The sequence below is a fragment of the Streptomyces sp. NPDC020996 genome, assembly GCF_040641355.1.
Classification (GTDB): Bacteria; Actinomycetota; Actinomycetes; order Streptomycetales; family Streptomycetaceae; genus Streptomyces.
On the sequence record NZ_JBFADM010000013.1, the window covers coordinates 1 to 56,229 of the forward strand.

Genomic DNA, 56,229 nt, shown 5'->3' on the forward strand with positions numbered 1-56,229 from the left:
CGCCTCGCCCCGCTCCTGGACAACGACCGCAACCAGATCGAACTCTTCACCGCCCTGCTGCTGTCCCTGCCCGGCAGCCCGATCCTCTACTACGGTGACGAGATCGGCATGGGCGACAACATCTGGCTCGGCGACCGCGACGCCGTCCGCACCCCGATGCAGTGGACCCCCGACCGCAACGCCGGATTCTCGTCCTGCGACCCGGGCCGGCTGTATCTGCCCACGATCATGGACCCGGTCTACGGGTACCAGGTCACCAACGTGGAGGCGTCGATGGCGTCGCCGTCCTCGCTGCTGCACTGGACCCGCCGCATGATCGAGATCCGCAAGCAGAACCGTGCCTTCGGCCTCGGCTCCTACCGGGAGCTGCCGTCCTCCAACCCGGCGGTGCTGGCCTTCCTGCGCGAGTACGAGGACGACCTCGTGCTGTGCGTGAACAACTTCTCCCGGTTCGCCCAGCCCACCGAACTCGACCTGCGCGTCTACGACGGACGCCACCCGGTCGAGCTGATCGGCGGGGTGCGCTTCCCGGCCATCGGTGAACTCCCGTACCTGCTCACCCTCGCCGGGTACGGCTTCTACTGGTTCCGGCTCACCCGGGTGGCCTCCCGCATCGGCCGACGGCCTTGACCATGTGCCGAGGAAAGGACGCGCCGTCATGACGAAGACCGTTTCCCCGCGCCCGAGAACCGTCGGCGCCGGGCCCATGGCCTCACTGGCCGGGCTGCTGCGCGATTGGCTGCCGCGGCAGCGCTGGTTCGCCGGCAAGGACCGGCCCGTCACGGACCTCGGCCTGCTGTCCATGACCGAACTGTTCACGGGCTGTCTGCACCTGCTGGTGCACGCCGGCCACACCGGCGTGCCCGGCCCCGGCGGCGACCCGGCCGGCGACTGCTACCAGCTGCTGCTCGGCGTGCGGCAGCACCCCGCCCCGCGCCTCGGCCGCGCCCTGATTGGCAGGGCCGAGCAGGGCCCGCTGGCCGGGCTCGCGGTGTACGACGCCCTCCAGGACCCCCGGTCGGCGCAACTGCTCCTGGAGCGGCTGCGCCGGCCCGGCACGGCGGGGCCGCTCAGCTTCGAGACCGACCCGTCCGTCGAGGTGCCCGCCGGGCTGGTCCCGCGCGTCCTGGAAGCCGAGCAGTCCAACTCCTCGCTGGTGTACGGCGACGAGTTCATCCTGAAGGTCTTCCGGCGCATCCAGCCCGGCGTCAACCCCGACCTGGAGGTGCCGGGCGCGCTGGCCGCGCAGGGGTGCGGGCGGGTCCCGGCGCCGGTCGCGTGGCTGCGCACGACGCACCCCGAGGAGGCGACGCTGGGCGTGCTCCAGCCGTTCCTGCGCAACGCCTCCGACGGCTGGACGCTGGCCCTGCAGGCACTCGCGTCCGGCGGCGACTTCACGACCGAGGCCCACCAGCTGGGGCAGGCCACCGCCGAGGTGCACCTCGCGCTCGCCTCCGCCTTCCCCGCGGGGCCGCACGAGGAGAACGCACGCACGGCTGCGGCGATGGCCGAGCGGCTGGACGCCGCCGCGCACTGCGTCCCGGCGCTGCGCCCCTACGTGCCCGGCCTGCGGACCGCCTTCGGCGCGCTCGTCGCCTGCGATCCCGGACCGCCCGCCCAGCGCGTCCACGGCGACCTGCACCTGGGGCAGGTGCTGCGGGCCGGCCGGGACTGGTTCGTCATCGACTTCGAGGGCGAGCCGTCCCGTCCGCTCGACGAACGGCGCGGCACCCGGTCCCCGGTGCGCGACATCGCCGGGATGCTGCGTTCCTTCGACTACGCGGCCCGCCAGCGCCGCCCCTGGCGCCCCGAGTGGGCGCGCCGCTGCCGCGAGGCCTACTGCGCGGGCTACGCCTCCCGCGCCGGATGGGACCCGCGCAAGAAGCACGGCCTGCTGCGGGCCTACGAGACGGACCGCGCCGTCTACGAGGTCCTGTACGAGGCCCGGCACCGACCCGACTGGCTCCCCGTACCGATGGCGGCGATCGAACGTCTCGCCGTGAGAGGAGGCTGACACCATGGCCCTGCGCGACACCTCGCCGCCGGAGGCGGCCGGACCCGTCCCCCGCCGGGCGGCCCCGCCCCTGGACCCGGCCGACCGCGAGCGGCTGCTCACCGGCCGGCACCACGACCCGCACGCGCTGCTCGGCGCCCATCCCGTCCCGGGCGGGACCGCCTTCCGGGCCCTGCGCCCCTACGCCCGCGCCGTGAGCGTCGTCGTCGACGGGCGGCGCCACCGGCTGGCGTCGGAGGGCGACGGCCTGTTCTCCGGCGTGCTGCCGCTCGGCACGCTCCCCGCGTACACCCTCGTGGTGACGTACGCGGAAGGGGAGCACGAGACGGAGGACCCGTACCGCTTCCTGCCCGCGCTCGGCGAGTTCGACCTGCACCTCATCCGCGAGGGCCGGCACGAGCAGCTGTGGCAGGCGCTGGGCGCCGAGCCGATGACCCACCAGGGGGTGAGCGGCACCCGGTTCACCGTGTGGGCGCCGAACGCCCAGGGCGTGCGCGTCGCCGGGGACTTCACGTTCTGGGACGGGACCGCGCTGCCGATGCGGTCCCTGGGCGCGTCGGGGGTGTGGGAGCTGTTCCTGCCGGGCATCGGGGAGGGCGCGCGCTACAAGTTCGAGATCACCTCCCGCTACGGCGGCCGGTTCCTGAAGGCCGACCCGATGGCGCGCCGGACGGAGGAGCCGCCCGCGACGGCGTCGATAGTGACGGCCGCGCACCACGAGTGGGGCGACGCCGAGTGGATGGCCCGGCGCGGCCGGACGCCGGTGCACGAGGCGCCGTTCTCCGTCTACGAGGTCCATCTGCCCTCCTGGCGACTGGGACTGACGTATCGTCAGCTGGCCGAGCAGCTGCCCGGCTACGTGAGGGACCTCGGCTTCACCCACGTCGAGCTGATGCCGGTCGCCGAGCACCCCTTCGGGCCGTCCTGGGGCTACCAGGTGACGTCCTACTACGCGCCGACCGCGCGGCTGGGCACCCCGGACGACTTCCGGTACCTGGTCGACGCCCTGCACCGGGCCGGGATCGGCGTGATCATGGACTGGGTGCCGGCCCACTTCCCCAAGGACGACTGGGCGCTGGCCCGTTTCGACGGGGACCCGCTGTACGAGCCCGGTGACACGCGGCGCGCCGAGCACCCGGACTGGGGGACCTACGAGTTCGACTTCGGGCGCACCGAAGTGCGCAACTTCCTCGTCGCCAACGCCGTTTACTGGTGCGAGGAGTTCCACATCGACGGCCTGCGGGTGGACGCGGTCGCCTCCATGCTCTACCTCGACTACTCGCGCGACTCCGGCCAGTGGGCCCCGAACGTGCACGGCGGCCGGGAGGATCTGGACGCGGTGGCGTTCCTGCAGGAGATGAACGCCACCGTGTACCGGCGGGCGCCCGGCGTGGTGACCATCGCCGAGGAGTCCACCGCCTGGGACGGGGTGACCCGCCCCACCGACAGCGGCGGGCTGGGGTTCGGGCTGAAGTGGAACATGGGCTGGATGCACGACTCGCTCGGCTACATCCAGCACGAGCCGGTGCACCGCAAGTACCACCACAACGAGATGACCTTCTCGATGGTGTACGCCTACAGCGAGAACTACGTGCTGCCCATCTCCCACGACGAGGTCGTGCACGGCAAGCAGGCCCTGGTGTCGAAGATGCCCGGCGACTGGTGGCAGCAGCGCGCGAACCACCGCGCCTACCTCGGCTTCATGTGGGCCCACCCGGGCAAGCAACTGCTCTTCATGGGGCAGGAGTTCGCGCAGGGCGGCGAGTGGTCCGAGACGCACGGCCCGGACTGGTGGCTGCTCGATGCGGGCTACGGCGCCGAGGCCGACCACCGGGGCGTGCGCGACCTGGTCCGCGACCTCAACACCGTCTACCGCCGCACCCCCGCGCTGTGGCAGCGCGACAGCGACCCGGCGGGTTTCCGGTGGGTGGCGTGCGACGCCGCCGAGGACAACGTCTTCGCGTTCCTGCGGTTCGACGCCGACGGCGGCCCGCTGCTCGCGGTCTCCAACTTCTCCCCCGTCGTCCGGCACGACTACCACCTCGGCGTCGGCGACGACGTACCCGCCTGGTACGAGATCCTCAACACCGACGCCGCCGGGTACGGCGGCAGTGACGTCACCAACCCCGGTCCCGCCCAGCCGGAAGAGGGCCGCATCCGGCTCACCCTGCCGCCCCTCGCCACGATCTGGCTGTCACCCCTTCCGGCGTAGGCCCCGCGTGAGCCCGGGCGTGGGACCCGGGCAGGTGTCCGACCGCTCTTCCAGGGCATTCGGAGTCGTACGCCATCCAGGGCCGGAGAAGGGCGAGATCACGTGCGCACCGTCGGAGTGGAGGAGGAACTCCTCCTCGTCGACCCGGAGACGGGTGAACCAAGGGCGCTGTCCGCGGCGGTGCTCGCCCGCGCCGCGCGGGACGACGCGGAGGGGGAGGTCTTCGAGAAGGAGCTGCACAACCAGATGCTGGAGTTCGCCACGCGTCCGCAGGCGCGGATGGCGGACCTCGGGGCGGAGATCGTGCGCTGCCGCGGTGAGGCCGCCCGGCACGCCGGGGAGATCGGCTGCGCCGTCGCGGCCCTCGCCACCTCCCCGCTGCCGGTGAGCCCGAAGGTCGGGGTGGGCCGGCGCTACCGGTGGATGGCGGAGCAGTACGGCATCGCCACCCAGGAGCAGCTCGTGCTGGGCTGTCATGTGCACGTGTCGGTGGAGTCGGACGACGAGGCCGTCGCGGTCGTCGACCGGATCCGGCCGTGGCTGTCCACGCTGGCGGCGCTGAGCGCCAACTCCCCGTTCTGGCAGGGCAAGGACACCAGTTACAGCAGCTACCGCAGCCGGGTGTGGCAGCGGTGGCCGTCGGCGGGCCCCACCGAGGTGTTCGGTTCCGCCGAGCGCTATCACCGCACGGTCGCCGACATGGTCGCCACGGGCGTCCTCCTCGACGACGGGATGATCTACTTCGACGCGCGGCTGTCCTCGCGGTACCCGACGGTCGAGATCCGGGTCGCGGACGTGTGCCTGCGCGCCGACACCGCCCTGCTCGTCGCCGCCCTGGCCCGCGGCCTGGTCGAGACGGCCGCGCGGGAGTGGCGGGAGGGCCGGCCGCCGCTGGAGCACAGCGTGAGCCTGCTGCGGCTGGCCGCCTGGCGGGCGGCCCGGTCCGGTCTGGAGGACGAACTGCTGCACCCCGTGACCATGCGGCGGATGCCGGCGGACGCGGTGGTGCGCGCCCTGCTCGACCACGTCGGCGAGGCGCTCGCGGACGCCGGCGACCTGGAGCGCGTCCACGACACCGTCTCCGGCCTGCTGGAGCACGGCAACGGCGCCCGCGTCCAGCGGCAGTTGCTGGAGCGGACGGGAAGCCTGCGGGAGGTCGTCGCCGAGTGCGTGCGCCTCACCCAGGGTGAGCCGCACGGTCCTCGCCGTACCGGTCACAGCAGCAGCACGAGGGCGTAGGCCAGGAAGAACGCGGCGCACAGGACGACGAGGCCGAGGATCAGGATCAGGGGTCCCTTGGCCCATCCCTTCGTCGGGTTGTACGTCTCGCGAGGGCCGGCCCCGGGCATGCTGGACTCCGCGGGCGGGGTCTCCCCCGGCGGGACGCCGCCGCCCGGCTCCAGACCGGTGGTGCGCTCGGGCTCGGGATCGGGGTTGGTATGACTCATGTGCCCCGGGTCCCCACAACGGGCCGGGATCATCAACCCGCCGAGTTGCCTGTTCCGGACACCGATCGACGCTGCCTCGGCTACATTCGAGCACCGCCGATAACAGTTCTCGTCGGCGGTGTCACACTTCGTACACGTCAGGAGCAGCGCATGCGCGACTTCGCCCTCGCTCCCCCCACCGTCTCGCCCCTGACCGGCGGGCTCGCCGACAGCGTCTTCGACGTGGCGGCCCAGAATCCCGCACTGCCCCTGCTCGCCCGCCGGCCCACCCCCGCCTCGCACGCCTGGCAGGAGGTGACCGCCGTACAGGTGCGTGACGAGGTGGTGGAGCTCGCCAAGGGCCTGATCGCCTCCGGCATCACGCCCGGCCACCGCGTGGCGATCATGGCGCGCACCCGTTACGAGTGGACGGTGCTCAGCCACGCGCTGTGGGCCGTCGGCGCCGAGCTCGTGCCGATCTACCCGACCTCCTCGCGCGAGCAGGTGGCGTGGATCCTGCGCGACGCCGGCTGCGTGGCGGTCGTCGTGGAGGACGAGCAGGCCGTGATGACGGTCGGCTCGGTGTGCGGCTCGCTGCCGCGGCTGCGGCACGTGTGGCAGCTGGACGCGGGCGCGTTGCAGGACCTGGTGGCGCGCGGCGCGTTCATCCCGACGACCACGGTCGACTCGCTGCGCCGTATCGTGCTGCCGGACTCCACGGCCATCATCGCCTACACCTCCGGCACCACCGGCCACCCGATGGGGTGCGCGCTCACCCACCGCAGCCTGGCCGCCTCCTGCGACGTGCTGATCAAGGGCTGGCGGCACACCGTCGCCCCGCCCGGCGAGCAGCCGTCCGTGCTCGCCTTCCTGCCCTTCTCCCATGTGTACGGGATGCTGGTGCAGAGCCTGTGCGTGCGCGGCGGCATGGTGATGGGCCACGAGCCCGACATGAGCGAGGCGGCGCTGGCGGCGAGCCTGCGCTCCTTCCGGCCCACGTACCTGTGCGCCGTGCCGTCGATCTTCGAGAAGATCTACAAGAACTTCCTGCGCGCCTCGCAGGAGGCGGGCCGCGGCACGCTGTTCGAACGGGCCGCGGAGACCGCGCGGGACTTCGCGGCGGCGCAGGAGCGGCAGCGGCTGGGCGAGGGGCCCGGGCCGGGATTCGATCTGCGGCTGCAGCACGCCCTGTACGAGCGGACGGTCTACCGCAAGCTGCGCGCCGCGCTCGGCGGCCGGGTGTGCCGGGCGACCTCCGGCGGCTCGCCCCTGAGCCGTGAACTGTCCTTCTTCTACGAGGGAATCGGCATCTACGTCAACGACGGCTACGGGCTGACGGAGACCAGCGGCGGCATCACCGCGCAGCCGGTGGGCCGGGAGAAGACCGGGACGGTCGGGCAGGCCCTGCCCGGCACCGACGTCATGGTCGCCGACGACGGGGAGATCCTGGTGCGCGGGCCGTCGGTGTTCCAGGGCTACATCAACGACGAGGCCGCGACCCGGGCCGTGCTGCGCGGCGGCTGGCTGGCCACCGGCGACCTGGGGCGGCTGGACTCCGAGGGCTATCTGACGATCACCGGCCGCAAGAAGGACATCGTCATCACCAGCAGCGGCAAGAGCGTCGCGCCGGCCGCCCTGGAGCAGCGGCTGCGGATGCACCCGCTGATCCACCAGGCGGTCGTCGTGGGCGACAACCGGCCCTGTGTCGGGGCCCTGATCACGCTGGACCCGGACTTCCTGGCGTTCTGGCGCGGCTCGCTGGCCCTGCAGCGCGACACGCCGAGCCGCGAGGCCCGGGAGGAGAACACGCTGCGCGAGGAGATCGCCCGGGCCGTCGCCGCCGCCAACAGCACGGTGTCGCGCTCGGAGTCGATCAGGGTCTTCCGGGTGCTGGCCGAACCGTTCGACCAGTCCAACGGGTTGCTGACGCCTTCCATGAAGCTGCGCAGGGACGCCATCGTGCGGCACTACGCGCTGGAGATCGACGCGATGTACCAGGCCCGTTCGCGGTCCCCGAGGCAGAGCGGGCCGGACGAGCTGTCGAGGTGGGACGAGGCGGACAACGTCTTCCGCTGACGGCGCGGTCCCTCCGGCCGGCGGCCCGCCGGTCCCGCGACCGTGACGGCTGTCCCAGGTGCCGGTATGAGTAGGCCCCGGCCGCCCGGGAACTTAGGACACGGTAGGGACATGTGAGCCACGACGACACCGCCGTCGACACCGGGCGGAAGGGACCATGACAGCCGAGCCGCGTAGGGACGGAACCCTGACTTCCGAGGACATTCCGCACTGCACCGTCCGTTTCCCGGGTGAGCCGCGCAACGTGACGGACGCCCGCCTGGAGGCGGAGCGGTTTCTCGACGATCTCGCGCGGGTGACGCCACCGGCGGCGCCCGAGCACTGGGACGACATACTGCTGGTCGTCTCGGAACTGGCGGCGAACGCCGTGCAGTACGCCCCCGGGCCGTTCGAGCTGCACCTGCGCAGGACGTTCGACGGCGTGCACGTGGTGGTGCGCGACACCAACACCACGCCCCCGGCACCGCGCCCCTTCGACCCGAGCGGGGGCGGCGGCGGAATCGGCTGGCACCTGATCCACGCCCTGTGCGACCAGGTCAGCGTGATCACGAACGGCGGCGGGAAGGACATCCACCTCTTCCTGCCCTGGTGAGCCGACGGCTCCGCCGGTTCACCGCGACGGCCCGGGCACGGCACGCAGCGGCACCAGCACGCTGATGGTCTTGCCGCCCCCGTCGCGCGTCTCGATGACGATGTCCCGCGCCAGGCGGATGATCAGCGGCCAGCCGTACCCGCTGCCGTGGTGGCCGGCCGGCAGGGCGCCGGAGCCGTAGGCGACGCCCGGCACCACGTCGCTGTTGTCGTGCACGGTGAGCCGTACCCCCTCGGGGACGGCCACGGCGTCGAACCCGGCCAGTCCGTCACCGTGCCGGATGGCGTTGGTGACGAGCTCCGACACCACGAGGAGGAGGTCGATGACGTCCTCCTCGCGTGCCGTGCGCGCCGCCGACTCCCACTGCTCCCGCACCACCGACCGGGCATGCGCCCGCGCCGCCGCCGCGGTCGTCACCTGCCGGCCGACCGGCGCCTTGTCGGAGGTGCGGTCGCCGCGCCGGGGCGACCGGTCGGCCTGCCTCACGGCTCCGTCACCGCTCCGGGCGTCCGCGGCGGCAGACTCTCGTAGTAGCGGCCCACCGTCGTCAGGTAGGCGGGGTCCATGGTCTCGCTGTCGGTGCGGAACCGGGGCGCGGCCTTCACCTCCGCCCGGCTGCAGGCCACGGTGATCTTGCGGTGCCCGGTGTCGATGCCGGTGACGGCGCCGGCCGGGACGACCGCGCTCCGTCCGAAGACCCAGACGCCCGTGTCGACGACCAGGTGCCGCATGCCCGCGTGCTCGGCCTCCCGGTCCACGTGTCCGATCGTGCCGTCCTCGGCGTCGACGGTGTAGCCGGTGAGGTCCTGCCCCGGCGCAGGGCCGCCCCCCGGCGCGTACGCCCAGATGCTGCGGTTGGTCACGCCGCTCCTTCCTTCCCCGTCGGATGGCGAAGCCTCGGACGCGGGAACGAAAGGGTGGCGTCCGGAGGCTCCACAGCAGCGGTTACCCGGCTTGCCGCCCCGCATTCGGCGCCGGGCGGCCCTCAGCCCGTCCCGGGGCGGCCCTGCCCGCCGATGTCCTGCGCGTCCTGCGCGGGGGCCACCAGGTGGTCGAGGGTGCCGGTCATCTCGAGGACCCGGTCCAGCAGGGCGGGGCGGTTCTCCAGGCGCAGGCGGACCCCCTTCCCGTCCGTGCGGCGCCGGATCAGCAGCAGGGCGGCGAGCCCCGAGGAGTCGATGTGGCGCAGGCCCGTGAAGTCCAGGCGCAGCAGGGCCGGCGCCGTCTCTGACGGGGTGAGCAACGACGTGACGGCGTCCACCAGTTCGGCGTGGGTGTCGTAGTCGAGTTCGCCGTCGACGCGGACGACGGCCGCATCGGGTCCGTGCTCGACGGTGAGCTCGAAGGACGGCTGCTGCGAGATGGTCATACGGGTTGTCCTGGTCGCGGGGTGTTCGATGCTCGGAGATGGTCGGCGAGGGCGTCCCGCCCCGACCCTAGCGTGCGGCGGGCGCGCGGGAAGTCCCGCAGTTGTCGGCTCAGCAGTTCGAGGGCGGGGTCGAGCGAGCGGGCCGGCACGTCGCGGGCCGCGAGGACGTCGGCCGTCCAGGTCAGGAACCGGCGGAAGGCGTCAGGGTCGTCGACGTAGAGCGCCACGGCCAGATGGTCGAGGATGTGGGCGACGTCCTCGGCGGTGCGCTGCCGCTGCCGGTCGGTGTAGTCGCGCAGCGGCGGGAAGCGGTCCTCGAGCTGCGCGAGCGTCTCCTTCACCAGCTGCTGCCGGTTGCCGACCACCATGGTGTATTCCTGGTCGGCGAGGTGGGGCAGGCAGTCCACCGGCTGGTCGACGGCTCCGTCCCCGGTCCGGGTCAGGCCGCGCTCCAGGACGGCGGCGCCCTCGCGGGCGTCGGGCGCCCAGGCGTCGGCGCCCAGGGCACGGGCGTACCGCCCGTCGGGTCCGAAGGCCGTGCCGCCCGCGATCACCGGCACCCCGGCCGCCTGGCAGGCCGTGACGGCGGCGTGGGCCGTGGGCAGGTTGCTGAAGAAGGTGGACGACAGCGCGACGGCCCGGGGGCCCGTCTGGTGCAGGTGGGCGATGAGGTGCGGGGTCGGCACGTGCGCGCCGAGGAAGTCGACCCGCCAGCCGCGCAGCCGCAGCACCTCCGCCAGCAGCCGGGCGGGCAGCGCGTGCCACTCCCCGTCCACGCAGGCGACGGTGACGCGGGGGCCGCCGGGTTCGGCGGCGCGGTGGCCGGGGTGGTGGGCGAGGGCGGCGATGACCCGCTCGTGGATGGCGGTGGCGGCGTGTTCCCGGGCCACGGTGAGCCGGTTCGCCGCCCATTCGGCGCCCACCCGGGCCTGGACGACCGCGATCACGTCCAGCAGCGCGGTCTCGGCGTCCATCCCGGAGTCGACGGCGTCGAGGACGGCGGCGGAGGCCCGGTACTCGTCTCCGGCGCGGACGGCCTCCCACAGGCGCTCTCGGACGTCCTCGAGCCGGTGGTGCCCCGGCGGGGCGTCGTGGTGAAGGGTCATGCGGTGTACCTGCCCCGAGTACGGCCGTGTACCGCGCTGAGGTGGGCGTGGTGCGGCGCGGTCACGGCCACCAGGGCCATGTCGTCGTACCGCCCGTGCCCCACCCACTGCTCGGCCAGCATCCGCACGTGCGAGACGGCCGCCTCGGCGGGCATGCCCGCGCAGTGGGCCAGGGCCTCCTCGATGCGCTCGGTGCCGAACATCTCCTCGCCCAGCGGGCCGCCGCGCGCCTCCGTGACGCCGTCCGTGAACAGCAGGCACGTCTCGCCGGGGGACAGCTCCACGTGGGCGGTGACGGAGGTGATGTCCGGGAAGACGCCCACCAGCGTCCCCCGGGTGGCGACCTTCTCCACGCTGCCGTCGTCCCGCACGATCAGCGGGGGCGGGTGCCCGGCGCTGGTGACGCGCAGGTGCACGTGCCGGCCGCGGCGGGCGACGGAGACCAGCAGCAGGGTGGCGAACCGGGTGTGGTGGGAGTTGATCAGGGCGCCGTTGAGCAGGTCGAGCAGCCTCTGGTGGTCGCCGGCCAGCGGCAGCAGGGCCTGCACCGTGTTGCGGATCTTGCCCGTGAGGACGGCCGCCTCCAGGCCCTTGCCGCACACGTCGCCCAGGACCACCAGCGTCTCCTGTTCGGCGTCCGCTCCCGGATGGACGTCGTAGAAGTCGCCGCCGACGTGTTCGCTCTCCAGGGACGGCCGGTAGGACCCCGCGAACTCCACGCCGTGCACCTCGCGCAGCGGCGGCGGCAGCAGTTCCCGCATCAGGGTGGTGGTGATGGCGGCCTGCTCCGCGTACATGCGGGCCGCCGACATCGCCGCTCCGGCGCGGGCCGCGAACAGCCGGGCGAAGACCTCTTCGCTCTCGGAGAAGGCCCGGTCCTCGCGGGAACGCAGCAGCACCAGCGCGCCGGCCGGGACGCCGTGGCCGGGCAGCGGGGTGACGACCGCCGAGCCGACGTCCCCGGGAAAGCCGTCGGGGACGAGCCAGTCGGGGATGGCGGCCGGGTCGATCCAGCGCGACGGCACCGGCGGGAAGCCGCGCAGCGCCTCGCCGAGTCCCGGGACCTCGGCGGGCCGCGCCTCCACCAGCCGGTGGACCGGGCGGTCGCCGGAGCGGCAGTGCGTGACGGGGAACCTGCGTCCTCGGGGCGGGGCGACGACGACGGCCGCCTCCGCCAGGTGTTCGGCGGCCAGGGAGGCGGTGACCTCCATGCAGCGTTCCAGGTTCAGTGAGGCGAGCAGCGCGCTGGAGGCGCCGGCCAGGAAGGCGGTGCGCTTGCGTTCGCTGTCGAGCGCGGCCTCGGCCTGGCGGCGGTCGGTGTCCTCCAGCAGCCACCAGGTGACGTTGCCGTCCGCGGTGCGGCTGCCGTGGGCTGCGAACGTACGGTCGCCGAGGCTGCCGTGCTCCGCCTGCGGCCGGGCCGTGCCACAGGCGGCGGGGGGAAGCGCGATCCGTTCGTGGGCGTCGGCGATCCACGCCGGGACCACGTCTCTGAGAGGCGCGCCGCGCACCGCGTCCGGGAGCAGGGCGGCGGCCGCGGGGTTCAGGCCGAGCACGTCGCCGCGGGGGCCGGCGACCAGTACGGGGCACGGTGCGGCGCCCCAGGCGGCGTCGGGGGCGAGGCCGGGGCCGCTCGGGTCGGTGGGGGCGTAGCGGGGTGTGTCCAAAGCAAGGCACGCTTCCGCGCGCCCACCGCCTTCCGGAAGGGGAGGAACTGTTTCCTTCTGGCAACTCTCTCGCGCCGGGCGCCGGGAGGGCAAGGGGACCGAGGGTGAGCTACCGCATGCCGGTTCCCTTCCGTCGGACGAGCGGGCGGCTCGTGCGCGGGGTGTGCATGGGGTGTGCATGGGGTGCCGATTCGGGGGTAAACGCCGAGGCGCGGCGCGCACGGCGCGTCGCAGGTGAGGGGCATGACGCGGTCACGCGCACCCGGTCGCGCAACGCCGCCGAGCCGGTGTGCATCGCGTCGGCCCATGCGGGTAACCAGCCCTGGCCGTCATATTCGTTGGAGGTACACGTGTCCATCGCCCAGAATCCCTTGTCCGTCGACGTCAGCCTGCCCCGGACGGACGTCGCACTGCTCGCGGTCAAGGGTTACTTGGACATCGACACCGCGACGGAGTTCCAGCATCATCTGGCCAATCAGCTGCACCACGGCCGACGCCATTTCCTGCTCGATCTCTCCGACGTGCCGTTCATGGACTCCTCGGGGATGAACATCATCCTGCGCGTGTACCAGGAGGCCCGTGAGCTGCCCGGAAGCGTGCACATCATCTCGCCGACGCCCGCCGTGCGGCGCATCCTGGACCTGACGGGAGTGAGCATCACGGTGCCGGTGTCGGAGAGTGTCGAGGAGGCGCTCGACCGCGTCGACAGGCACGACGGGACGCCCGGGGAGGAAGGCCGCTGAAGCGGGATCCGGAAGGGGCCGGGCAGCTGCGAGGGACCGGAGAGGGATCGAGGATGCGAGGGCCGGTGACGACCGTCCGCGCCCGCCGCCGCGGGCCCGGCGGCGCCTCCGCGGCGGACCGGGCACGTCCGGCCGCGGCGGGAGGTCAGGCCGTGCGGGCGGCCGGCTCGCCGTCGCCGTGTATCTGGGCCGCCGCGGCCGCGCAGAAGGCCTCAAGGCCCTGCTGCAGCGCCGAACGCTGGGCGGCCGGCATCTGCTCCAGCACGGAGAGCACGGCGCCTTCACGCCGGGCCCGCAGGTCGGCCAGGTACGCCCGCCCCCGGCGGCTGAGGTACAGCCGCAGCTCCCGCCGGCTCGTGACGGAAGCCCTGCGCTCCATGAAGCCCACGGCCTGCAGCCGGTCGCACAGCCGGCTGGTCGACGGGGGCGTGGAGCCCAGCGCGTCGGCGAGCGTGCGCAGGTTGATGCCCTCATTGTGTTCGAGGATGAACAGGACACGCAGCTGCGAGGCGGAGACCGGCGCCGTCGAGGCACGACCCCACAGGACCTCGAGCAGCTCCGCGGCCTTCGAGGTCACGCACGCCGCCGCCTCCTGGGGCCGTGGGCGCTGGTACGAGGACGTCACCCCGCCACTCTCGCAGGCTTCGCGATCCCTGTCAGCTCGCCGCCTCGCCCGGCCCGGCGGCGCGGACGTGGACCACAACGGACAGCAGTGGCCGCCGCGGCCCCTCCGACGCGGCGCCGCTCCCCCACACGGAATGGTGTGACCGACGACGTGAACAGATTCGTGGCCGCCGAGCGGGCCCTGCGCCGCGCGGCTCCGCATCAGCTGCCGGACGCCGTCCACGAGGTGCTGCGCAGTCAGTACGGCGCGGACGTCGTGGAGTTCCTCATGGCCGACTACGGGCTGACCGTGCTCCAGCCGGTGACCCCCGCGGCGGGGCGCCCGGAGCCGCTGCCCGTGCACAGCAGTCCCGCCGGGCGCGCCTTCGGGTCTCAGGAGCCGTTCGCCGAGGAGCGCGGCGACGGCCGGGTGCGCCTCCACCTTCCGGTCAGCGTGCGCGGCGACCGCCTCGGTGTGCTGTCCGTCACCATGGACCGCGCGGCCTGGGACCGGGCCGACGTCCCGGAGCTGGCCGAGGTGGCGCAGGTCCTCGGCCACGAGGTGGTGGTGGCCGAGCGCGACACCGACATGTACCAGCGGGCCCGCCGGACCGACCGGCTCACGCTCGCCGCGGAGATGCAGTGGCAGCTGCTGCCCGCCCGGTCCTGTGCGCAGCCGGAGTACGCCCTCGGCGCCCAGCTGGAACCCGCCTACGCGATCTTCGGCGACAACTTCGACTGGTCCGCGACCGCGGACCGCCTGCTGCTGTACATCACCAACGGCATGGGCCAGGGGATCGGGGCATCGCTGCTGACCAACCTCGGCATCAACGCGCTGCGCAACGCGCGGCGCGCCGGCATCCCCATCGCCGACCAGGCCGCCCTGGCCGACCAGGCGATCTACGCCCAGTACCGGGGCGACGCCTACCTGTCCGTGCTGCTGCTGGACCTCGAACTGTCCACCGGCCGGATGCAGGTCGTGGACGCGGGTTCGCCGCGGATGCTGCGGCTGCGCGACCGGACCGTCTCCGCCGTCGACTTCGAGGCGCAGCTGCCGCTGGGCATGTTCGAGGAGACCGACTACGCGGCCCAGGAGTTCCGGCTGCGGCCGGGCGACCGGCTCGTCTTCGTCAGCGACGGGGTCCACGCGGTGGCCGCTCCGGGCGGCGAGCGCTACGGCGAGCACGCCCTGAGCCGGGCCGTCACGGCCACCCGCCTGCTGCCGGCGGCCGACGTCCCGGCCGCGGTCATCAGGGAGCTCAGCGGCCACCGCGGCTCCCCCGAGCCGGAAGACGACGCGCTGGTGGCCTGCCTGGACTGGTTCGGGGCGCGGCAGACGGCCTGACCGTCGGACGGAATGTCGTTTTCATCCGCTCCTGGGCGGTGCTTTTCCCGGCGTCGGCGGGCATCGTGGAGGCCGACGCGTTCGTCTGCCGGTCGTGCCCGGCTGGCGGAACGGCCCGATGCGCGGTGGGATCGAATGTGGTGCTCGCACAGATCCAGGGCACGCGAAGGGCGTTGGACACAGACCGCCTGGAGCCGCAGAAAGGGATGAACACCGTGACACGACCCAGGATCCTGGTGGTCGGCGCAGGTTTCGCCGGTGTGGATTGTGTACGCCGCCTGGAACGCAGACTCGCGCCCGGCGAGGCCGACGTCACCCTGGTGACACCGGTCGCCTACCAGCTCTATCTGCCGCTGCTGCCCCAGGTCGCCTCCGGCGTGCTGACCCCCCAGTCGATCGCCGTGTCGCTGCGCCGCAGCAAGAGGTACCGCACCCGGATCATCCCGGGCGGCGCCATCGGCGTGGACCTCGAGGCGAAGGTCTGCGTCATCCGCACCATCACCGACCGGACGGTCAACGAGCCGTACGACTACATCGTGCTGGCGCCCGGCAGCGTCACCCGCACCTTCGACATCCCCGGGCTCACCGAGCACGCCTTCGGCATGAAGACCCTCGCGGAGGCGGCCTACATCCGCGACCACGTCATCTCCCAGCTCGACCTGGCCGACGCCAGCGGGGACCCGGCCGAGCGCGCGTCGCGGCTGACGTTCGTGGTCGTCGGCGCCGGGTACGCCGGCACCGAGACCGCCGCCTGCCTGCAGCGCCTCACGCACGCCGCGGCCAAGCGCTACCCCCGAATCGACCCGGCGCTGATCAAGTGGCATCTGATCGACATCGCCCCGAAGCTGATGCCGGAACTGGGCGAGAAGCTGGGCCGCAGCGCGCAGGAGATCCTGCGCCGGCGCGGCATCGAGGTCTCGCTGGGCGTCTCCATCGCCAAGGCGGGCCCGGAGGAGGTCACCTTCACCGACGGCCGGGTGGTGCCCACCCGCACCCTGATCTGGACCGCCGGCGTGGCGGCGAGCCCGCTCATCGCCACGCTCGGCGCGGAGACGGTGCGCGGGCGGCTCGCGGTCACCGCTCAGATGTGCCTGCCCGGCCACGACGGCGTCTTCGCCCTGGGCGACGCCGCCGCGGTGCCCGACGAGGTCAAGGGCCACCCGGAGGCGATCTGCCCGCCCACCGCGCAGCACGCCACCCGCCAGGGCAAGCGGGTCGCCGACAACGTCATCGCGACGCTGCGCAACCAGCCGATGCAGCCGTACGCCCACCAGGACCTCGGTCTCGTCGTCGACCTCGGCGGCCACGACGCCGTCGCCAAGCCGCTCGGCCTCGAGCTGCACGGACTGCCCGCCCAGTTCGCCGCCCGCGGCTACCACTGGTGGGCGATGCGCACCAACGTCGCCAAGGTCCGGGTGGCGACGAACTGGACCCTCAACGCCGTCGCCGGCGACGACTTCGTGCGCACCGGCTTCCAGGCCCGCAAGCCCGCCAAGCTGAAGGACTTCGAGTACACCGACTCCTACCTGACGCCGGAGCAGGTGCGGGCGCACGTCGAGGCCGCCGGGCACAGGGGGACGTGAGAGCCGCGGTCCCGGCATGCCATGCTGGATCCCGGATCTCGACGTGAGGCGGGAGTGAGTACGGCGGCGTGAGGGAAGCGGGAGGGCCGGTCCGGGCACGGCTGCGGGATCGCGTCGCGGCGTGGGACCCGGGACTGCTGCGCCTTGCCGCGGGCCTGCGCACGGTGGGCGCCATCGCGCTCACCGTGTCCGTGCTCGCCCTGCTGCGGGCCGACGTGCCGCATCTGGTCGCGGGGGCCGTCGCGGCGATGGTCTTCACCTTCGCCATCCGGGAGAAGCAGCGCGCGCGGCAGGCGGTCACGCTCGCCCTCGGGCTGCCGGTGGCGCTGGCCTCACTGACGCTGGCGGCGCTGCTGCACGCCCGGGTGGTCGCCGGCGACATCGTCTTCGTCGTGCTCATCTTCTGCGCCGTCTACGGCCGCCGGTACGGCGACCGGGGCACCACGCTGGGCCTGATCGGCTTCCAGATGTACTTCCTGTCGCTCTTCGTCGGCGCCACCCCGCACATGCTGCCCCAGCTGTACGGCGTGGTCGCCGTCGCCGTCACGAGCAGCGCCCTGGTGCGTTTCGTCCTCGTGCCGGAGAAGCCGGCGGCCGTCCTCGACCGGCTGCGCGACGCCTTCCGGGCCCGGCTGGCCCGGTTGGTGTCGGCTCAGCTGGATCTCCTGGATGCCGGGAGCGACGAGACCGACAAGGCGCTGGCGGACGTCCGGGCGGGCACCGCGCGCCTGCACGAGACGGCCCTGATGATCCAGGGCCGGCTCGAGGAGGGCACCGCCGACGAGTCCGTGGCGCGGCTGGTGCAGCGCCGGGTGGCGGACGCCGAGATCGCCGCCGAGCGCCTCGGCCTGCTGCTGCTGACCGCGCGCAGCGCCGAGCGGGCGAACACGCTCACCCTGCACCTGCCCGGCGCGCCCGCGCCGCCGGGCGGCCCGCTGCCCGTGCGGGACGAGGTGACCGCCGCGCTGCGCCGGGACCTGCGGGCGCTGCGGCTGCTGGTGCTGCGGCCCGCCGCGGCCGGCGGCGCCGGGGTGGCGTACGTACGCAACCGGCTGCTGGGCTACCGGGACGGGGAGAACCTGCCGAAGGCGCCGCCCGCCGTCCAGGACGTCTTCCGGGGCGTCGGCGAGGCGGCTCGCGCGGTGCTGGGGCTGCGGGTGGCGCTCGACGGGCCGCAGGACGAGTCGGACGACAGCCCCTCCACGGCCCGCTCCCGGGAGGAGCTGGACGCGGAGAACGCGGCGATCGACGCGGGCGAGGAGCCGTCCGGCCGGGAGCCGGAGGGGCTGCGCCGGCCGACCACCCGGGCCGCCGTGCAGGTGGCGGTGGGGTCGTCGCTGGCGATCGTCGGCGGGGAGTTCCTCTCCAGCCAGCGCTGGTACTGGGCGGTGCTGACCTGCTGGATCGTGTTCATCAACACCGCCTCCACGGGCGAGATCCTGGTCAAGGGCTACCGGCGGCTGGTGGGCACGGTGCTCGGCGTCGTGGCCGGTCTGCTGCTGGCGGGGCTGGTGGGCCACCACACCTGGACGGCGTTCGCGCTGGTGCTGGTGTGCGTCTTCGCGATGTTCTACACGGCGCCGCTGTCGTACACGCTGATGTCGTTCTTCGTCACGGCGGCCCTCGGACTGCTGTACACGCTGCTGCACACCTACAGCCTGTCGGTGCTGGTGCTGCGGGTGGAGGAGACGGCGCTCGGCGCGGCCTGCGGGATCATCGCGGCGGCGTTCGTGCTGCCGGTGCACACCGACCGCCGTACCAGCGAACTGCTGGTGGCCGCCCTGGAGCGGCTCGCGGAGGTCACCGGGTCGGCCGTGGACCAGCTCAGCGGCGGGCCGCCGGCCGATCTGCTCGACCAGGCCCGCGAGCTGGACCGGGCGCTGGCCGACCTGCGGGCGGCGACCCAGCCGCTCACCCACCGCGGCACGCCGATGCGGGGCCGGCGCGACAACGCCCGCTATGTGGTCGCGCTCCTGGAGACCTGTGCCTACCACGCCCGCTCGCTGGCCGCGACGGCCGAGCTGCTGCCCACCCACCCCTCGATCGCGGCGGACCCCCGGCTGCGCCGGGCGGGGCAGCGCATCCTGGCCAACATCGCGACGATCTCCGCGCACGTCACGGACGAGCGGGCCGCGGGGCGGGTCACGACGGGGCCGACCATCGCCTCCCTGCTGGAGCCGGACGTGCCCGGCACCCCGCGCTACGGACGCGTCACCGACCGGGTGCTCCGGCACCTGCAGCGGCTCGACGAGGCGGTCCTGGGCCTGGCCCGGCCGTTGAGGGTGCCGGTGGCCGCGCCGGGGCGCTGACCGGCTCCGGAACCGGAGGCGGTGAACGGCCGCGGAACTCCGAGGCCGGCGGGGCCCGCCTCAGAAGTCGGTGGGCAGCCCGCTCGCCTCCGCGATGCCGCGCAGTTCTTCGTTCTCGTGGTGGCGCTGCCGGATGTAGTCGGCGATCTCGCCGAGCCGGACCGGATCGGCGGCGGTGTCCGCGTCGGTGACCACCCTGATCGGGCCGGTCTCCGCCATGTCGATCTCGACGACCTCGTTGTCGAGGCGGCCGGTGACGGCGGTGGCGATGACCAGGGCGGCCTCGTCGCGGACTTCCTGCGACACGCCCTGGGTCCGCTCCGCGTCGAGCGCGAAGTCGAGCGTGGGCAGGCGTTCCTCCTCGATCGCCCGCAGGACGGGTTCGACGAGGCTGAGCACGGCCCGGTAGTCCTCGGTGTCCATCCGGGTCCGCAGGAGGCCCAGGTAGACGTCGACGGGCCGGCCTTCGGGCGGCAGCTCGGATTCGTTCATGGGATTCGGGTTCCCTTCTCGCGGCCGCTCAGACGCGGCGCCAGCGGGCCATGGCGAAGGAGAACCCCCCGAACAGGACGAGACCGCCGGCCACGCAGGCGAGCAGCCACGGTCCGAGCGGGGTGTGGGCGAAGGAGCGCAGCGTGTCGTCCAGCCCCTTGGCCCTGTCGGGCCGGTAGTCGACAGCCGCGCGCACCGCGAAGGCGCCGGCCGCCGCGAACACCAGACCGCGGGCCGCACCGCCCACGACGCCCGTCACGTCCGTCAGCCGCCGGGCCCAGGGGGCCATCGTCGCGAGCTTGAGCTGCTTGCGGTACTTGCGGCGCAGGGCCTGGACGCCGATCCACACGCCCCCCGCGGCGACCCCGGCTCCCACGGCGCCGACGATCCACTGTCCGGCCGGCAGGTCGAGGACCCTCGCGGTGACGTCGCGGGACTGCCGGTCGCTCGATCCGCTGCCGGAGTCGCCGTGCGGGCTCGCCGCGAAGTTCAGCACGGACCAGGCGACGAAGGCGTAGAAGACGCACCGGACGGCGGCCAGCAGCCGCTTGCGGGCCTTGCGTCCGTCCGGCCCGGCCGAGCCGAACAGCGCCTCCGACAGCCGCCACAGCGCCATGCCGGCCAGTCCGAGGCCCAGCGCCCACAGCAGGACGGCGCCGAAGGGCTGCCGCGCGAGTTCGGCGAGCGCGCCGCCGCGGTCGGCCTGCCGGTGTTCGTCCTCGCCGAAGGCGATCTGCAGCGCGATCAGGCCCACGAGGAAATAGATGACGCCCCGCGCGGTGAGTCCGGCGCGGGCGGCGGTGTCCGTCAGCGAGCCGCGAGCCGCTCGTTCGGCTTCGTACCGGCCGGTGCGGGCCATGGCAGTCGGGTTCATGTGGACCTCCCGGGATGCGGATGCCCCGGCTGCGCCCGGGCACGCCCGTCCGAGGCCGGCCGTGCCGGTCGTGCGTCCGAGGGCGGTCATGCCGGTCAGGCCGGTCAGGACCGCTGGATGCGCCTGCCCCGGTGCACTCGGCCGAGGGCGTGCAGGTGTTCCAGGGCGTCCAGGACGACGGTGCGGTCGTGCCAGGCGAGCCAGCGGCCGGCCTCGGCGCCCATCACGTCCAGGGCCTTGAGCTGTGTCTCGGTGAGTCCCTCGATGGGACGCTCGAAGTGGGCGGAGACCATGCCCAGGCAGAGGCCCGAATCCGTGGTCAGCGGCGTGCTGTGGCAGGCCCTGCTGCCGGCCGCGAGGATGGCCTCGCGGGCCGGCTCGGTGAACACCGGGTCCGTCTGCACGTCCCGGACGGTGACCTGGGTGACGTTCCGGGCGGCCTCGGCGCAGGCCGTGCCGTCGTCTCCGACGTACCCGAAGAAGTCGACGAAGTCCGCGCTGAGGCCGGTGTGCTTCTCGATGCGCAGGCCGCCCATGGCCCGGTCGACCACCTGTACGTTGCCCATGTCGGTGCCGGCCACGGCGAGCGCCTGACTGAGCACGGCGCTCAGGACGGCGCCGCGGTTCTCGGCTCCGGTGCGGCGCGCCTCCGGGAAGCGCAGCGCCGGCTGCGGCGATCGGGAGCGCCGCGGGAACCACAAGTCCGCGCCGGGGTCGGGGCGGGGTACCGCGAGCACGGTGTCCGCCAGCGTGCGCAGCCTGATGTTGTAGCGCTGGGAGGCGCGCTGCATGAGCGCGAACGCGCTCTCCCCGTCGGGCAGGGCGTAGCGTTCCTGGAGGATTCCCTGGACCTGGGAGATCATCGGCCGGACGCGGAGCCTGGCGCGCACGTCGCGCAGCTCGGCGCGCAGCCGCTCCAGTTCTCCGTACCCCGCGGCGTGGTCCGCCGCCTCCCGTCCCGTCTCCGTCACGCGGTTACCTCGTCTCCGGTCAGCCGTCCGTTCACGCCCGCGTACCGAGACCGCGTGGCGACTGCGGCATCACTGTCCGGATCGTTCAGGAACACGGGGCCGGTGTCCACCTGAGCCCCGGGGACACGGGCGATGATCATTCGGCCAACGGTACCGCGGTGGGCCGGGGCCGGGTCTCGGCCGCCAGCAGGCGCCGGGCGGCTTCCAGGGCGTGTCTCACGTCCCGGGTGCCGGTGGACACGCAGAGGGTGTAGGCGACGTCCTGGGCCCGCCGGTCCGGTCGGCCGGTGCCGGTCCGGGTCTCCTCGGCCAGCAGGGCCTCGTACTCGTCGACGAGCTTGCGCAGGACGGTGGGGTGGGGGACGAGCATCGTCGGGTTTCCTCTTTCACCAGGGGAACGGGGAGGGGAAGCGGCGGTCCTCGGGGCCGTGGCCGGGCCGCCGGGGTCCCGGGGTGCCGGGGCGCCGCTCACGCCGCGGGCCGCTGTCCGGCGCTCCGCCCGCGCGCCCGCCGTTGGCCCAGGACCTCTTCGCGCACCTGGGCGCAGCTGCGGCTGATGAGACGGGAGACGTGCATCTGGGAGATGCCGAGCTGGTCGGCGATGCGGCTTTGTGTCATGTCCTCGAAGAAGCGCATGTAGAGGATGGTGCGCTCGCGCTCGGGCAGGCGGCGCAGACCTTCCTTGGCGGACTCGCGGTCGATCACCACGTCGTAGGAGCCGTCGGGGCCGCCGAGGGTGTCGGCGAGGCTGTAGCCGTCCTCGTCGGCCGACAGCTCGGCGTCCAGCGACAGGGTGCTGAAGCTCTCCAGCGCCTCCAGTCCGGCGGCCACCTCGTCCTCGGTGAGGCCGGTGTGGGCGGCGATGTCGGCGGTGGAGGGCTCGGGACTGCCCGGCGTCTGGGTCAGCTCGCGGCGGGCCACGCGCACCTTGTTGCGCAGTTCCTGCACCCGGCGGGGCACGCGGAGGGCCCACATCCGGTCACGGAAGTGGCGCTTGACCTCGCCGGTGATGGTGGGCACGGCGTAGCTCTCGAACGCGCCGCGCTCGGGGTCGAAGCGGTCGATGGCCTTCACCAGACCGAGCGCGGCGACCTGGCGCAGGTCCTCGACCGACTCACCGCGGTCGCGGAATCGGCTCGCGATGCGGTGGGCCATGGGCAGCCAGGCCGTGACGAGCCGGTCACGGATCGCCTCGCGCTCGGGGCCGTCGTCCAGGGCCGCGAAGCGGGCGAACAGTTCGGCGGTGTCGGGTGCGTCGTCATGACGCCGTACTGAAGAGGCTTTCGAACGGACGTTCGTGCCGGGACGGTTGGTGTCGGTCAGCATGCGGAATCGCTCCTGAACGGTCTTTTCAGGGAACCGCGGGAACACACCGCCGTCCGGACGCGCAAGGCACCGGACAGCCGCACGGGCTCCCGCTGGCGCGCCTCCGGTCCGAAGCACGAACCTCCGTCTGCCCTGCGTTCGCGGTGACAAACTCCGCAACGCCGCGAAGTTCACAAAAGCGGAACCAGGGCGGTGATGCATTTGCCTCCCGACGGCAGCCCGGACACGTGCACGTCGCGTGCCAGCCGGCAGACGATGGGCCAGCCGCGGCCGCCGAGCCGCTGGCGCCCCTGGGGGTCGACGGGCTCCGCGACGGCGGGCAGCGCGTCGCTGCGGTCGCTGACCGACACGCGTACGTCGGGACCGACCACGTCGACCCGGAAATCCGTGATGCCGCCACCGTGCAGGATGGCGTTGGTCGTCAGCTCGGAGACGACCAGCAGCGCGTCGGACAGGGCGTCGGCGTCGCACGGCCGGTGCAGGGCGCGGCACCGTTCGGCGACCGCTCGCCGCACGGCCCGGCGCGCTTCGTCCGGTCGGCCGGCCCGCCGCGCCGCGCCGCGGCCGACGCCCGGCAGTCCGGGGACGGTGTCGGTCCTGCTCTCGTCGCACATCGCCTGACTCCCTGGGGTTGAGGACGCTGGCACTCTTTTCGGTCAGGACAGGTCTCTACAACCGGCTGACCTCCGCAAGCCATGCCAAACCTCCCCCTCCCGGACATCCACCGCCGGCCATCGAGCGGCTCAGCGGGGGTACGCGGACTTCATGGGCGATGTCGTGCACTCGGACGAACTGCTGAGGCGGCTGCAGCGGGCGCGGGCCTGCGCGCGGGAGGAGCACCGGACGTGGCGGACCCGGAGCGACGATCTGACGGCGAGCGACCCGCAGGCGGCGCGCGACGCCGCCGTCCGCACCCTGGCCTACGAGACCGTGCTCCGGGTGCTGGACGAGATCCTCACCCCGGGCAGGCACACCGAGCCGCACTGACCGTTTCTGAAAGACCCTCCGCACCGGCCCGCTGGAGCGTCGGAGAGTGAAACAGGTCACGTGACCGGCTTTTCGGTACGCATTTTGCCGAAGGACGGTTTACGGTTCACCCATACGTGGTGACGGAGTGGACCGTACTGTCCTCCGGCGCCACCGTTTGCGGCCCTGGCTGGTTTCCCCCGTCCAGCCAGGGCTTTTTCCTGCGCCGGGACGAGGCCGGCGATTTCCGGTGACAATCGCCGTCCTCCGAGGTGCTCCGCGTCCGCGCAGCGGCTGAAATGGGCATAGGGAAACACCGGAAACCCATGCCGGCGAGGAGCCCCGCCTCATGACCAAAGCGATCAAGCTGCTGACCGTCCTCCCCCCGCCCCAGCGCCAGCGCCTGATGGACCTCGCGCACGAGGTGTCCTTCCCCGAGGACGCCCGGATCTTCGAGGCCGGGGGCCGGGCCGACCGCTTCTGGGTCATCCGCTCGGGCGCGGTCACCCTGGACCAGCGGATCAACGCGCTGCAACGGGTGACCGTGGCGAGCCTCGGCACGGGCGATCTGCTGGGCTGGTCCTGGCTGTTCCCGCCGTACCAATGGGACTTCGGCGCCCAGGCCTTCAGCCCGGTGCGCGCCTACGAGTTCGACGCGGCCGCGGTGCTGCGGCTGTGCGAGGAGGATCCGCGACTCGGGCTGATCCTGGTGCGCGGCATCGCCGAGATCCTCGCGCACCGGCTGGAGACGACCCGGGTCAAGCTCATGGAGTACGCGACCCACCGCCGCAGTCCGCTGTAGTACCTCAGACCCGGTAGCGGCGCAGCGCCGGCACCGCGGCGGCCAGGCCCAGCATCACTACGACCACCAGCAGGCCGCCGCCCGCGACCGCCGTACGGGTGCCGAAGACCGACCCGGCGGTGCCGTGCAGGACGTCCGCCAGGCGGGGGCCGCCGGCGACGACGACCGTGAAGACGCCCTGCATGCGGCCGCGCATCTCGTCGGTCGCGGCGGACAGCAGGATCGCGCCGCGGAAGACCATCGACACCATGTCGGCCACCCCTGCCGCCGCCAGGAAGGCGGCCGCGATCCACAGGTTGCGGCTCAGCCCGAATCCGGCGATCGCCAGGCCCCAGGCGACGACCGCGCCGATCACCATCCAGCCGTGCCGGCGGGCCCGGGAGAACGTGCCGGAGAACAGTCCGCCGAGCACGGCGCCGATGGGGATGGCCGCGAACAGCAGGCCGAGCGCGAGCCCTTCGCCGTAGGAGCCGTAGGTCTGTGCGGCGAGCTGCGGGAACAGGGCGCGGGGCATGCCGAGGACCATCGCGACGATGTCGGCGAGGAACGACAGCAGCAGCACCTTGTGCAGGGAGATGTAGCGGAACCCCGCCGCGATCTCCCGCACCCCGGCTCGCCGGGCCGCCGTCCCGGCGAGCGGCGGCAAGGAGGGCAGCCGGTAGACCGCCCACACGGTGACGCACAGCGCGAGGGCGTCGATCAGGTACAGCTCGGGCAGGCCTATGACCGGGATCAGCACACCGGCCAGGAGCGGGCCGACGACCTGGCCGGTCTGCATGACCGTCGAGCCGAGGGCGTTGGCCGCGGGCAGCTCGTTCTCGGGCACCAGGCGGGCTATGGAGGCGTTGCGGGCCGGGGCGTTCAGGCCCCAGAACGCCTGCTGCAGCGCGAGCAGGACCATCAGCACGGCGACCGAGTCGAGCCCCGCGGCGGCCTGCAGCCAGAACAGCAGCGAGGTGACGGCGATGCCGGTGTTGGTGATCAGCAGGAGCCTGCGGCGGTCCATGCTGTCGGCGACCGCCCCGCCCCACAGCGCGAAGACGATCAGGGGCAGCAGCCCGGCGAGGCTCGCGGCGCCGACCCAGGCCGAGGAGTGCGTGATGTCGTAGATCTGCTTGGGCACGGCGACCGCGGTGAGCTGGCTGCCGACGGCGGTGACGATCGTCGACGACCACAGCCGCCGGTAGGCCGGGATGCGCAGCGGGCGGGTGTCCATGGCCCAGCGGCGCCAGCCGCGCCGGGGCGGACCGGCGACGGCGGCGGGGGCGGGGGGCGGCGTCTTCGGTTCGGTGCTGCTCTCGCTGGTGTCCACGGGCTTCCTGGTTGCCGGTTACATCTTTCTCGTCCGGGGTTCACTATCGCAGCACTGTCTACGGAGCCGGGACGGACGGTCGAGAATGCCGGGACTCGGACCGGAACCCACCGTCGAGGAGGCCTGGGCCCGGCCCTCCCCCGACGGTGGGGAGGCCGGAGCCTCTCCCGGCGCCCCGCGGCACCAGAGAGGCCGAAGCCCAGCTCAGATCCGCGGAGCCGGAGAGGCCGAATGGGTCCGCCCCCTACGGCCGGGGAGGCCGGAGCCAGCCCGCCCCCGACGATAGGGAAGACCCGGGACCCGCAGCCGGAGAGGCCCGGACTCAACCCGAGACCCGCAGCCGGAGACGCCGGAGCCCAGCCCGGACCCACGGACCCGGAGACGCCAAGGTAGGTCCACCCTCGACGGCCGGGAAGGCCGGAGCCAGCCCGCCCCCGACGATAGGGAAGACCCGGGACCCGCAGCCGGAGAGGCCCGGACTCAACCCGAGACCCGCGCCCCGCGGTCGGAGACGACGCCGTAGCCCGGCCCACGGCCTTCGGTCGAGGAGGGCCGGGATCAGGCTCCGGCGACGAGGGTGACGCCGAGGACGATCATCGTCGTGGCGACCAGGCCGTCCAGCACCCGCCAGGCGGCGGGCCGGACGAGGAAGCGGCCGAGCAGCCGGGCGCCGAAACCCAGCGCGGCGAACCAGCACAGGCTCGCCAGCGCGGCGCCGAGCCCGAACGTCCAGCGCAGCGGGCCGCGGTCGGCGGCGATCGAGCCGAGCAGGAACACCGTGTCCAGGTAGACGTGCGGGTTGAGCCAGGTCATCGCCAGGCAGGTGAGCACCGCCCGCCCGCGGGACCCGGCCGCCTCGCCCTCCGTGCTCAGGGCGCCGCCCGGCCGGAACACGCGGCGGGCGGCGAGCACGCCGTAGCCCAGCAGGAAGGCGCCGCCGATCCAGCCCACCGCCGTCAGCGCTCCCGGCCAGGCCACCACGACGGCGCCGACCCCGCCGACGCCGAGCGCGATGAGGACGGCGTCGGACAGGGCGCAGATGCCGACGACGGCGAGGACCGCGTCGCGGCGGACGCCCTGGCGCAGCACGAAGGCGTTCTGGGCGCCGATGGCGACGATGAGCGACAGGCCGGTGCCGAAACCGGCGGCCGCGGTGGTGAGAGCGGGAGACACGGCCTCCACGCTAGGCGCCCCGGCCCCCGCGAGTACAGCTAAGGATTCTTACGTAGCATTAGCGTTCGTGATGACGGACCTTCCGCTGGACCTGGTGCGGACCCTGCTCGCGGTGGTGGACGAGGGCACGTTCGACGCGGCGGCGTCCGCCCTGCACGTGACGCCGTCCGCGGTCAGCCAGCGCGTCAAGGCGCTGGAGCAGCGCACCGGCCGGGTCCTGCTGCTGCGCACCAAGCCGGTGCGGCCGACCGAGTCCGGCGAGATCGTCGTCCGCTTCGCCCGCCAGCTCGCCCGCCTCGAACACGACACGCGGGCCGAACTGGGCATGAGCGGCGCCGGGGAGCCGACCCGGGTGGCGATCGCGGTGAACGCCGACTCGCTGGCCACGTGGTTCCTGCCGGCGCTGACCCGGGTGCCGGCCGAACCGCCGCTGCGCTTCGAACTGCACCGGGAGGACGAGACGCGCACCGCGGAGCTGCTGCGGGAGGGCCTGGTGATGGCGGCGGTGACCTCGTCGCCGGACCCGGTGCCGGGCTGCTCGATGCGGGCCCTGGGCACGATGCGCTACACGGCGGCGGCCACCCCGGACTTCGCGGCACGCCATCTGGACGGGCCCCTGCGGCAGGCCCTCCCGGACGCTCCGGTGGTCACCTTCGACCGCGCCGACGACCTCCAGGACGCGTTCGTCCGGCGGCTTCGGCCCGGCGCGCGGGGCGCGAGCACCGTACGGCACGCCGTGCCCACCTCGGAGGGCTTCCTCGGCGCGGTCGCCGCCGGGCTCGGCTGGGGCATGGTGCCCGAGCTGCACGCCGGGGAGCTGCTGCGCACCGGCCGGCTGGTCCCGCTCGCTCCGCGGCGTCCCCTCGACGTGCCGCTGTACTGGCAGCAGTGGAAGCTCGACTCGCCGGCGCTGGCCGCGGTGGCGGACGCGGTGACCGAGGCGGCGGCGGCCGCGCTCCGCCCGCGACCGCGACGCCGGGACGATCCGGACGACGTGGCCTGAGCCCGCAGCGCACCCGCCGGCCCACCCGGCCCACCCGGCCCACCCGGCCTACCCGGCCTCCAGGGCCGCCAGGGCCGCCAGGCGGGCCGCCGCGCTGTCCAGGAGCATGTCCAGGGCCGTCGGGTAGGCGCTGGTGACCATGCGGGTCGCCAGGAGGGGGGCCGCCTCCGCGATGCGGGGGTGGGTGGTGCGGGGCAGACGGGCGTAGGTGGAGCGCCACATGTCCTCGTCGGCGCGCAGCGCGGCGCTGGGCAGCGCCAGCGAGGCGGCGTCCAGGGCGGCGAAGCCGAGGGTCTGGTCGATGAAGGCGTGGTAGATCCGTACCGTGTCCGGCAGCGGGAACCCGGCGGTGCGCAGGACGTCCAGGACGGCCTCGTCGGCGGCCAGTTCGTTGGCCCGGCCGGTGACCCGGTTCGCCGTCAGCTGGGCCGCCTGCGGGTGGGCGACGTACGCGGCGTGGATGCGCAGCCCGATCGCGCGCAGGTCCGCCCGCCACTCCCCCGTCGGCCGCCAGCCGTCGAGCGCCTGCCCGATGAGCGCGTCGCCGATGGCGAGGGTCAGGTCGTCCATGCCTCGGAAGTAGCGGTAGAGCGTGCTCGGGTCGGCGTCCAGGGCCAGGCCGAGGCGGCGGGCGGTCAGGCCGGCGCTGCCGTGCTCGCGCAGCATGCGCAGCGCCGTCTCGACGATCAGCCGCTCGGACAGCACGGTCCCGCTCCTGGTTGGACGGCGCCGGCGCCGCTTGTCCTCCGGCACCACGGGCTTGGGCATCCGGGGCCCTCCTTCCCTGTGCACGCTTATGCCAACGCCATTGACCTTACGGGAGCGGGCGGCGTTGTATCGGCGCCGGGGCCCCACCGTCCGTAGACCTTCTGCCGAGGGAGTTGTCCTCATGCGTGTCCTGCTCGTGGGAGCCGGCGGTGTCGGCACCGCCGTCACCCGGATCGCGGCCCGCCGCCCGTTCTTCGAGGCGATGGTGGTCGCCGACTACGACCTGGCCCGGGCCGAGGCGGCGGTCGCGGCCGTCGGCGACGACCGGTTCCGCGCCGAGCGCGTCGACGCCGGCGACGAGGCGGCGGTGACCGGACTGCTGCGGCGGCACGACTGCGACGTGCTCCTCAACGCCACCGACCCGCGCTTCGTGATGCCTCTCTTCCGCGCGGCCTTCGCCGCCGGCGCCGGCTATCTCGACATGGCGATGTCGCTGTCGCGCCCGCATCCCGAACGTCCCTACGAGGAGTGCGGCCTCAAGCTCGGCGACGACCAGTTCGCGCTGGCCGAGGAGTGGGAGAAGGCGGGCGCGCTGGCCGTCGTCGGCATGGGCGTGGAGCCGGGCCTGTCGGACGTCTTCGCGCGCTACGCCGCCGACGAACTCTTCGACGACATCGAGGAGATCGGCGTCCGTGACGGCGCGAACCTCACCGTCGACGGCTACGACTTCGCGCCGTCGTTCAGCATCTGGACGACCATCGAGGAGTGCCTGAACCCGCCGGTGGTCTACGAGGCCGGCCGCGGCTGGTTCACCACCGAGCCGTTCAGCGAGCCGGAGGTGTTCGACTTCCCCGAGGGGATCGGCCCCGTCGAGTGCGTGAACGTGGAGCACGAGGAGGTGCTCCTCGTCCCGCGCTGGGTCGACGCGCGCCGCGTCACCTTCAAGTACGGCCTCGGCCGGGAGTTCATCGAGACGCTGCGGACGCTGCACCTGCTGGGCCTGGACCGCACCGACCCGGTGACCGTGCCGGGCGCCGCGGGCCCGGTGGCCGTCTCGCCCCGGGACGTGGTCGCCGCGTGCCTGCCCGACCCGGCGACGCTGGGCGAGCGGATGCACGGCAAGACGTGTGCGGGCACGTGGGTGCGCGGCACGAAGGACGGGTCTCCGCGCGAGGTTTACCTGTACCACGTCGTCGACAACCAGTGGTCCATGACGGAGTACGGCAGCCAGGCCGTGGTGTGGCAGACCGCCGTCAACCCGGTCGTCGCGCTCGAACTCATCGCCACCGGCGCCTGGTCCGGCTCCGGCGTCCTCGGCCCCGAGGCGTTCCCGGCCCGCCCGTTCCTGGATCTGCTGACCGCGTACGGCTCCCCGTGGGGCATCCGGGAGCAGTGAAGTCGCTCACGCCGGAAGTCGGTTGTTTCGCCTACGCGTCGACAGGTGACCCGAAAGCGAGTAAGCCATCCGCGAGGGCGCGTACGACTTCGAGCGCAGGTGACTTTGATGAACGACTGGCGAGACCATGCCGCATGCCGCGACCAGGACCCCGAGCTGTTCTTCCCGATCGGCTCCTCGGGCCCGGCGCTGTTGCAGACGCAGCAGGCGAAGGCGGTGTGCACCCGGTGCCCGGTCCAGGAGCAGTGCCTGGAGTGGGCGTTGGAGAACGGAGACACCCTCGGTGTGTGGGGCGGCACGAACGAGACGGAACGGCGCGCACTGCGGCGCCGGCGCGCCGTCGCCCGCAGGCGCGGCGCGTGAGAGCGGCCTGCCGGCCCTGCTCCGGCGCCGGTAGGCCGGAGAACCGCTGACGCCCGTGCCGGTGCCGGTCACGCCGGCCACGACGTCGTCGCCCTCGCGACGCGTGGCCGGCGCGGCCGTGCCGTGCACGGGCGTTCGCGTGCACGGACGTGTGCCGTGCACGGACGTGTGCCGTACGAGCGCGTGCCGTGCACGCGGAGTGTGCCGTGCGCGCGGCGTCGGACGTTCCGCCGGTTACGGCAGCAAGTCCGGCTTCCCCGGGGCGTACAGCCAGGTCTTCAGCAGGCTGTCGACGTCCTGGCCCGACACGTTCCGGGCCAGGCGCATGAACTGCGCTGTGGTGCCGTGCCCGTAGCGGTGCACGGTCGCCCAGGCACGCAGGATGCGGAAGAACGCCGGGTCCCCGACGGCGACGCGCAGTTCGTGCAGGGCCATCGCGCCGCGGGCGTAGACGGGGGTGCCGAAGATGTTCGCGCCGCTGCCCGGGTCGCCGGGCGGGAACGCCCACAGCGGGTCGCTCGCCGGGCGGGCGTAGAGGGCGTCGAAGGTCTGCTGGGCGGTCTTGCCGCCGTGCTGTTCGCGGTAGAGCCACTCGGCGTAGGTGGCGAAGCCCTCGTTGAGCCAGATGTCCTGCCACGAGGTCAGGGAGACGGAGTCGCCGAACCACTGGTGGGCGTTCTCGTGGACCAGGGTGCTCAGGTCGGGCGCGCGGTCGTACAGGGGCCGGGACTGGGTCTCCAGCGCGTATCCGACGTCCGGGGCGTGGTCGACGATCGACCCGGCGGCGCGGAACGGGTAGGGCCCGAACAGCTTGCTCTCCCACTCCAGGACGGACGGCAGTTTCTTCAGCACGGGCGCCGCGGCGGATGCCTCGCGCGGGTCGACGGCGTTGTAGACGCGGATGCCGTCGCGGGTGGTGTACTGCTCGACCTCGAACTTCCCGACGGTGGCGGTGGCGAGGTAGGCGGCCATGGGTTCGCTCTGGCGCCAGTGGAAGGTGGTGTGCCCGCCTGCCGTCCGCTGCCCGACGAGGACGCCGTTGGCGACGGCGGCGCGGTCCTGGGGGACGGTGATCGTGATGTCGTACGCCGACTTGTCCTTGGGGTGGTTGTTCGCCGGGAACCAGGTCATGGCGCCCTGCGGCTCCCCGGCGACGAACGCGCCGTCGTCGGTGGGGATCCAGCCGTCGGGCGAGCCGTCGGGGTCGGTGACCGGCCCGGGGGTGCCCTGGTAGGTGACGGTGACCCGGAACTGCCGTCCCTTGCGCAGCGGACGGTACGGCGTGACGACGAGTTCCTGGCCGCTGCGGCGGAAGTCCGCCACGGCGCGGTCGACGGCGACGCCGGTGACCGTCAGGCCCTTGAGGTCGAGGTCGAAGCGGGACAGGTCCTGGGTGGCACGGGCGGTGATGACGGCGGTGCCGTCGAGGTGGCCGGTGTCCGGGTCGTAATCGAGGGTCAGGCCGTAGTGGCGGACGTGGTAGCCGCCGTTTCCGGCGAGCGGGAAGTACGGGTCGCCGACGCCGGGCGCGCCGACGGTGCCCGCCGCCGCGGGCTGGGCGGCGGCGAGCAGGGCCGCGACCACGACGGGCACGGCGGCGGTGACGGCCTGTCTGGCCCGTCTGCGGGACATCCTCACATGCGCTCCTGGGGGGTGGCGATGATCAGTCGGCCCCAGATTAGAGGTACGCCCCGCCGTGATTCCTCCTTCTCCCCGCTTCATTCGGGTTCATCGGGGCTTGTCCCGGGTTCGCGGCCTGACGCGAGCCGGCCCGCGGTCAGGCCGTCTCCTTCGCCGCCGACCGGCCGGCCGCCCGGCCGGAGAAGAGGCAGCCGCCGAGGAAGGTGCCCTCCAGGGCGTTGTAGCCGTGGACGCCGCCGCCGCCGAAGCCGGCCACCTCGCCGGCCGCGTACAGGCCCTCGACGGGCTGTCCGTCGGGGCCCAGGGCGCGGGAGTCGAGGTCGGTCTGGATGCCGCCGAGGGTCTTGCGGGTCAGGACGTGGAGCTTGACGCCGATGAGCGGCCCGGCGGCCGGGTCGAGGATGCGGTGCGGGGTGGCGACGCGGCCGAGACGGTCGCCGATGTAGCGGCGGGCGTTGCGGATGCCCTGCACCTGGGCGTCCTTGCTGTAGGGGTTGGCCATCTGCAGGTCGCGGGCCTCGATCTGGCGGCGCAGTACGGCGGCGTCGAGGAGGGGCTTGTCGGTCAGCTCGTTCATCTTCGCCACGAGTTGCTCCAGGGTCGGCGCGGTGACGAAGTCGGCGCCCTTGCGCAGGAACGCGTCCACCGGGCCCGGCGCGCCCTTGCCGAGCAGGCGGTCGCGCAGGACCGCGCCCTTGTCCTTGGCGGTGATGTCGGGGTTCTGCTCGGAGCCCGACAGCGCGAACTCCTTCTCCACGATCTTCTGGGTGAGGACGAACCAGGAGTGGTCGTAGCCCGCGATGTCCTCGGTGGTGCGCAGGTATTCGAGGGTGCTCAGGGTGTCGTAGCCGGGCAGGCAGGGGTCGGGCAGGCGGCGGCCGAGGGCGTCGAACCACATCGAGGACGGCCCCGGCAGGATGCGGATGCCGTGGCCCGGCCAGATCGGGTCCCAGTTCCGCAGGCCCTCGGTGTAGTGCCACATGCGGTCGCGGTTGACCAGCCGTACGCCCGCCGCGGCGCTGATGTCGAGCATGCGGCCGTCGACGTACGCGGGTACGCCGGTGACCATCTCGGTGGGCGGGGTGCCCAGGCGCGCGGGCCAGTAGCGGCGGACGATGTCGTGGTTGGCGCCGATGCCGCCGGTGGTGACGACGACGGCCTGGGCGGTGAGTTCGAACTCGCCGGCCGCGTCCCGGTTGGAGGCGACGCCGCGGGGCGAGCGGTCCTCGGCGAGGACGGTGCCGCGCACCCCGCGGGCGGCGCCCTCCTCGATGACCAGTTCGTCGACCCGGTGACGGTGGTGGAAGGTCAGCAGCCCCTCGCGGGCGGCCCGTTCGGCGTACGCGGCGAACGGCTCCACGACGCCGGTGCCGGTCCCCCACGCGATGTGGAAGCGGGGCACGGAGTTGCCGTGGCCGTCGGCGCGCAGGTCACCGCGCTCGGCCCAGCCGACCGTGGGCAGCAGCTTGATGCCGTGGCCGTCCAGCCAGGACCGCTTCTCCCCCGCCGCGAACTCCACGTAGGCACGCGCCCAGCGCACCGCCCAGGAGTCCTCGTCGTCGACCCGGTCGAACCGGGCGCTGCCCTGCCAGTCGCTCCAGGCGAGGTCGAAGGAGTCCTTGATGCCCAGGCGGCGCTGCTCGGGGGAGTCGACGAGGAACAGCCCGCCGAACGACCAGAACGCCTGTCCCCCGAGGTTGGCGGCGTTCTCCTGGTCGACCAGGGCGACCCGGCGGCCCCGGCTGGTGAGTTCGTGCGCGGCGACCAGCCCCGCCAGGCCCGCTCCGACGACGATGACGTCCGCATCCATGGCGACCGTTGCCTTTCTCGAGGGTGTACGAGGGTGTCACTCGGGGTGTCACTCGGGGTGTCATTCGGGGGTGCCGCTGCCGTCCGTCAGCAGGGCGGTGAGCAGTTGCTTGAGCCAGCGGCGGGCGCCGTCGGCGTCCTTGTCCAGCAGGAGCTGGACGGTGACTCCGTCGTAGGCGGCGACCACGGCACGGGCCGCGCCGTCGGCGTCGCCGAGCACGCCGGGCGGCCGGGCGAGGCCGCGCGTGCGGGCGAGCCGGTCGGCGATCGCCTCCCGCAGCCGCGCGCGGTGGGCGAGCAGGGTCTCGGCGACGGCCGGATCGCGGGCGGCGTGCACCAGGAAGTCCGTCTTGACCAGGAGCCAGTCCCGGTCGAGGAGCAGCACCTCGGTGACGCGGTCCACAGCGGCGGGCACGTCGAAGTCGGGGCCGTCGAGGGCCAGCGCCCCGGACACCTGCTCCGCGATCAGGTCGGCGCGCTGCCGGTAGAGGGCGAAGAACAGCTCGTCCAGGCTGGCGAAGTTGGAGTAGAAGGCGCCGCGGCTGTAGCCGGCGGCGTCGCAGACCTCCTCGATGGAGACGCGCCCGAAGCCCTTGGCGGCGAACACCCGGAAGGCGGCGTCGAGCAGGTTGGCCCGGGTCCGGACCCGGCGCCGGGTGACCCGCCGCGGCGCCTCCGGTACCGCCGCCTTCTCCACCGCGGTCGCCTCCCTCACCATGGCCGCCTCCGTCGTTCGATACGGGAATGTATCCGATACACGGATGCATCGAAAGGGCGGTGCGACAACCGGAATTCATGGGAACATGTTTTCGATTCAGAGGTACGCTGGACGCATGACCAGGCACCTCCAGGGCTCGCTCTTCGACCAGGCCGACCGGTTGCGGCTCGGCCCCCTCGACGGGATCCGCCGTACGCGGCTCGGTCTCGGCGCCTGGATCGACCTGCTGCCCGGCTGGCTCGAGGGCGCGGACACCCTGTTCGAACAGCTGGCCGCCGAGGTGCCGTGGCGTGCGGAGCGCCGCACCATGTACGACCACGTCGTCGACGTCCCCCGGCTGCTCGCGTTCTACGGCCCGCACGACGCGCTCCCCCACCCGGTGCTCGCCGAGGCCCGCGACGCGCTGTCCGCGCACTACGCCGCGGAACTGGGCGAGCCGTTCACCACCGCCGGGCTGTGCCACTACCGCGACGGCCGGGACAGCGTGGCCTGGCACGGCGACCGGATCGGACGGGGCGCGCGCGAGGACACGATGGTCGCCATCCTCTCCGTGGGCGCTCCCCGGGACCTGCTGCTGCGCCCGGTGGGCGGCGGCGGGACGGTACGGCGTCCGCTGGGCCACGGCGACCTGATCGTGATGGGCGGCTCCTGCCAGCGGACCTGGAAGCACTGCGTACCGAAGTCCGCGCGCGCCGCGGGACCGCGCATCAGCGTGCAGTTCCGCCCGCACGGCGTGCGCTGAGGCGGAGAGGCGGCCGTTCCGGGCACAGGGGGTGTGTCTCCGGCAGCCGACGCCGACCCGGCAGCCGACGCCGACCCGGCGGCCTGCGGCGACCCGGCGGACGCGGACGCGCCGCGATCTGCTTTCCTGATCCCATGCGGGCAGACGTACGGCAAGTGGCCGACGGCATCCACCTGGTGCACGGCAGCGACACCAACTGGGTGATCCTCACCGAGGGCGACGAGGTGACCCTCGTCGACACCGGCTACCCCGGGGACCGGCAGCTGCTCCTCGACTCCCTGGCGGCGGTGGGCAGTTCACCGGAGGCGGTGACGGCGGTGCTGATCACCCACGCGCACAACGACCACCTGGGCTCCGCCGAGTACCTGCGCGCCGCGCACGGCACGCCCGTCCTCCTCCACCCGGCCGAAGTGCCGCACGCCCGCCGGGAGTTCCTGCACCAGGTGACCGTCGGACAGGTCGTCGCGAACAGCTGGCGGCCGGGCGTCCTGCCCTGGGCGCTGCGCGCCCTGCGCTCCGGCGGCACCGCCCACGTCCCCGTGTCCGCGCCGGAGCCGTTCCCGGCCGCGGCCGCGGACACGTCCGCCGCGTCCGCCTGGGACCTGCCCGGCCGGCCGGTGCCCGTGCACACCCCCGGTCACACCGACGGGCACGTCGCCTTCCACCTCCCCGACGCGGGCGTGGTGATCGCCGGCGACGCGCTGGTGACCGCCCACCCCACCGCACGGCTCCGGGGCCCGCAACTGCTGCCCGGCATGTTCCACCACGACCGCGACCGCGCGGTCGCCTCGCTGGACGTCCTCGCGGAGCTGCCCGGCGACCTGCTGCTGCCCGGTCACGGGCCCGCGCACCGCGGTCCGGTGCGTGAAACGGCACTTCAGGCCAAGGAGCGCGCCGTCTAAGGTGAGGTGACGATCAACCGCGAAGCAGGACGAGGTCACCCCGCCCATGGCACTGCAGATCAGCGCGACCAACCCGGAGCACCCCGCGCTCCTGCTGGAACTCCCCTGGCACCTGCCCCTGGAGGAATGGCCGGAGGAGTACCTGGTCCCGCTGCCGCGCGGCATCTCCCGTCACGTCGTGCGCTACGCCCGCGCCGGCGACGAGGTGATCGCCGTCAAGGAGCTCGCCGAAAGGCCGGCGCTGCGCGAGTACGAGCTGCTGCGCGACCTCGACAAGCTGGGCATCCCGGCGGTGGACGCGCTCGCCGTGGTCACCGGCCGCCAGGACGGCGACGACGCCCCGCTGGAGCCGGTGCTGATCACCCGGCACCTGCGCGGATCTCAGTCCTACCGGTCGATGTTCGAGACGACGATGCGCCCGGCCACCATGCACCGCCTCATGGACGCGCTGGCCGTCCTGCTGGTGCGCCTGCACCTGGCCGGGTTCGCGTGGGGCGACTGCTCGCTGTCGAACACCCTCTTCCGGCGCGACGCGGGCGCCTACGCCGCCTATCTCGTCGACGCGGAGACCGGCGAACTGCACCCGCGGCTGAGCCCCGGCCAGCGGGACTACGACCTGGACCTCGCCCGCGTGAACATCAGCGGCGAGCTGCTCGACCTGGAGGCGTCCGGGGCGCTGCACCCGTCCGTGGACCCGATCGAGTTCGGAATGGAGATCTGCGCCCGCTACCGCGGCCTGTGGCAGGAGCTGACCCGCACCTCGGTGTACCCGGCGGGCAAGTACCACTACATAGAACGCCGGATACGCCGCCTGAACGACCTCGGTTTCGACGTGGCCGAGATGCAGATCGAGAGCGCCTCCAACGGCGACACGGTCACCTTCGTGCCCAAGGTCGTCGACGCCGGCCACCACCAGCGCCAGTTGCTGCGCCTGACCGGCCTGGACGCCGAGGAGAACCAGGCGCGGCGGCTGCTGACCGACCTGGAGAGCTGGATGGCCACCCAGGACGACTACGCCCCGGGTGACCCCCTCGCCGCCCGCCCGGAGGTGCTGGCGCACCGCTGGGTGCGGGACGTGTTCCGGCCCACGGTCCGGGCCGTGCCCCTCGAACTGCGCGGGGCGATGGACCCGGCCGAGATCTACCACGAGCTGCTGGAGCACCGCTGGTACCTGTCCGAGCGTGCCCAGCACGACATCGGGCTGGACACGGCCGTCGCGGACTACATCAAGAACATCCTGCCCAAGGCCCGGGAGACGCTGCAGCCCACCCCGGCCGAGTGACTCACCCGTGCGGGACCACGGCCACCGGGCAGCCGGCGTGGTGCAGCACCCCGTGCGCCACCGAGCCGATCCGGGCGCCGACGGCCGTGCGGTGCGCCCGCCGGCCGACCACCATCAGCTGGGCCCGCGCGGCCACCGACAGCAGCACCTGGCCGGCGCTGCCCATCTCGACGTGCTCGACCACGGGGACGCCGGGGAAGCGTTCGCGCAACGGCTCGAGCGCCGCGGCGAGCGCCTTCTTCTCGTACGGCTCCAGTCCCCCGGCCTCGTCGAGGAGCTCCAGCGAGCCGGGGCTGTAGGCGAACACCGGAGGCAGCGTCCAGGCCCGCACGGCGCGGACGGTGGCGCCGCGGGCGGCCGCCGTCTCGAACGCGAAGCGCAGCGTCTCGGCGCTGTCCTCCGGGTCGCCCTGCTGGCCGACCACGACCTCGCGGCCCGCCGCCTCGCCCGTCGGCTGGTCACCGGCGCGCACCAGCACCACCGGCCGCTTCGCCGCGGCGATCACCTGCTGGCCCACGGAGCCCAGCAGGAAGCCGACGACCGGCCCGTGCCCGCGCGAACCCAGCACCAGCATCTCGGCGTCCGCCGCGGCGGCGACGAGGGTCTCGACCGCCGGGCCCTCGACGACGTCGGTGCTCACCTCGAGTTCCGGATGCCGTGCGGTGACCGTCCGCACGGCCTCGTCGACCGCGTTGCGCACCCACCCGGCCTGGGTCTCCGCGTCAGCCGCGTCGAGCCCCTCGTACGGCTGGAACCGCCAGGCGTGCACCACCCGCAGCGGCCGCCCGCGCCGGATCGCCTCCCTGGCCGCCCAGCCCAGCGCGGCGACGCTCTCCTCGGTTCCGTCGACCCCTGCGGTGATCGGGCCTGTCATGCGGCTGCCTCCTGTGTCGTTCTCACTTTCGTAGGGGTCAGTCTTCACTACCCTGCCCGCATGGCCTTGCAGTGGGAGCAGGTGAACGTGGACGCGGCCGATCCCGTCGCGCTCGGGCGGTGGTGGGCCGAGGCGCTCGGGTGGGTCGTGGTGAACGACGCGGCCGACGAGTACGAGATCCGGCCGGACGAGGACCGCCTGCCGGGACTGCTGTTCGTGCCGGTCCCGGAGGGCAAGACCGTCAAGAACCGCCTCCACCTCGACTTCCGCCCCGACGACCAGCAGGCGGAGGTCGCCCGGCTGCTGGCGCTCGGCGCCCGGCACGCGGACGTCGGCCAGGGCGACCAGCCCTGGGTGGTGCTCGCGGACCCCGAGGGCAACGAGTTCTGCGTGCTCGGCTCACGCCGGGCCTGAGAACGTCCGGGAAGCAGCCCGGAGGGTCCGGGATGGCACCGGGAAGGGCCGAGAAGGGCCGGGAAGGCACCGCGAAGGGGTGGCCTGCCGCTCATCGCGGCACAGCGGGCCGATCGACCATACGATGGGCTGGAGCCGGCACGGCGACCGTCTCCGCGACGGAGCGCGCCGTGCCGTGAATCCGGCCTCGGGGTGGGAGACCTATGGCACAGCCGTCCGACGCGGCGCGGACCGTCATCATGACCGTGGACGACGATCCGGGAGTCTCCCGCGCCGTCGCCCGGGACCTCCGGCGGCGCTATGGCGAGTCGTACCGGATCGTGCGCGCGGAGTCCGGCGAGTCCGCGCTCCAGGCGCTGCGCGAGCTGAAGCTGCGCGGCGACCTGGTGGCGGTGATCCTGGCCGACTACCGCATGCCGCGGATGAACGGCATCGAGTTCCTGGAGCAGGCCCTCGACGTGTACCCGGGGGCGCGGCGCGTGCTGCTGACCGCGTACGCGGACACCAACGCGGCGATCGACGCGATCAACGTCGTCGACCTGGACCACTACCTCCTCAAGCCGTGGGATCCGCCCGAGGAGAAGCTGTACCCGGTCGTGGACGACCTGCTGCGGGCCTGGCGGTGCAGCGACTTCAGGCCGGTGCCCAGCACGAAGGTGGTCGGGCACCGCTGGTCGGCGCGCTCCTCCGACATACGGGAGTTCCTGGCCCGCAACCAGGTCCCCTACCGCTGGTACTCGGCGGACGAGCCGGAGGGCCGGCGGCTGCTGAAGGCGGCCGGGCAGGACGGGCAGCGGCTGCCGCTGGTGATCACCCCGGACGGGACGCCGCTGGTGGAGCCGGAGGCGCCCGAACTGGCCGCGCGGGTGGGGCTGGCGACGACGCCGGCCGCGGAGTTCTACGACCTCGTCGTCGTCGGCGGCGGGCCCGCCGGACTCGGCGCCGCGGTGTACGGCGCCTCCGAGGGCCTGCGGACGGTGCTGGTGGAGCGGTCGGCGACCGGCGGGCAGGCCGGGCAGAGCTCCCGGATCGAGAACTACCTCGGCTTCCCCGACGGCGTGTCCGGGGCGCAGCTGACCGAGCGGGCCCGGCGGCAGGCGGCGAAGTTCGGCGCGGAGATCCTCACCGCGCGGGAGGTGACGGGGCTGGAGGTCAACGGCTCCGCGCGCACGGTGCGGTTCTCGGACGGCTCGGCGGTGAACGCGCACAGCGTGATCCTCGCCACCGGCGTGTCCTACCGGCAGCTGGACGCGCCGGGCTGCACCGACCTGACCGGCTGCGGGGTGTTCTACGGCTCGGCGCTGACCGAGGCGGCCGCCTGCCAGGAGCACGACGTGTACATCGTCGGCGGCGCCAACTCGGCCGGGCAGGCGGCGATGTACCTGTCGCGGGTCGCCAAGTCGGTGACGCTGCTGGTGCGCGGCCCGGACCTGTCGGCGTCGATGTCGCACTACCTGATCCAGCAGATCGCCGAGGTGCCCAACATCTCGGTGCGCACCCGCACGATCGTCGAGGCCGCGCACGGCTCCGGCCACCTGGAGCAGCTCACCCTGCGCGACGTCGACACCGGGCGGACCGAACTCGTCGACGCGCAGTGGATGTTCGTGTTCATCGGCGCGGCGCCGCGGACCGACTGGCTGGACGGGACGGTGGAGCGGGACGAGCGTGGCTTCATCCTCGCCGGGCCCGACCTCACCCCGGACGGACGGCCGCCGGCCGGCTGGGAGCTGGACCGGCCGCCGTACCACCTGGAGACCAACGTGCCCGGCGTGTTCGTCGCGGGAGACGCGCGCGCGGAGTCCGCCAAGCGCGTGGCGTCCGCCGTCGGAGAGGGAGCCATGGCCGTGATGCTCGTCCACCGCTACCTGGAGCAGTCGTGAACGGGCAGGTGATGCCGTGCAGCGCGCGGGAGATCGGCTCACTGTTCCTGTTCGAGGAGCTCACGCCGGAGCAGCTCGGCCGGCTCTGCGCCGAGGGCCGGGTGGAGCGGTTCGAGCCGGGCCCGGTCTACACCGAGGGCGAGCCGGCCACCTGCTTCTACGTCATGATCGAGGGCACGGTCGTGCTGTACCGGCGGGTCGGCGGCGACGACGTGGAGGTGAGCCGCACCTCGCAGCGGGGGGTGTACGCCGGGGCCATGCAGGCCTACCTCGGCGACCGCGTCCCGCAGGTCTACACCAACTCCATGCGCGTCACCGAGCCGACGCGGTTCTTCGTGCTGCCCGCGGACACGTTCGCGAGCATCATGCGGGAGTGGTTCCCGATGGCGGCGCACCTGCTGGAGGGCCTGTTCTTCGGGTCCAAGAGCACGCAGCGGGCCATCGGACAGCGCGAACGGCTGCTGGCGCTGGGCTCGTTGTCCGCCGGGCTCACGCACGAGCTGAACAACCCCGCGGCGGCGGCCGTGCGGGCCACGGCGGCGCTGCGCGAGCGGGTGGCGAAGATGCGGCACAAGCTGCGCGTGATCTCCGCGGGCCCGTACACCCGCGAGGCGCTGGCCAACCTGATCGACATCCAGGAGCGCACCGCCGAACGCGTGGCCAAGGCGCCCGCGCTCAGCCCGCTGGAGGCGTCGGACCGGGAGGACGCCGTCGCGGACTGGCTCGACGACCACGGCATCCCGGACGGCTGGCGGCTCGCGCCCGTGTTCGTGCAGGCCGGGCTGGACCCCGACTGGCTGGAGCAGGTCGCGGCGGAGGTGGGCCCGGACGTCCTGCCGGGCGCGATCGGATGGCTCAACTACACGGTCGAGACCGAGCTGTTGATGGACGAGATCGAGGACTCCACCACCCGCGTCTCCACCCTCGTCGACGCCGCCAAGCAGTACTCCCAGCTCGACCGGGCCCCCTTCCGTCACGCCGACGTGCACGAACTCCTCGACAGCACCCTGCTGATGCTGTCCGGGAAGATCGGCCCGCGGATCGAGGTCGTCAAGGACTACGACCGCACGCTGCCGAAGATCCCCGCCTACCCGGCGGAGCTGAACCAGGTGTGGACCAACCTCATCGACAACGCGGTCTCCGCCATCGGCGGCGCCGGCGGCGAGGGCACGCTGACCGTGCGGACCGCGCGCGAACACGACCGGCTGCTGGTGGAGTTCCGCGACACCGGGCCCGGCGTGCCGCAGGAGATCCGCGGCCGCATCTTCGACCCCTTCTTCACCACCAAGCCGGTGGGCCAGGGCACCGGGCTCGGGCTGGACATCTCCTGGCGGATCGTGGTGAACAAGCACCACGGCGCCCTCCAGGTCGAGTCCGAACCCGGCGACACCCGCTTCCAGGTCCTGCTGCCGCTCACCGCGGCGGACGACGCCCCACCACCGGAGGAGAGCCCATGACCGACGTCGACGGAATCGACCCCGCCGTCCCGCCGAGCGGCACCGGGTGCGTGGAGTGCGAGGCGGCCGGCGGCTGGTGGTTCCACCTGCGGCGCTGCGCGCAGTGCGGGCACATCGGCTGCTGCGACGACTCCCCCGCCCGGCACGCCACCGCGCACTACCACGAGACCGGCCATCCGGTGATCCGCAGTTTCGAGCCGGGCGAGAGCTGGTTCTGGGACTTCGCCGGCTCGCGGCTGCTGGAGTCGGGACCCGACCTCGCTCCCCCCGTCAGCCGCCCCGCGGACCAGCCCGCCCCGGGCCCGGCCGGGCGGGTGCCGGCGAACTGGGCCGAGACGCTGCGCTGAGCCCCCCATCGGCCCGTGTGCGGCGGACCGCGCCGGCGGTCCCGCGTGCCAGGATGGACGGGTGCCGCAGACCTTGATCACCACGCCGCTGATCGGCCGGGAGGACGAAGTCGCCCGCCTCTCCCGGGTACTGGAGCGCGCCCGCGGCGGCGAGCCGCGCGGCGTGCTGCTCGCCGGGGACGCCGGCGTGGGCAAGACCCGGCTGCTGGACGAGGTGGCGGACCGGGCGGCGCGGGCGGGGACCACTGTGCTGACCGGTCACTGCGTGGACCTCGGCGACGTGGGCCTGCCGTACCTGCCGTTCACCGAGGTCCTGGGCGTGCTGGCGGCCGACGCGCGGTTCGCCGACGTGCTGGCCGCGCACCCGGTGGTCGACCGGCTGCTGGGGTCGCGGCCCGGCACCGGACACGACGGCGGGGGCGCCGCCGCGCGCTCCGGCGGTGAGGGCGGGCGGCTGCGGCTGTTCGAGGGCATGGCGGGCCTGCTGGCCGACCTGTCGGACATCGCTCCCCTGCTGCTGGTCATCGAGGACCTGCACTGGGCCGACCAGTCCTCCCGGGACCTGCTGCGCTTCCTGCTCAGCCGGGGCGCCCTCCAGCTCCCCCGCTCCCGGCTCCGCTCAGGCGCGGAAAACCCCGTGCCGGGCGGCCCGCCCACCCACCGGCTGGCGGTGTTCGCCTCCTACCGCGCCGACGACCTGCACCGGCGCCACCCGCTGCGGCCCCTGCTGGCGGAGCTGGTGCGGCTGCCGTCCGTCGAGCGGGTGGAGCTGCGGCCGATGGCCGACGGGGAGGTGACCCGGCTGGTGCGCGCCCTGGAGGACCGCCCGCTGCCGGAGGCCACGGTGCGCGGGATCGTCGAGCGCGCCGAGGGCAACGCCTTCTACGCGCAGGAGCTGCTCGCGGCGACCGACCCGGAGGCCGGCGGGGAGACGGACGGGGTGCCCAGCGGCCTGGCCGACGTCCTGCTGATCCGCTTCGAGCAGCTGACGGAGACCGCCCAGCAAGTGCTGCGGACCGCGGCGGTGGCCGGGCGCCGGGTGGAGCACCACCTGCTGCGGGACGCGGTGGGCCTGCCCGAGAAGGAGCTGGAGTCGGCGCTGCGGGAGGCCGTCGGACGGCAGCTGCTGGTGGCCGGTGAGGGCGGCACGTACGCCTTCCGGCACGCCCTGGCCCGGGAGGCGGTGTACGCCGACCTGCTGCCGGGCGAACGGGCGCGGCTGCACGGCGCGTTCGCGAAGCTGCTGGCCGGGCGCGGCCACCCGGCCGAGACCGCGGCCGAGCGCGCCCACCACTACCGCGCCGGCCACGACCTGGCCCGGGCGCTCACGGCCTCGCTGGAGGCGGCCGATCACGCCCAGCTCCTCGGCGCGCCGGCCGAGGAGCTGCGGCACCTGGAGGCGGCGCTCGACCTGTGGTCGGCGGTGGACCCGGCGGCCCGGCCGGCGGGCGAGGGCGTCGACCGGGTGACGCTCACGCTGCGGGCCTCGGCGGCGGCCGCGCACGCCGGGGAGCTGCACCGCGCGGTGTCCCTGACCCGGGCGGCGCTGGCGGGCATCGGCCAGGACGCGGACTCCGAGCTGGCCGCGCGGGTCCGCTACACGCTCGCCGGGAACCTGCTCAGCGTCGACAGCCTGGGCGCGGCCTTCGCCTACAGCAGCGAGGCGCTCGCCCTGATTCCGGCCGAACCGCCGTCGCGGACCTGGGTGTGGGCGGCCGCCACCCACGTGGTGGCGGCGCGCCAGGTCGGGGAGTACGACACCGCGCTGGAGGTGGCCCGCCGGGCCCTCGGCGTCGCCGAGCGGCTGGGGGTGACGGACGCGCGGGCGGACCTGCTGATCTCGCTGGCCGTTCTGGAGGGCGGCGGCCGCCGCACGCCGGAGGGCCGCGCGACGCTGCGGGCGGCCCGTGAGCTGGCGCGCGGCTCGGGCAACGCGCCGGTGGAGATGCGGGCCCTGTTCAACCTCGCCGTCGGCTGCTTCGAGTCGGGCGAGCTGGAGGAGTGCCTGCCCTGGATCGACGAGGGGCTGGACCGCGCTCGCCGGGCGGGGCTGCTGTCGTCGCCGTATCCGACGGAGATGCGGTATCTGCAGCTGCTGGTGCTGTACACGCTGGGGCGCTGGGACGAGTGCCTGCGCGCGGCGGAGGCCGATGCCGGGGCGCTGCCCGCGACGTCCGGGTACGCGGCCGCTCCCGCACTGTACGTGAGCCTGGCGCGCGGCGACCGGCAGGCCGTCGAGCGGGCCCGGACGCTGCGGGAAGGGCGCTTCGACTGGATGGCGACGCTCGCCGCGGGCATCGCGCTGACCGACGCCGCCGCGCTGCGGGGCGATCCGGAGGGTGCGGTGGCGTGCGTGCGGGAGACGGTGGCCGCGCTGACGGACGAGGCGGGCACGCTTCCCGACGTCACCGTCCGGCTGGCCGCGCTCGCGCTGTCGGCGGTCGCCGACCGGGCCGCGGAGCTGCGGCTGACGGGCGACCCGGCGGGCGCGCGGCACTGGGCGGACGTGGCGGGGGACCTGGTGGAGTCCGCGCGGACGTCGGCCGTGTGCGGCAAGGACGGTGCGCCGCAGGGGCCGGAGGGCATGGCGTGGCTGGCGCGCGCGGAGGCGGAGTGGACGCGGGCGGTGTCCGGGCCGGACGCGGCGGCCTGGGCCGCGGCGGTGGCCGCGTTCGGCTTCGGGGACGTGTACGAGCTGGCCCGCTGCCGGTTCCGGTACGCGGAGGCGCTGCTCGCGGCCGACCGCCGGGAGGAGGCGGCCGCCGAGGCGATCGCGGCGCGCGAGACGGCCGGGCGGCTCGGGGCCACGCCGCTCGCCGAGCGGCTGGACGGCCTGATGCGCCGTGGCCGGCTGTCCGCCGGGGCGCCGGAGCGTCCGTCACCGCTGACCGCCCGTGAGCAGGACGTGCTGCGGCTGCTCGCCCGGGGCCGCAGCAACCGGCAGATCGGCGAGGAGCTGTTCATCACCGGCAAGACGGCGAGCGTCCACGTCTCCAACATCCTGGCCAAGCTGGGCGCCGCCAGCCGCACGGAGGCGGTGGCGATCGCCTACCGGCGGGGGCTGGTCACCGCCGAGCCGACAGCCTCGGGCTGAGGGTTCCGGGGGCGGCCGGCCCGGCGGAAACCGGTGAGCCGGCCGCCCCGGAGGTCGGGGGGCCGGCTCGCCGGTGCCGGATCGTCAGTTCCGTGCGGCCGGGGTGTTGGCCTTGGTGACGTTGACCGCGGCCCAGGCACGGTTCACGGCCTTGTACTCCGTGCTGTTGAGCCCGTAGAGGTCCGTGGCCGCCTTCAGCGTCGCGGTGCGCGCGTCGTGGAAGTCGGTGGTGGAGACCATGTAGCGGGTCAGCGCCCGGTAGAAGATCGCCGTGGCCTTGGTGCGGCCGATGCCGGTGACCGTCGAGCCGTCGAAGGTCGGCGAGTAGTAGGCGACGCCGTTGATCGTCTTGCTGCCGCTGCCCTCGGCGAGCAGGTAGTACGCGTGGGAGGAGACGCCGGAGCCGGCGTGCACCTCGGTGTAGTACGTGGACGGGTCCCAGTAGTCGATCGCGCCCTCGAGCTCGTCCCGCGACGGCTGGTCGAGGCGGCGGAGGAACTTCTGGTCCAGCCCGAGCTTCTCGCCGACGAGGTAGTCGGGCTTGTCCTTGATGTTGTTGGCGGAGAACTCGACGTTCGAGCCGAAGATGTCCGCGAGGGACTCGTTCAGCGCGCCCGGCTCACCGTACTGGTTGCCGGACTCGTCGACGTAGGTGGGCTCCAGCCCGGCGGTCGCGTCCACGACGCCGTGGGTGAGCTCGTGGCCGGAGACGTCGAGGACGACGAGCGGCTTCTTGAACATGCTGCCGTCACCGTCGCCGTACAGCATGCAGTCGCAGGTCGGGTCCCAGAACGCGTTGCCCACCTTGTTCCCGAAGTGGACCATGGCGCGGGCGCCCTTGCTGTTGTTCTCGATGCCCTTGCGCCCGAAGGTCTTCCGGTAGAAGTCCAGGGTCTTGGTGATGCCGTACTGGGCGTCGACGGCGGCGCTGGTCCGGTTGGAGACGGTGCCGTTGCCCCAGGTGTTGTTGGTGCTGGTGAACTTCTTGCCCCGGCTGAAGTCCTCCAGTTCCTGGCCCATGGCGTCCCGGGTCTCGGTACCCCAGCGGGCGGGGTCCTTGAGCAGGTAGCTCGTGCTGCCCGTCTGCGTGGTGATCAGCGGCACGCTGCCGACGAAGAGGGAGTTGCCGACGCCCCTCGCCTTCACGGGGTAGCTGGTGGCGCCGGTCACGGGGGACGCGGTCAGCGTCGCGGCCCGGGAGCCGATGCCGGTGGCGGGGTCGAGCTTCTCGCCGCGCTCGCGCAGGGTGTCGAGGAGCTTCGGCGAGAGGAACTCGTCGCTGTCGGGCGTGTTGCTGCGGACCTTGCCGGTGACGGCGTCGATGACGACCGTCCGGGAACCGCCGCCCTGCGTGGTGTCGCTGTCGCTGACCGTCACCCGGTAGGCCAGGGCGGCCGCGCCGTCACGGGCGTCGACCACGAGTTCGGCGCTGCCCGCGTCGCCCTTGGCGACCTGAGCGGCCTTCTGCTCGGCCTGCGCGGGCGACACCGCGGCGTCGTCGGCGGCGAGGCGGACGGTGTGGTCGGCGGCCCGGGTGACGCCGGTGTAGGCGAGCCGCTCGGAGAGGTGGACGACGAGGTCGCCACCGAGGACCGGCATGCCCTGGTGGGCGCGGGTGAACCGGACGTGCCGGGCACCCTCCGGGTCGATCATGACGTCCACGGCCCGCAGTTCGTCGCCCTTGGAGACCCCGGTCTCGGAGGCGTGGGCGAAGGCGGCGGTGCGGGCGGCCGTCACCACGGAGGCGGCCGAGGTACGGGCGGCGGCCGCCGAGTGGCTCGTCCCCGTGGCCGGCTGCGCGAAGGCGGTGCCGGCCAGACCGGTGGCGGCCGTCGTCACGACGACGGCGACCGCCACGCTGCGTATGTGCGGTCTACGCACTGATGAGTGTTCCTTCCTGGCAAGGCGGCCGGGATCACCAACCGCCCTGGGACATGGCGCGATTGCGCGACATGGGGGCTGGTCGGGCCCCGAGGCGAAACCCTTGCGGATGAGTCATGGCCATGTAAAGGCCGAATCGTCTCTTTCGGTCCGTTACATGGCAATACTTTGCAAATCCGCGCCGCTCAGCGATCAACGAGTGACCAACTGTGCGTTGCATACGGAGATGTGACGAGCCGGAAGAAAGTTGCACGGAATGAATGTGACTCATCTCGCACCCGGAGCGGCGGTCCTGGGCCCGGCCGCGCCCTCCCCGCGCGCGGCGCTTCCGCCGTCCTGGCGGAGCGGGATCCTCCGGGACAGGATGCCCGCATGAAGGGTGACCTCTTTTCCAGCGAGCACATGGTCCGGCCGGCCACCGCGCCCGGCATGACGGTCGAGAACGCCAAGTGCGTCAAGTACGCGGTGAACGGCGAGATGCTCGCCCGCCAGGGCGCGATGATCGCCTACCGCGGCAACCTGCAGTTCGAGCGCAAGGGGCAGGGCGTGGGCGGCATGCTCAAGCGCGCCGTCACCGGTGAGGGCCTGCCGCTGATGGCGGTGCGCGGACAGGGCGAGGCCTGGTTCGCGCACGAGGCGCAGAACTGTTTCGTCGTCGACGTGGACCCGGGCGACGAGTTCACCGTCAACGGCCGCAACGTCCTGTGCTTCGACGCCTCCCTGTCGTACCGGATCGCCACCGTGAAGGGCGCGGGCATCGCCGGCGGCGGCCTGTTCAACAGCGTCTTCACCGGACAGGGCAGGCTGGGCCTGGTGTGCGAGGGCAACCCCCTGGTCATCCCGGTCTCGCCGCAGTACCCGGTGTACGTCGACACGGACGCCGTCGTCGGCTGGACGAACGGCCTGCGGACCTCGCTGCACCGCTCGCAGTCCATCGGCTCGATGCTGCGCGGCGGCTCCGGCGAGGCCGTGCAGCTGATGCTGGAGGGCGAGGGCCACGTCGTCGTACGGCCGAGCGAGGCGACGCCGCAGCGGGCCCAGCAGCACTGATCCGCGCCCGGTGACCGTGAACGGCGCCCGGTGATCCGCGTCTCACGAGCAACCCCCTCCTCTCCCCCGGCGTCTTGACCGGCAACAGATCACGCCTCGGCCCGACCGGGCCGGGGCGGATCTCCGACGCACTATGCGCACTGTGTATACACATGTTGTATACACAGTGCGCATACGAACGGGAAGGCATCGATGTACGGCAAGGCATTCGCCCCGGAGTACCAGGGCGCGCTCACCACCCTGTCCGTCAACTCCTCGCTGACCGACGTGCTCGCCGCCGGCACCGAGCAGCTCAGAGCGGCCCAGCAGGCCGGGCAGCACGGCGAGGCGGCGCGCTCCGGGCTCGCGGTCGCCGAGGCGCACCGCCGGCTGGGGCAGGTCGCCGACGCCGACCGGGCGTGGAAGGCCAGCTACCGCGCCGCCCGCGCGGCCGGGGACACGGCGGCGATGGCCTGGGCACTGTGGAGCGGCGGCACGCTGGCCCGGCAGCGCGGCGCGTTCCCGCTCGCCCGGCGGCTGCTGGAACTCGCCGCCGAACTCGGCGAGCGCGGCGGCGATGTCGTCGTACGCGGCTACTCGCTCGCCGGGCTCGCCGAGACCGGGCGCATCCAGGGCGACTACGAGGCCGTCCGCAGGCTGCACGAGCAGCTGCTGGCCGAGGCGCGGCGGCGCGGCGAGGCCCGGCACACGGTGTGGGCGCTGGAGGGCATCGCGCAGATCCACCGCCAGACCGGGTCGTACGACACCGCCTACGCCCTGTTCGAGGAGGCCGCCGAGATAGCCGGGCGCGCCGACGACCGGCGCGGCCACGCCTGGGCGCTGCGCGGGCTCGCCGACGTCGTGTCCGTCCGGGACGGTGACACCGAGCGGGCGCTGGCCCTGCTGTCGCAGGCGGAGACGGAGTGCCGTGCGATGGACCTCTCCAGCGCGCTGGCCTACAACCACAAGATGCGCGGCAACGTCCTGTACCGCGCCGGACGGTACGCCGAGGCACGGGAGCTGTACGCGCGGGCGCTGGCGGAGTTCACCGCGATGAGCGAGCCGCGCGGGCAGGCGCTGGCGCGGCTGGGGCTGGTCAAGTCGCTGGCCCGGCTGGGCCGCGACCGTTCCGCGACCGCCGCCGAACTGGTGGAACTGGCGGGCGAGTTGGACCGGCTCGGGCTGCGGCACGCGCGGGAGATGGTGGCCCGGGCCGAGGAGGAACTCGGCGTCCGGGCGGAGGTCGTGCGATGACGGCGGTTCCCACGGCGCTCGGGGCGCCGGCGGACGCGTACGCGGTCCTCGACCGCTGTCGTGAGCTGACGCGGCCGGCTCTCGCGGAGGCCGTCGGCCGGATGCACCCGTGGGTGGGCGAGATGGCCGCCTACTCCTTCGGCTGGTGCGAGGTGGGCGGGGCGCCCGCCGTCGCGTCCGGCGGCAAGGGGCTGCGGCAGGCGCTGGCCGTGCTCGGCGCCGAGGCGGCGGGGGCGGCCGGGCGGGCCGGCGTACCGGCGGCCGTCGCGGTGGAGCTGGTGCACACCTTCTCCTTGCTGCACGACGACATCATGGACGGCGACGAGGCCCGGCGGCGGCGGCCGACGGTGTGGAAGGCGTACGGCACGGGTCCCGCGGTGCTGGCGGGCGACGCGCTGTTCGCGCTGGCCGTGGAGGTGCTGGCCGCCGCTCCGGCGGGGCCGCGGGCCGTGCGGACGCTGTCGGCGGCGCTGGGCGACCTGGTGCGCGGCCAGGCCGACGACCTGCTGTTCGCCGCCCGGCCCTGGACCGGGCCACGGCGGGTGCGGCCCGAGGAGTACCGGGCGATGGCCGAGCACAAGACGGGCGCGCTGCTGGGCTGCGCGGGCGCGCTCGGCGCCCTGCTGGGCGGCGCGGACCCCACGACGGTCGCCGCCCTCGACCGGGCCGGGCGGCATCTCGGGATCGCCTTCCAGATCACCGACGACGTGCTGGGGATCTGGGGCGATCCCGCCGTCACCGGCAAGCCCGTGCACGGCGACCTGCGGGAAGGCAAGAAGACGTACCCGGTGCTGGCCGCGCTGGAGGGCGCGGACGCCCCGGCCCGCCGGCTCGCCGCGGCCCTGGAGGCTCCGGCCGCGCCACCGGAGCGGTGGCGGGAGGCGGCCGCGCTGATCGACGCGGCGGGCGGCCGGTCGGCGGCGCTGGCCGAGGCGCGGCGGCACACGGCGGCCGTGGCGGACGCCCTCGCGGACGCCTCCCTGCGGCCGCCCGCGCTGGAGGAGCTGCGGTCGCTGCTGGAGTTCCTGGTGCGCCGCGATCTGTGAGGCGGTGCACGCGGCGGCGAGTTGACCTTCGCCGCGCCGAGGCGTCAGGGTCGTGGTGGCGCGCCCCCACTGCCCCCGCGCCGGAAGGTCGACCGTCATGATCGGACTATCGGAGATCGAAGCCACGGCCGAGCGGATCGCCGGGCACGTGGTGCGCACGCCCACGCTGCCGAGCCCGGGCCTCACCGCCCTGTTCGGCGCCCCGGTCACCGTCAAGCTCGAAGTCCTCCAGCGCACCGGCTCGTTCAAGGCGCGCGGCGCGGCAGCGAAGCTGCTGGCGCTGAGCGAGGCCGAGCGCGCGGCGGGCGTGGTGGCGGTCAGCGGCGGCAACCACGGGATCGCCCTCGCCGTCATGGCGGCCGCCCTGCACGTCAAGGCGACGGTGGTCATGCCGCGCTCCGCGCCCGCGCGCAGTGTCGGGATCGTCGGGGAGGCCGGGGCGTCGGTGCGCCTGACCGACGGCATGGACGAGGCCTTCGAGCTGGCCCACCGCCTGCGGGACGAGGGCCTGACCCTGATCCACCCGTTCGACGACCCGGTCCTGCTCGCCGGGCAGGGCACCGTCGGGCTGGAGCTGGCCGCGGACGCCGGCGACCTCACCGACGTGCTCGTCAGCGTCGGGGGCGGCGCGCTGATCTCAGGCGTGGCGGCGGCGCTGCGCGCCCGCCGGCCCGGTGTGCGGATCTGGGGCGTGGAGACCGAGGGCGCCGAGGCCATGTCACGGGCGCTGGCGGCGGGCGGGCCGGTACCGGTCGCCCTGTCCTCCATCGTGTCCACGCTCAGCGCGCCGTCCGTGTCGCGGCTGACGTACGACCATGTCTCGGCGCTGGTCGACGAGGTGCTGGTGGTGCCGGACCGGGAGGCGGTGCGGGGCACGCTCGACTTCGCCGAGCACGCCAAGGTGTGGGCCGAGCCCGCCGCCGGCTGCCTCCTGCCGGCGGCCCGGCGGGTCCTCGAACGGGTCGGCGACGGGGCGCGGCTCGCCCTGGTGGTGTGCGGCGGGAACGCCACGACCGGTGACGTGGCGGCCTGGGCGGAGCGTTTCGGCCTGCGCTGAATTCACGGCACGGCCCTGCTGAATCCTCGTCAATAACCGCCGGATTCGAGACAAACGCCGGTCGGATTGTGACTGAATTTCAGAAAACACCGCTTGATCGCGGATTCTTTGAACGCTGCCCGTGGCGCCCCGCGTACCTCTGGGGGAAAGGTGAGCCAGGGGTTCGGCGAGGGATGACCATGGTCAAGGCGCATGTCTTCACACACGAGTTGGTTGCCGAAAGATACCAACTCGTCGATATCGTCCATCGCGAGACGAACAGAATCTGCTGGTACGCCAAGGACGTCGGCACCCAGCGGCCCTGTCTGCTCACCCAGATCGTCCTGCCGACGGACCCCGACGGCGAAGCCGGGCCCCGGGCCGCCGCCCGCGTCATCAGCATGTCCGAGACCATGGGGCGGCTGTGCCCCGGCCGGGTCGCCACGGTCGTCGACGCGGTGGCGGAGCACGGCGTGCTGTGGACGGTCGCCGAGTGGGTCGACGGCACCCCCCTCGGCGAACTCCTCCGCGAAGGCGCCTTCGACCAGGCACGGGCGGCGCGCATCGCGTGGGAGCTGCTCGACGTCCTCGAGGCCGCGCACGGCCAGGGCATCACGCACGGAGAACTCAGCCCCGGCCAGGTGTTCGTGCCCGACCGGGGCCCGGTCGTGGTCGCCGGGTTCGGGCTGGCCGGCGCGACCCTCAGCCCGCGGCTGACCGCACCGTCGTACGCCTCCCCCGAGCAGGCCCGCGACGAGCGGATCGGACCGGCGGCGGACCTGTGGGCCCTCGGAGCCATGCTCTACGCGATGCTGGAGGGGCGCCCGCCGTTCCGGGACCGCGGCCGCCCGGAGTCCACGCTGCGCGCCGTGGACCGGCTCCCGCTGCGCACACCGGTGCGGTCGGGGCAGCTCACCCGGACCGTGCAGGGACTGCTGCGCAAGGACTCCCACGAGCGCATCACCCGCACCACGCTCCGGCAGGCCCTCAGCCCCGTCCTCACCGAGGACACCGGGGAGACCGCGCCGGCGTCGGCCGGGCACCGGCTGCGCGCCGTGTTCACCGCCGCCGCGCAGGCCGCCCCGGGCTGGAGCGGGCGCGCCATGACGGCCGGCACCGCCCTGGCCGTCGTCACCGTCGTGGTCGCCGTCCTCGCCGCGACCCGGCAACTGCCCGGCCTCGACAGCACCGGCACGGGCGCGGCACCCCGCCCGTCCGCCACCGCGACCACCGCCGCCACCGCGCCCCAGACCGGACCCGGCAGGCGCGCCGAGGGCCACGCCTCCACCCCCGTACCCTCCGCCGCGGCCACCCGGCCCCCCTCCGCGTCCGCGTCGCCCCCGGTGTCGCCCTCGGCCTCCGCGTCGGCGTCGGCGTCGGCGTCCGGATCGACGTCGGCCACCGCCCTCCCGCCCGGTTTCCACCGGTACACCGCTCCCGAGGGCTTCTCCGTCGCCCTCCCGGACGGCTGGACGCGGCTGCGGACCGACCGTCAGTCCGGCGTGGCCTACCGCGTCACCTTCGGCGCACACGGCGACCCGCGCACCCTCGCGGTCACCTACAGCACGCGGGTGGGCCCGGACCCGGTCGCCGTGTGGCGCGACGACGTGGAGCCCGAGCTGGAGCGCTACCCCGGCTACCGGCGGATCGGCGACATCCGGGCGACGACCTACCAGGGCCGCAGCGCCGCCGACATGGAGTGGCTGTCCAAGGTGCACGGGACGCAGGTGCGCACCTTCGGCCGGGGCGTCGTGCTCGGCGGCGGGCGCGGCTTCTCGCTGCGCTGGACGACGCCGGCCGCCGACTGGGACGACTCCGCCGCCCGGCAGGCGCTCGCGACCGTCCTGTGGACCTTCCGGATGCCGTCAGCCTGAGTACCGGGGCGCGCGCATCGCCCGCAGCCCCGGAGCGTGCAGCGGCGTCGTACGCCAGCTCGCCGTGAACGTCCCGTCCGGCAGCGAGCACGTCACCGTCAGCCGGTGCGGCGTCTCCAGGAACACGATGTCCACGGCGAGGGTGCCGGCGTCCGCCCACCCCCCGCTGACCGCGGTCGGCAGCGGCTCGTCGGCCTCCCTCCAGCCGGTCCGCCCGATCCGGAAGGGGAGCCGGTGGCCGTCCTCGGTGAGCGTCAGCGTCCAGCCGTCCGCGTCCGCCGTCACCCCGGCCTCGGTCAGCTTCGGCAGCCCCGCGCACCGGCCGCCCCGCGGGGTGAACACGGCGCCGGACCACTCCGTCGCCCGGTCCGGCGGGGCGGGCCGGCCCTCGGCGGGCGGCAGGGCCAGCCGCGCGAGCCGTTCCCGCAGCGCGGCGTCCTCGTCCGTCCGGCCCGGCAGCGGTCCGGGGCGGAAGGCCGGCAGCAGATGCGTCCATACCAGGTCCAGGAGTCGCTGCATCTCCACCGTCGCCGCCGTGGTCGCGACCACGGCGTCCTGTTCGGGCAGCACCAGGCAGAACTGGCCGTACGCCCCGTCGCCGCGGTAACCGTGCCGGGAGCGCCAGAACTGCAGGCCGTAGCCCTGCTGCCAGTCCGGCAGCGCCCCCTCGGGCGTGCCGTCGGCGGTGTCGATGTGCGCGCGCGACGCCTCGGCCGCCCATCCCTCGGGCAGCAGCCGCCGGCCCTCCCACACGCCGTCGCGCAGATACAGCTCGCCGAGCCGGGCGATCGCGTCGGTGGTGGCGTGCAACCCGCTGAAACCCAGTTCGCGGCCGGCCCGATCGCGCAGCCAGGCGATCTCCCCGATCCCGAGCGGGTCGAGCAGCCGGGGCCGCAGGTAGGCGCTCAGCGGCTGACCGGTGACGCGCTGGACGATCGCGGCGAGGGTGTAGGTGGTGGGCTGGTTGTAGGCGAACACGGTGCCCGGGTCGCCGTCCGGAGGAATCCGGAGGAAGCCGCGCACCAGTTCCTCGCGGTCCGCGGCGCGCGCCCGTTCGAGCGTCTCGGTCCGGTGACCGCTGGACATGGACGCCACGTGCCGCACCAGCATCGCCCGGCTGCGCGGGTCGGTGACGTCGGCCGCGAACTCCGGGAAGTAGGAGATCACCGGGGCGTCGAGGTCCAGCAGCCCCTCGGCGGCGGCGAGCCCGGCGGCCGTCGCGGTGAAGCTCTTGCTGAGCGAGTACAGCAGGTGCGGGCGCGTGGCCGTGTACGGCGCCCACCAGCCGGACGCCACGAGACGGCCGTGCCTGACGACCATCACACTGTGCGGCTCGATGTCCGGGGCGGCTTCGACGGCGTCGAGGAACGCGTGGACGCCGGACGCGTCGACGCCTTGGGCGGAGGGGCTGCCGAGCGGCAGCGGGCGAGCGCTCATGACGGCATCCTGCCCCGCGGGCCCGCCCGTGACCGCGCCGTCGGGGCTGTCGGGGCTGTCGTTTCCGGCCGCCCGCGCAGGGGACCCGGCGCCCATGGTGCAGATCGGATACACGATGATGACGGAGCAGGCAGGCCCCCGTGAGCTCGTCGACCATGTGGTGCGGGCCGAGGATGCGGGCTTCGACTTCTCGGTGACGTCGGACCACTACTTCCCCTGGCTGCGCGCCCAGGGCCACGCGCCGTACGCCTGGAGCGTGCTGGGCGCCGCCGCGCAGGCGACCTCGCGCATTCCGCTGATGACGTACGTGACGTGCCCGACCGTCCGCTACCACCCGGCGGTCGTGGCGCAGAAGGCGGCGACCGTGCAACTGCTCTCCGCGGGCAGGTTCCGGCTCGGTCTGGGCTCCGGCGAGAACCTGAACGAGCACGTGGTGGGCGGCGGCCGGCCGTCGGTGGACGTGCGCCACGAGATGCTCGAGGAGGCCGTGGGGATCATCCGGGCGCTGTTCGACGGCGGCCATGTCACCCGGCGCGGCAAGCACTTCGACGTGGAGTCGGCGCGGCTGTGGGACCTGCCGGACGAGCCGCCGCCCATCGGCGTCGCCGTCTCGGGCGAACGGTCCTGCGCCCTGGCCGGGCGGCTGGCCGACCTGGTCATCGCCACCGAGCCGGAGCGGGGCCTGCTGGAGTCCTTCGACCGGCACGGCGGCGCGGGCAAGCCGCGGGTGGGCCAGTTGCCGGTCTGCTACGACCCCGACCGGGACACGGCCGTCAAACGCGCCCACGACCAGTTCCGCTGGTTCGGCAGCGGCTGGAAGGTCAACTCCGAGCTGCCGCACCCGGATTCGTTCGAGGCGGCCACGCAGTTCGTGACGCCCGACGACGTCGCCGCCGCGATCCCGTGCGGTGCCGACCCGGAGGCCTTCGTCGAGGCGGTGCGGCCGTTCGCCGACGCCGGGTTCGACGAGATCGCGCTGGTGCAGATCGGCGGGGAGAGCCAGCCGGAGTTCATCGACTGGGCGGCGCAGACGCTGCTGCCCGCGCTGCGCGACGCACTCGGCTGACGTCGCGGGCACCG

The 56,229-nt window shown here is 73.7% G+C and carries 51 protein-coding genes; 29 read left to right on the top strand and 22 right to left on the bottom strand.

From position 1 onward, the window contains the following. The 4 genes from AB0G63_RS12140 to AB0G63_RS12155 all read left to right on the top strand — a co-directional run. Nucleotides 1-630 (top strand): alpha-glucosidase C-terminal domain-containing protein (locus AB0G63_RS12140; RefSeq protein WP_360748263.1); only part of this gene is annotated, 630 nt, incomplete at its 5' end. A gap of 28 nt (nt 631-658) precedes the next feature. Continuing rightward, entirely contained in the window at nt 659-2,014 is a 1,356-nt protein-coding gene (locus AB0G63_RS12145; RefSeq protein ID WP_360748265.1) for a maltokinase, read from the top strand. A 4-nt stretch (nt 2,015-2,018) separates the two neighbouring features. Then, entirely contained in the window at nt 2,019-4,226 is a 2,208-nt protein-coding gene (gene glgB / locus AB0G63_RS12150; RefSeq protein WP_360748268.1) for a 1,4-alpha-glucan branching enzyme, read from the top strand. A 102-nt stretch (nt 4,227-4,328) separates the two neighbouring features. Next, nucleotides 4,329-5,465 carry a glutamate--cysteine ligase gene (locus tag AB0G63_RS12155; RefSeq protein ID WP_360748271.1) on the top strand — a complete coding sequence of 379 codons (1,137 nt, stop codon included), beginning with the start codon at nt 4,329-4,331 and terminating at the stop codon, nt 5,463-5,465. Here the strand turns inward: AB0G63_RS12155 and AB0G63_RS12160 are convergent. After that, the gene (locus AB0G63_RS12160) at nt 5,441-5,674 is read right to left on the bottom strand and encodes a DUF6480 family protein (protein ID WP_360748274.1); all 234 of its coding nucleotides are present in this window, start codon (nt 5,672-5,674) and stop codon (nt 5,441-5,443) included. The two genes, AB0G63_RS12155 and AB0G63_RS12160, sit on opposite strands and share 25 nt — an antisense overlap. A gap of 150 nt (nt 5,675-5,824) precedes the next feature. Between AB0G63_RS12160 and AB0G63_RS12165 the strand changes: the two genes are divergently transcribed. Both AB0G63_RS12165 and AB0G63_RS12170 read left to right on the top strand, forming a co-directional pair. Continuing rightward, nucleotides 5,825-7,729 (top strand): AMP-dependent synthetase/ligase, encoded by a 1,905-nt coding sequence (locus tag AB0G63_RS12165; protein WP_360748277.1) that lies wholly within the window; start codon nt 5,825-5,827, stop codon nt 7,727-7,729. 157 nt (nt 7,730-7,886) lie between these two features. After that, nucleotides 7,887-8,321, top strand: coding sequence for an ATP-binding protein (locus tag AB0G63_RS12170; RefSeq protein ID WP_360748280.1), 435 nt, complete (start codon nt 7,887-7,889; stop codon nt 8,319-8,321). Between the two features lie 18 nt (nt 8,322-8,339). On the opposite strand, the gene AB0G63_RS12175 is transcribed toward AB0G63_RS12170, so the two are convergent. From AB0G63_RS12175 to AB0G63_RS12195, 5 genes are all read right to left on the bottom strand, one after another. Then, nucleotides 8,340-8,738, bottom strand: coding sequence for an ATP-binding protein (locus AB0G63_RS12175; protein ID WP_360748654.1), 399 nt, complete (start codon nt 8,736-8,738; stop codon nt 8,340-8,342). 65 nt (nt 8,739-8,803) lie between these two features. After that, the gene (locus tag AB0G63_RS12180; protein WP_360748283.1) at nt 8,804-9,184 is read right to left on the bottom strand and encodes a PRC-barrel domain containing protein; all 381 of its coding nucleotides are present in this window, start codon (nt 9,182-9,184) and stop codon (nt 8,804-8,806) included. 122 nt (nt 9,185-9,306) lie between these two features. Next, complete coding sequence (locus tag AB0G63_RS12185) at nt 9,307-9,690, bottom strand: STAS domain-containing protein (RefSeq protein ID WP_360748286.1); 384 nt, start codon at nt 9,688-9,690, stop codon at nt 9,307-9,309. Continuing rightward, on the bottom strand, nt 9,687-10,796 hold the full coding sequence (locus AB0G63_RS12190; protein ID WP_360748288.1) for a cobalamin-dependent protein: 1,110 nt from the start codon (nt 10,794-10,796) through the stop codon (nt 9,687-9,689). Before AB0G63_RS12190 ends, AB0G63_RS12185 begins: the two co-directional genes overlap by 4 nt. Further along, nucleotides 10,793-12,376: a PP2C family protein-serine/threonine phosphatase gene (locus tag AB0G63_RS12195; RefSeq protein ID WP_360748657.1), complete on the bottom strand. Its 1,584-nt coding sequence runs from the start codon at nt 12,374-12,376 to the stop codon at nt 10,793-10,795. The genes AB0G63_RS12190 and AB0G63_RS12195 overlap by 4 nt, the downstream gene beginning before the upstream one ends. A 437-nt stretch (nt 12,377-12,813) precedes the next feature. Here AB0G63_RS12195 and AB0G63_RS12200 point away from each other — a divergent pair, with 437 nt between their 5' ends. Further along, nucleotides 12,814-13,206, top strand: coding sequence for an STAS domain-containing protein (locus tag AB0G63_RS12200; RefSeq protein WP_360748659.1), 393 nt, complete (start codon nt 12,814-12,816; stop codon nt 13,204-13,206). A 145-nt stretch (nt 13,207-13,351) separates the two neighbouring features. Here AB0G63_RS12200 and AB0G63_RS12205 read toward each other — a convergent pair whose 3' ends face one another. Further along, nucleotides 13,352-13,783 (bottom strand): MarR family transcriptional regulator, encoded by a 432-nt coding sequence (locus AB0G63_RS12205; protein ID WP_360748291.1) that lies wholly within the window; start codon nt 13,781-13,783, stop codon nt 13,352-13,354. A gap of 198 nt (nt 13,784-13,981) precedes the next feature. On the opposite strand from AB0G63_RS12205, the gene AB0G63_RS12210 reads away from it, so the two are divergent. The 3 genes from AB0G63_RS12210 (at nt 13,982) to AB0G63_RS12220 (ending at nt 19,046) form a co-directional block, all read left to right on the top strand. Continuing rightward, nucleotides 13,982-15,154 carry a PP2C family protein-serine/threonine phosphatase gene (locus tag AB0G63_RS12210; protein WP_360748294.1) on the top strand — a complete coding sequence of 391 codons (1,173 nt, stop codon included), beginning with the start codon at nt 13,982-13,984 and terminating at the stop codon, nt 15,152-15,154. Nucleotides 15,155-15,360: 206 nt separating this feature from the next. Next, nucleotides 15,361-16,737: an NAD(P)/FAD-dependent oxidoreductase gene (locus tag AB0G63_RS12215; protein WP_360748297.1), complete on the top strand. Its 1,377-nt coding sequence runs from the start codon at nt 15,361-15,363 to the stop codon at nt 16,735-16,737. Between the two features lie 68 nt (nt 16,738-16,805). Beyond that, entirely contained in the window at nt 16,806-19,046 is a 2,241-nt protein-coding gene (locus AB0G63_RS12220; RefSeq protein WP_360748300.1) for an FUSC family protein, read from the top strand. A gap of 60 nt (nt 19,047-19,106) precedes the next feature. On the opposite strand, the gene AB0G63_RS12225 is transcribed toward AB0G63_RS12220, so the two are convergent. The 6 genes from AB0G63_RS12225 to AB0G63_RS12250 all read right to left on the bottom strand — a co-directional run bounded on the left by AB0G63_RS12225 (nt 19,107) and on the right by AB0G63_RS12250 (nt 23,323). Continuing rightward, nucleotides 19,107-19,538 (bottom strand): hypothetical protein, encoded by a 432-nt coding sequence (locus AB0G63_RS12225; RefSeq protein ID WP_360748303.1) that lies wholly within the window; start codon nt 19,536-19,538, stop codon nt 19,107-19,109. A gap of 28 nt (nt 19,539-19,566) precedes the next feature. Then, nucleotides 19,567-20,412, bottom strand: a complete 846-nt coding sequence (locus tag AB0G63_RS12230) for a DUF1206 domain-containing protein (protein ID WP_360748306.1) — start codon at nt 20,410-20,412, stop codon at nt 19,567-19,569. A 104-nt stretch (nt 20,413-20,516) separates the two neighbouring features. After that, nucleotides 20,517-21,383: an ANTAR domain-containing protein gene (locus AB0G63_RS12235; protein WP_360748309.1), complete on the bottom strand. Its 867-nt coding sequence runs from the start codon at nt 21,381-21,383 to the stop codon at nt 20,517-20,519. A gap of 136 nt (nt 21,384-21,519) precedes the next feature. Then, entirely contained in the window at nt 21,520-21,753 is a 234-nt protein-coding gene (locus tag AB0G63_RS12240) for a DUF5133 domain-containing protein (protein WP_360748312.1), read from the bottom strand. 98 nt (nt 21,754-21,851) lie between these two features. After that, nucleotides 21,852-22,709, bottom strand: a complete 858-nt coding sequence (locus AB0G63_RS12245; RefSeq protein WP_360748315.1) for a SigB/SigF/SigG family RNA polymerase sigma factor — start codon at nt 22,707-22,709, stop codon at nt 21,852-21,854. Nucleotides 22,710-22,879: 170 nt separating this feature from the next. After that, nucleotides 22,880-23,323, bottom strand: coding sequence for an ATP-binding protein (locus AB0G63_RS12250; RefSeq protein WP_360748318.1), 444 nt, complete (start codon nt 23,321-23,323; stop codon nt 22,880-22,882). A 151-nt stretch (nt 23,324-23,474) separates the two neighbouring features. Here AB0G63_RS12250 and AB0G63_RS12255 point away from each other — a divergent pair, with 151 nt between their 5' ends. Next, nucleotides 23,475-23,696 (top strand): hypothetical protein, encoded by a 222-nt coding sequence (locus AB0G63_RS12255; RefSeq protein ID WP_360748321.1) that lies wholly within the window; start codon nt 23,475-23,477, stop codon nt 23,694-23,696. Nucleotides 23,697-24,024: 328 nt separating this feature from the next. After that, the gene (locus tag AB0G63_RS12260; RefSeq protein WP_360748324.1) at nt 24,025-24,477 is read left to right on the top strand and encodes a cyclic nucleotide-binding domain-containing protein; all 453 of its coding nucleotides are present in this window, start codon (nt 24,025-24,027) and stop codon (nt 24,475-24,477) included. Nucleotides 24,478-24,481: 4 nt separating this feature from the next. Here the strand turns inward: AB0G63_RS12260 and AB0G63_RS12265 are convergent, their stop codons facing one another. Together AB0G63_RS12265 and AB0G63_RS12270 are read right to left on the bottom strand one after the other, a co-directional pair. Further along, the gene (locus AB0G63_RS12265; protein WP_360748327.1) at nt 24,482-25,789 is read right to left on the bottom strand and encodes an MFS transporter; all 1,308 of its coding nucleotides are present in this window, start codon (nt 25,787-25,789) and stop codon (nt 24,482-24,484) included. Between the two features lie 558 nt (nt 25,790-26,347). Further along, complete coding sequence (locus tag AB0G63_RS12270; RefSeq protein ID WP_360748330.1) at nt 26,348-26,962, bottom strand: LysE/ArgO family amino acid transporter; 615 nt, start codon at nt 26,960-26,962, stop codon at nt 26,348-26,350. Between the two features lie 70 nt (nt 26,963-27,032). Here AB0G63_RS12270 and AB0G63_RS12275 point away from each other — a divergent pair, with 70 nt between their 5' ends. Next, nucleotides 27,033-27,965, top strand: a complete 933-nt coding sequence (locus tag AB0G63_RS12275) for a LysR family transcriptional regulator ArgP (RefSeq protein WP_360748662.1) — start codon at nt 27,033-27,035, stop codon at nt 27,963-27,965. 48 nt (nt 27,966-28,013) lie between these two features. On the opposite strand, the gene AB0G63_RS12280 is transcribed toward AB0G63_RS12275, so the two are convergent. Further along, nucleotides 28,014-28,733, bottom strand: a complete 720-nt coding sequence (locus tag AB0G63_RS12280) for a TetR/AcrR family transcriptional regulator (RefSeq protein ID WP_360748333.1) — start codon at nt 28,731-28,733, stop codon at nt 28,014-28,016. Nucleotides 28,734-28,854: 121 nt separating this feature from the next. Here AB0G63_RS12280 and AB0G63_RS12285 point away from each other — a divergent pair, with 121 nt between their 5' ends. Both AB0G63_RS12285 and AB0G63_RS12290 read left to right on the top strand, forming a co-directional pair. After that, a complete protein-coding gene (locus tag AB0G63_RS12285; protein WP_360748336.1) occupies nt 28,855-30,069 on the top strand; it encodes a saccharopine dehydrogenase C-terminal domain-containing protein in 1,215 nt (404 codons plus the stop codon). Nucleotides 30,070-30,177: 108 nt separating this feature from the next. Further along, nucleotides 30,178-30,432: a WhiB family transcriptional regulator gene (locus AB0G63_RS12290; RefSeq protein WP_360748339.1), complete on the top strand. Its 255-nt coding sequence runs from the start codon at nt 30,178-30,180 to the stop codon at nt 30,430-30,432. Between the two features lie 234 nt (nt 30,433-30,666). Here the strand turns inward: AB0G63_RS12290 and AB0G63_RS12295 are convergent, their stop codons facing one another. From AB0G63_RS12295 to AB0G63_RS12305, 3 genes are all read right to left on the bottom strand, one after another. Then, nucleotides 30,667-32,064 (bottom strand): M1 family metallopeptidase, encoded by a 1,398-nt coding sequence (locus AB0G63_RS12295; protein ID WP_360748342.1) that lies wholly within the window; start codon nt 32,062-32,064, stop codon nt 30,667-30,669. A 145-nt stretch (nt 32,065-32,209) separates the two neighbouring features. Beyond that, nucleotides 32,210-33,883, bottom strand: coding sequence for an FAD-binding dehydrogenase (locus tag AB0G63_RS12300; protein WP_360748345.1), 1,674 nt, complete (start codon nt 33,881-33,883; stop codon nt 32,210-32,212). Nucleotides 33,884-33,943: 60 nt separating this feature from the next. Further along, entirely contained in the window at nt 33,944-34,600 is a 657-nt protein-coding gene (locus AB0G63_RS12305) for a TetR/AcrR family transcriptional regulator (protein ID WP_360748348.1), read from the bottom strand. 115 nt (nt 34,601-34,715) lie between these two features. Between AB0G63_RS12305 and AB0G63_RS12310 the strand changes: the two genes are divergently transcribed. The 3 genes from AB0G63_RS12310 (at nt 34,716) to AB0G63_RS12320 (ending at nt 37,526) form a co-directional block, all read left to right on the top strand. After that, a complete protein-coding gene (locus AB0G63_RS12310; protein WP_360748351.1) occupies nt 34,716-35,342 on the top strand; it encodes an alpha-ketoglutarate-dependent dioxygenase AlkB in 627 nt (208 codons plus the stop codon). 134 nt (nt 35,343-35,476) lie between these two features. Continuing rightward, entirely contained in the window at nt 35,477-36,244 is a 768-nt protein-coding gene (locus tag AB0G63_RS12315; RefSeq protein ID WP_360748354.1) for an MBL fold metallo-hydrolase, read from the top strand. 46 nt (nt 36,245-36,290) lie between these two features. Continuing rightward, on the top strand, nt 36,291-37,526 hold the full coding sequence (locus AB0G63_RS12320) for a DUF4032 domain-containing protein (RefSeq protein WP_360748357.1): 1,236 nt from the start codon (nt 36,291-36,293) through the stop codon (nt 37,524-37,526). A 1-nt stretch (nt 37,527) separates the two neighbouring features. Here the strand turns inward: AB0G63_RS12320 and AB0G63_RS12325 are convergent, their stop codons facing one another. Further along, the gene (locus AB0G63_RS12325; protein ID WP_360748360.1) at nt 37,528-38,400 is read right to left on the bottom strand and encodes a universal stress protein; all 873 of its coding nucleotides are present in this window, start codon (nt 38,398-38,400) and stop codon (nt 37,528-37,530) included. Between the two features lie 60 nt (nt 38,401-38,460). On the opposite strand from AB0G63_RS12325, the gene AB0G63_RS12330 reads away from it, so the two are divergent. The 5 genes from AB0G63_RS12330 to AB0G63_RS12350 all read left to right on the top strand — a co-directional run bounded on the left by AB0G63_RS12330 (nt 38,461) and on the right by AB0G63_RS12350 (nt 45,592). Further along, nucleotides 38,461-38,814 (top strand): VOC family protein, encoded by a 354-nt coding sequence (locus AB0G63_RS12330; RefSeq protein ID WP_360748363.1) that lies wholly within the window; start codon nt 38,461-38,463, stop codon nt 38,812-38,814. A 203-nt stretch (nt 38,815-39,017) separates the two neighbouring features. After that, nucleotides 39,018-40,694, top strand: a complete 1,677-nt coding sequence (locus AB0G63_RS12335) for an FAD-dependent oxidoreductase (RefSeq protein WP_360748366.1) — start codon at nt 39,018-39,020, stop codon at nt 40,692-40,694. Continuing rightward, a complete protein-coding gene (locus AB0G63_RS12340) occupies nt 40,691-42,151 on the top strand; it encodes an ATP-binding protein (RefSeq protein ID WP_360748369.1) in 1,461 nt (486 codons plus the stop codon). The genes AB0G63_RS12335 and AB0G63_RS12340 overlap by 4 nt, the downstream gene beginning before the upstream one ends. After that, on the top strand, nt 42,148-42,498 hold the full coding sequence (locus AB0G63_RS12345; RefSeq protein ID WP_360748372.1) for a UBP-type zinc finger domain-containing protein: 351 nt from the start codon (nt 42,148-42,150) through the stop codon (nt 42,496-42,498). Before AB0G63_RS12340 ends, AB0G63_RS12345 begins: the two co-directional genes overlap by 4 nt. A 61-nt stretch (nt 42,499-42,559) precedes the next feature. Next, nucleotides 42,560-45,592, top strand: a complete 3,033-nt coding sequence (locus AB0G63_RS12350) for an AAA family ATPase (RefSeq protein WP_360748375.1) — start codon at nt 42,560-42,562, stop codon at nt 45,590-45,592. A gap of 84 nt (nt 45,593-45,676) precedes the next feature. Here AB0G63_RS12350 and AB0G63_RS12355 read toward each other — a convergent pair whose 3' ends face one another. Next, nucleotides 45,677-47,473, bottom strand: a complete 1,797-nt coding sequence (locus tag AB0G63_RS12355; protein WP_360748378.1) for a M4 family metallopeptidase — start codon at nt 47,471-47,473, stop codon at nt 45,677-45,679. A 372-nt stretch (nt 47,474-47,845) separates the two neighbouring features. Between AB0G63_RS12355 and AB0G63_RS12360 the strand changes: the two genes are divergently transcribed. The 5 genes from AB0G63_RS12360 (at nt 47,846) to AB0G63_RS12380 (ending at nt 53,712) form a co-directional block, all read left to right on the top strand. After that, nucleotides 47,846-48,523 (top strand): AIM24 family protein, encoded by a 678-nt coding sequence (locus AB0G63_RS12360; protein WP_360748381.1) that lies wholly within the window; start codon nt 47,846-47,848, stop codon nt 48,521-48,523. Nucleotides 48,524-48,715: 192 nt separating this feature from the next. Then, on the top strand, nt 48,716-49,756 hold the full coding sequence (locus AB0G63_RS12365) for a tetratricopeptide repeat protein (RefSeq protein WP_360748384.1): 1,041 nt from the start codon (nt 48,716-48,718) through the stop codon (nt 49,754-49,756). Beyond that, the gene (locus AB0G63_RS12370; RefSeq protein ID WP_360748387.1) at nt 49,753-50,802 is read left to right on the top strand and encodes a polyprenyl synthetase family protein; all 1,050 of its coding nucleotides are present in this window, start codon (nt 49,753-49,755) and stop codon (nt 50,800-50,802) included. Before AB0G63_RS12365 ends, AB0G63_RS12370 begins: the two co-directional genes overlap by 4 nt. 97 nt (nt 50,803-50,899) lie before the next feature. Beyond that, complete coding sequence (locus AB0G63_RS12375; RefSeq protein ID WP_360748390.1) at nt 50,900-51,859, top strand: threonine/serine dehydratase; 960 nt, start codon at nt 50,900-50,902, stop codon at nt 51,857-51,859. 173 nt (nt 51,860-52,032) lie between these two features. Next, on the top strand, nt 52,033-53,712 hold the full coding sequence (locus AB0G63_RS12380; protein WP_360748393.1) for a serine/threonine-protein kinase: 1,680 nt from the start codon (nt 52,033-52,035) through the stop codon (nt 53,710-53,712). Here AB0G63_RS12380 and AB0G63_RS12385 read toward each other — a convergent pair. Then, a complete protein-coding gene (locus tag AB0G63_RS12385; RefSeq protein WP_360748396.1) occupies nt 53,704-55,149 on the bottom strand; it encodes a serine hydrolase domain-containing protein in 1,446 nt (481 codons plus the stop codon). The genes AB0G63_RS12380 and AB0G63_RS12385 overlap by 9 nt on opposite strands. 94 nt (nt 55,150-55,243) lie before the next feature. Between AB0G63_RS12385 and AB0G63_RS12390 the strand changes: the two genes are divergently transcribed. After that, nucleotides 55,244-56,215 (top strand): LLM class F420-dependent oxidoreductase, encoded by a 972-nt coding sequence (locus AB0G63_RS12390; RefSeq protein WP_360748399.1) that lies wholly within the window; start codon nt 55,244-55,246, stop codon nt 56,213-56,215. The last annotated feature ends 14 nt before the right edge of the window (nt 56,216-56,229 follow it).

Coding starts and splice junctions, on each gene's coding strand:
- glgB (WP_360748268.1), top strand. CDS start 2,019: ATGGCCCTGCGCGACACCTCGCCGCCGGAGGCGGCCGGACCCGTCCCC.
- AB0G63_RS12315 (WP_360748354.1), top strand. CDS start 35,477: ATGCGGGCAGACGTACGGCAAGTGGCCGACGGCATCCACCTGGTGCAC.
- AB0G63_RS12145 (WP_360748265.1), top strand. CDS start 659: ATGACGAAGACCGTTTCCCCGCGCCCGAGAACCGTCGGCGCCGGGCCC.
- AB0G63_RS12275 (WP_360748662.1), top strand. CDS start 27,033: ATGACGGACCTTCCGCTGGACCTGGTGCGGACCCTGCTCGCGGTGGTG.
- AB0G63_RS12385 (WP_360748396.1), bottom strand. CDS start 55,149: ATGAGCGCTCGCCCGCTGCCGCTCGGCAGCCCCTCCGCCCAAGGCGTC.
- AB0G63_RS12365 (WP_360748384.1), top strand. CDS start 48,716: ATGTACGGCAAGGCATTCGCCCCGGAGTACCAGGGCGCGCTCACCACC.
- AB0G63_RS12320 (WP_360748357.1), top strand. CDS start 36,291: ATGGCACTGCAGATCAGCGCGACCAACCCGGAGCACCCCGCGCTCCTG.
- AB0G63_RS12390 (WP_360748399.1), top strand. CDS start 55,244: ATGGTGCAGATCGGATACACGATGATGACGGAGCAGGCAGGCCCCCGT.
- AB0G63_RS12225 (WP_360748303.1), bottom strand. CDS start 19,538: ATGAACGAATCCGAGCTGCCGCCCGAAGGCCGGCCCGTCGACGTCTAC.
- AB0G63_RS12260 (WP_360748324.1), top strand. CDS start 24,025: ATGACCAAAGCGATCAAGCTGCTGACCGTCCTCCCCCCGCCCCAGCGC.
- AB0G63_RS12370 (WP_360748387.1), top strand. CDS start 49,753: ATGACGGCGGTTCCCACGGCGCTCGGGGCGCCGGCGGACGCGTACGCG.
- AB0G63_RS12325 (WP_360748360.1), bottom strand. CDS start 38,400: ATGACAGGCCCGATCACCGCAGGGGTCGACGGAACCGAGGAGAGCGTC.
- AB0G63_RS12230 (WP_360748306.1), bottom strand. CDS start 20,412: ATGAACCCGACTGCCATGGCCCGCACCGGCCGGTACGAAGCCGAACGA.
- AB0G63_RS12170 (WP_360748280.1), top strand. CDS start 7,887: ATGACAGCCGAGCCGCGTAGGGACGGAACCCTGACTTCCGAGGACATT.
- AB0G63_RS12185 (WP_360748286.1), bottom strand. CDS start 9,690: ATGACCATCTCGCAGCAGCCGTCCTTCGAGCTCACCGTCGAGCACGGA.
- AB0G63_RS12240 (WP_360748312.1), bottom strand. CDS start 21,753: ATGCTCGTCCCCCACCCCACCGTCCTGCGCAAGCTCGTCGACGAGTAC.
- AB0G63_RS12295 (WP_360748342.1), bottom strand. CDS start 32,064: ATGTCCCGCAGACGGGCCAGACAGGCCGTCACCGCCGCCGTGCCCGTC.
- AB0G63_RS12290 (WP_360748339.1), top strand. CDS start 30,178: ATGAACGACTGGCGAGACCATGCCGCATGCCGCGACCAGGACCCCGAG.
- AB0G63_RS12280 (WP_360748333.1), bottom strand. CDS start 28,733: ATGCCCAAGCCCGTGGTGCCGGAGGACAAGCGGCGCCGGCGCCGTCCA.
- AB0G63_RS12250 (WP_360748318.1), bottom strand. CDS start 23,323: ATGTGCGACGAGAGCAGGACCGACACCGTCCCCGGACTGCCGGGCGTC.
- AB0G63_RS12165 (WP_360748277.1), top strand. CDS start 5,825: ATGCGCGACTTCGCCCTCGCTCCCCCCACCGTCTCGCCCCTGACCGGC.
- AB0G63_RS12300 (WP_360748345.1), bottom strand. CDS start 33,883: ATGGATGCGGACGTCATCGTCGTCGGAGCGGGCCTGGCGGGGCTGGTC.
- AB0G63_RS12310 (WP_360748351.1), top strand. CDS start 34,716: ATGACCAGGCACCTCCAGGGCTCGCTCTTCGACCAGGCCGACCGGTTG.
- AB0G63_RS12160 (WP_360748274.1), bottom strand. CDS start 5,674: ATGAGTCATACCAACCCCGATCCCGAGCCCGAGCGCACCACCGGTCTG.
- AB0G63_RS12380 (WP_360748393.1), top strand. CDS start 52,033: ATGACCATGGTCAAGGCGCATGTCTTCACACACGAGTTGGTTGCCGAA.
- AB0G63_RS12215 (WP_360748297.1), top strand. CDS start 15,361: ATGAACACCGTGACACGACCCAGGATCCTGGTGGTCGGCGCAGGTTTC.
- AB0G63_RS12285 (WP_360748336.1), top strand. CDS start 28,855: ATGCGTGTCCTGCTCGTGGGAGCCGGCGGTGTCGGCACCGCCGTCACC.
- AB0G63_RS12255 (WP_360748321.1), top strand. CDS start 23,475: ATGGGCGATGTCGTGCACTCGGACGAACTGCTGAGGCGGCTGCAGCGG.
- AB0G63_RS12360 (WP_360748381.1), top strand. CDS start 47,846: ATGAAGGGTGACCTCTTTTCCAGCGAGCACATGGTCCGGCCGGCCACC.
- AB0G63_RS12335 (WP_360748366.1), top strand. CDS start 39,018: ATGGCACAGCCGTCCGACGCGGCGCGGACCGTCATCATGACCGTGGAC.
- AB0G63_RS12330 (WP_360748363.1), top strand. CDS start 38,461: ATGGCCTTGCAGTGGGAGCAGGTGAACGTGGACGCGGCCGATCCCGTC.
- AB0G63_RS12190 (WP_360748288.1), bottom strand. CDS start 10,796: ATGACCCTTCACCACGACGCCCCGCCGGGGCACCACCGGCTCGAGGAC.
- AB0G63_RS12375 (WP_360748390.1), top strand. CDS start 50,900: ATGATCGGACTATCGGAGATCGAAGCCACGGCCGAGCGGATCGCCGGG.
- AB0G63_RS12305 (WP_360748348.1), bottom strand. CDS start 34,600: ATGGTGAGGGAGGCGACCGCGGTGGAGAAGGCGGCGGTACCGGAGGCG.
- AB0G63_RS12345 (WP_360748372.1), top strand. CDS start 42,148: ATGACCGACGTCGACGGAATCGACCCCGCCGTCCCGCCGAGCGGCACC.
- AB0G63_RS12245 (WP_360748315.1), bottom strand. CDS start 22,709: ATGCTGACCGACACCAACCGTCCCGGCACGAACGTCCGTTCGAAAGCC.